This is a genomic window from Thiocapsa sp. C2-2m (assembly GCF_041903745.1).
In the GTDB taxonomy this organism is placed as follows: Bacteria; Pseudomonadota; Gammaproteobacteria; order Chromatiales; family Chromatiaceae; genus Thiocapsa; species Thiocapsa roseilacustris.
The window spans coordinates 1-57,671 of sequence record NZ_JBBWVD010000030.1; the positions used below are offsets into that span (position 1 = coordinate 1).

Consider the following 57,671-nt stretch of genomic DNA (forward strand, 5'->3'; position numbering starts at 1 on the left):
TGTCAATGGCCATGAGAACTGAACCGCTTTCGGCCACGAAACTTGACCCGCCCGGAGACCCGGACCAGCGTCAGTTTCCGATTTTCTGCTTCAGTCGATAGCTTTCACCTCCGAGCATGAAGACGTGCGAGTGATGGATGAGACGGTCGACGATGGGCACGGCGACGTTCTCGTCGCGGAAGAAGTCGCCCCAGTTGGTGAAGTCCTTGTTGGTGGTGAGGATCACCGAGCGGTACTCGTAGAGACCGTTGATGAGCTGGAAGAGGTTGTAGAGGCCCTGGCGGTTCATCGGCAGGTAGCCCAGCTCGTCGATGATCAGCAGGTCGAACTTGAGCAGGCCGGCGATCTTCTTCTTCAGCTCCCCGCGCAGTTCGGCCAGTTCGAGGGTTTCCACCAGCGCCAGTGCCGTGGTGAAGAGCACCTTGTAGCCGGCCTCCAGTGCCTTCAGGCCGATGCCGACGGCCAGATGGGTCTTGCCCACGCCGGGCGGTCCGATGAAGACCAGATTGGCGCGCTCTTCGAGGAAGCGGAAGTCCAGCAACTGGCTGACCTGGCGTTTGGTGATGGTGGTCTGGTGGCGGTCGTCGAACTCCTCCAGGCGCTTGATCACGGGAAAGCCGGCCTTGCGTAGGTTCGCGGCCAAGCGGTTGGTTTCGCGCCCCTGCAGCTCCAGGTCGACGAGTTGCTCCACCAGATCCAGATACGACAGGGCGTTGGCCTCGGCGGCGCTCAGCAACGCGGCCAGGCCATGAGCCAGATGGCCGCAGTTGAGGACACGGTATTTGTGCGCGACGGCATCAATGGAGGTCATGAGCGCCCTCCGGTGCGTTCTGCGCGGCAACGGCGGCGTAGCGTGCGAGCGGCGAGGACGCCGAGGCGCCGGGGCTCGACGGTGCGCTCGGCGGCGCTTCGCCGCAGCGCTCGGGATGTGCGCTGTAGGCTTCCAGGTAGGCGCGCAGCCGGGTGTAGCTCATGGCGGGTTTGTCGCACAGCGCGGCGACGAGGGCCGGATCCAGCGCCGGGTAGCTGCCGAGGAGCCGTTTGACGCCCTGTAACTGGTCTTTGTAGATCTTCGGCTCGGTGGCCTTGATCAGGGCGCACAGACGCGCTCCCAACGCCGCGCCCAAGCACTGCGCGATGGCCGCCTCCAGGTCGGCGATCGCCACGGCGGGATCGCGGTAATGGTGGGTGTTCTTGACGATCGCGCCCTTGCCGGGAGCCAGCCCATGGCGGGCGATGACCGCGCCGCTGCCGGGGTCGCTGATCACCAGCTGCCCGTCGCTCTCCACGACGCCGACTCGGCTGCGCTGATAGGCCAGGGGGACGGAGTACGTGTTGGCCTTCCAGGCGATCAGGCCGGTCTTGTCGGCGTGCCGGGTGAGCGGTGCCTCGCCGATGAGCTCCGGCACGCCGGGCGGGCTCAGGTAGGCCGCCATGTGCGGCTGCTCCGCACGCCGATAGCGCTCGCGCGGCGCCTCCCCGGTGGCGGCATGGGTCCGGGCATTGGCCGTTTCCTCGAGCCACTGCTGCAGGTCGGCGCCCACCTCCGCCCAAGCCGCGAAGGTCTCGCCGTAGAGGCCGTTGGACTTGACGTACTTCACCCCGGCTTCGACCTTGCCCTTGCTCTCGGGGTCGTAGCCGCGACAGGCCCGGATCGCAAAACCCGCGCTCGCTGCATCGCGGGCGAAGCGTTCGTTGAGCGCCAGCTCGCGGAACTGCTCGTCGATCACCACCAGACGGGTTTGGTCGTAGACGCATTCGCGCGGACGCCCGCCAAACGCGCGGAAGGCCGCATCGTGCATCCGGATCAGCTCGGCGGTGTCGATCGGCCGGGCACTGGCCGCTACGTACAGCAGCCGTGAGTAGGACAGGACAAAGACCATCAGATACACCGTGGTCGCGACCCCGCCGATCATCACCCCGCGCAGCTCCCCGCCGTCGACCTGGCACTGCACGCCGGGCACCATGTCCAGCACCGGTTCGTAGTAGCGCTCCGGCTTGAGCGTCACCGTCGCCTTCAGCTCCCGGATGTCGCGCCGCGCCGTGCGCGCCGAGACCGCCAAGTCCCCGTGGGCCTCGCGCAACTTGCGCAGCACCTTCACCGCACTCAAGCGTGGATAGGTCTCCAGCAGGTGCACGACGTACCCGCGATGCACATCCAGACGCCGCTCCCGGCGCTGACCCTGCCGATACGCCGTGATCTCCTCGGCACTCATCCTCAGGTACTTGCGTACCGTGTTGCGCGAAATCTTCAACTCCGCCGCGATCGCCCGCAGCGAACTCCCCCGCCCTTCGTCGTACATGGCTTTGATCTTGTGAATCATGACCCACTCCTGCACCTGCACCCCCGACCGGCAAAAAACCGCACAGTCTGAGGCTGCACACCCTAAAAGCACACTCCGGGATGGATCAAAAGAAGTGGCCGTTAGTGGGTCAGTTTAGGTGGCCAGTAACACCATGTCCGTTCGACATTGGCGATGACGGCGCGGAGCGTCTACGCATAGAATCCATCTTCGACGTGATTCAAGGCTATCGAGATCGTGGCGAGGAATATCTACGCTTGCGTAGCCCCATCCGGTTCGACTACGACCCCGCCGCAGCGAGCCTGGAGCACCCGGCGACGCACGTCACGTTGAACCATCAGGACCGCCGCAACCGGCCTGCGGGCCACTCAACCTTGGGCAGTTCGTCGAGTTCATTTTCCGCCGGTTCTACCCAAATGTTGGGCCGAGCACGACTTCCTGGCCGATACCGATCCGCAGCACTGGCCTCGAGCGATTGGCGGCGAGCACGAGCAGTCACTGCATATGAACTGGCGGGCCGATCCTTCTCGCATTGGCTTCTTGGCCGCGCCGAAACGCAGCTCCGCGGCGACGATGATGCTGGTGCAGACCTGTCCCTCGCCGCGCTCGGCGATGCAGTCGCGGATGCGCCCGGCGGGTCGACGCACGAGATCGGAGACGATGTTGGTGTCGAGCAGATTCGCGGGCTTCGGCATGGCGGCCATGCTCAGCGGGGAATTGCTAGAGCTTGACCGGATCCGGCGCCGTGTCGTGGATGTCCGGGAAGGTGTCGTCAATGGGGTCGAGGGTCGCCAGCACAGCGAGCAGTCTCGGCGGCGGCGCTGGCTCGATGATGAGGCGGTCGCCGTCCTTGCGGATCAGCGCTTCCTTGCCGGGTAGCTCGAAGTCCCGCGGGATGCGAATCGCTTGATTGCTCCCATTGGTGAAGAGGGTGGCGCGGCGGGGTGCGTTCATGGATGCTGATCGACTGGGCATAGGTTACAGCAGAGGTTAGCACGGGGCGTACAACGCCGGGCGATGCGTTGAACTCGGGTCAACGATGCCGGCCGCAGTTAGGCTTCCCCTTCAGCGCCGGCTCGACCCGGCCGTGACCCGACCGGTACGAACCGGGTCGGTTACGCAGGCGCGGTCGAGTTCGTCGGCGGCCAGCACGTTGCGCGTGGTCAGCGAGCTGAAGCGATCGAAATCGCGCTACTTACTTTTACTCGCTGCGCATTCCACGCCATTCGGCCACCTGTTCCACCAACATCCGGCCAGCGATTCCACCGGCATTCTGCCACCCGTTCCACGGCCATTCGGCCGGGGCAGTCGGAGCGAAGCGGCGCAGGCGAGTCATTGTTACTCGGCGGGTGTGGTCGGCGTCAACGTCCGGGCGTGACGTTTGCGCATCGACTCGCCTTTAAGGGTAATCCGGTAGGCGTTGTGGACCAGTCGATCGAGGATCGCATCGGCCAGGGAGGGATCGCCGATCAGGTCATGCCAATGCTCGACCGGCAGCTGGCTGGTGATGAGGGTGGCGCGCCGGCCCAGCCGCATCTGCACGTCTTGCCGATGGGAACGCTGTTGGCGTAGGGGGCGCGCACGGTTACGACGGCGCTGCGGGCGATGGGGCTGAGCGCGCAATGGCGCTTCAAGCGTGATCATCGGGTACTGAATCGGGGGTTTGTCGTCGCGGCAGGGGGCTCGGATTCTGCTGGGGCTGTTGCTTGGGATGTTGCCTGCTCAGCGGTGTGTCTGTGGCATACCCCGGGATGGCCGCCGTTGCCGATTCACTGGGTGCTCGTGGTCGATCCCGACGGCCGGCTGCCAACGCAAGCCTTCGTCCACCGACCTGAACCTGTCGCCGACCCGCGTCGTGGTCTGTTGGTTTGGCGTTGGTCGCTCGAGGTCACTTTCGAGGACGTCCGGCGCCACCTCGCCGTCGAAACCCGGCGCCAGTGGAACGATCCGGCGATCGCACCCACCACGCCGATGGCGATGCCGATGCCGCTGTTGTCGCTCGGGTGTCTCATGGTCTCCCGGTGGCGCGAGCGCCGGGTCACTCTGCCACGCACAACCGCCTGGTATATCAAGTCCCGCGCCACCTTCTCCGATGGCCTCGCCCTGGTGCGGCGGACGATCTGGCTGAGGAAAATGGCGTCAACTTAAGGCCCGAGGAGGAGATGGTCCTAACTTCGTCCAAGAGCCTCGATCGCCTGCTGGATAAGCTCGCGGCGACCGCCTAGGTTGTCCAAAGTCGAGCCAGCCCAAGGCGCTTGAGATGCGCCTCGTCGTGGGGCTCGAATTGCTCTTCGCAGGAGACTGACATGCTGGCATAACCTCATGATGTTAAAAAGGCAACCCATCGCGAGCGAGAGTACGAGGTGACATTCAAAGGCCGACGCCGTGCTTCCTCAGTCTAGCGGTTTCGTCCAACTGTTCGTTGGCGAGGGGTTCGGCTATCGCGACTCGACAGCCGAAGGTTGCAGTCATTCCGATGCGGGTTCGGTTGTCTCCGGAGATGCGCCGCTCGGCTCGGCACGGTCATGGCTGGGCAGCCAGAGTGCGAGACTCCGGTACAGCTCGCCGGTGTCGATCGGTTTGGCGAGGTGTCCATTCATGCCGGCCTCTCGGGCGCCGTTCCGATCAATCTCCATCACTGCCGCCGAAAGGGCAATGATCGGTAGATCCGGACGCTCGAGACGAATCCGCCGGGTCGCCTCGAAGCCGTCCATGATCGGCATCTGCAGATCCATGAGGACGAGGTCGAAGTCCCATGTCGTCGCCAGCTCGACCGCCTCGACACCGTTATCGGCCAGGGTCACGACTGCACCGGTGCGCTGAAGCATGCGTTTTGCGACCTCCTGGTTCAATGCATTGTCTTCCACCAGTAAGATCGCTGCACCGGTGAAGGAGGGCGTCGGAGCCAGGGCCGGTCGCGAGGGTTTGTCGGGTTGCGGCTTTTCGCCACGGGCTTCGAGCAGGCTGTCGAGCAGGGCCGATGCGGTGACCGGTTTGCCCAGGAAGCCGTGGAGCCCCGTGCGGTCTTTCGGCAGGTCGTCGCGGTTGTAGCCGCTGACGATGATCGCCGGTGCCGCGGCACCGGTCAGGACGCCCTCTTTGCGCAATCGGAAGAGCTGCCGGACGGCCTCCAGCCCGTCGATCTCGCCGGGCATCTTCCAGTCCATGAGGATGCAATCGAAGGCCATGCCGGCCCGTTCGGCCTCAATGACGGCCTGCACCGCAGCGGCCCCGCTTGCGGCCTCCTCGACCCGGCAGCGCCAACTTTCCAGGATCTCGCGGAGCACGGTTCTGGCGACGGCGTGGTCGTCGACGACCAAGACTCGGGTCCCGGCGATCTTCCCGACAGTGCCTGGGTCGGTGTCCCCCCGCGAGACAGGCAGGTCGATGTTGAATGAAAAGATGCTGCCCTCTCCGGGCAAGGAGGCGACCTCAAGCTTGCCGCCCATGCGTTCGACCAGCTTGCGGCTGATCACCAGTCCCAACCCGGTGCCGCCGTATTTGCGTGTCGTGGAGCTGTCGGCTTGCGAGAAGGCATGGAACAGGCGATCGACCTGTCCCGGGTTCATGCCGATCCCGGTGTCCGAGACCTCGAAGCGCAGCCGAACCTGATCGGTATCCCCGCCCAGTCGGGTGATCCGAACCTCGACGGTCCCCTGCTCGGTGAACTTGAGCGCATTGCCGAGCAGGTTGGTCAAGACCTGGCCCAGACGCAGCGCATCGCCGAGTAGTGTCCGAGGGGCATCGGGGGACACGCGAAAGACAAGCTCGAGGCCCTTCTCGCCCGCAGCCGAGCCGAAGAGCGTGGCCATTTGCTCGAGGAGCTGATCGATTCGAAACGGACGGGACTCCAGCTCCAGCTTGCCCGCCTCGATCTTGGAGTAATCCAGGATGTCGTTGATGATCCCGAGCAGCAGTCGCGATGAGCCGTGAATCTTGCCCAGATAGTCGCGCTGCTCGTCGTTCAGATCGGTTCCCAACAGGATCTGGCTTAGTCCGATCACGGCGTTCATCGGCGTGCGGATCTCGTGGCTCATGTTGGCGAGGAACTCGCTCTTGGACCGGCTGGCGGCCTCCGCTTGCTCGCGGCTGAGTCGCAGCGAGTCCTCGGTCTCGCGTCGTTTCTGAACGTTCACGAGCATCTGCGCGAACACCGTCAGCAGACGCCGCTCGGTGTCGGAGTAGCGATGGTGCCTGCGCACCGAATCGAAGCCGACGAATCCTCGGCACCGCGGCCCGTCCATCATGGGTACGGCGATGGCGCTCTTGATCCCTTGGGGCTCGAGCACCTGTCTCACACTGCTCTCGGGTGCAAGCGAGTGCACATCGGCGACGTAGACGGTGCCGCCTGTCCGATGGGTCGCGACCCAATCGGAGACCATGCCGGTCGGAACAGCCTGCAAGGCGTCGATCTGCGGCTCGATCCCCCGGGCGCACCATTCGTGCGTGTTGGTGGTGATCTGCCGCTCGAAATCGTAGGTGAAGAGGTAGGCCCGATCAGCGCCGACGAACTCCCCCAGATGCCCCAGCGAGGTCTCGATGACCGAATCGACCCGGTCGAGCGGCAGGCTGATATAGGTCGCCGAGATCTCCATCAAGAGATCCTGTAAACGGGTCTCTCTCTGCAGCGCCTTTTCGCTGTCCTGAAGATGGGCAAAGGTGTCCAGGCGCTTGATGGTGCTGCCGATGACCTGCACGAGAAGCTGCAGGAGGCCGAGGTCGCTTTCCGCCCAGGCATGCGCCGGACGTAGGGCATCGAAGCCGACGAAGCCCCCGAGTCGGCCGCCGCTGTCGACCATGGGCAGGCATAGGAGCGACTGGATGCCTTGAGCGAGAAACTCTGCTTTCTCGGCCGCTGCCTCCTCCGGGAGGGTGGCCACGTCGGGAATCAGGACCGGTTCGCCGGTTGCCATCCAGGCCTGCCACCAAGGCATCCCTTCGCTCATCTGGTCTTGCGAACGCCCCATCTGAGACGGGATGCCCGGGGCACACCACTCATGGGTGTTGGTCATCCGGGAGCCATCCTCGGAGAAACGGAACAAGTAGGCCCGCTCGACTTCGAGGAGCTCGCCCAGTCTTTGGAGGGTCCGATCGAGGATAGCGTCGAAATTGTCCGGGCGAGCCCTCGCGAATCGGGCGGAGATCGCGGCGGCGGCACTCTCCAGTGCCAAACGTCGTGCGGTCTCGGCCTGCGTGCGTTTGCGTTCGGTGACGTCGCGCGCAGCGGCATAGATTAGCTCCCCGCTGGGGAAGGAGCGCCACTCAATCCACCGATAGCTGCCGTCTCGACACCGGTAGCGGTTCTCGAAATCCAGGATCGTTCCTTGTGCGTTGAGGCGTCGGGTCGCCTCGAGCGTCGCGTCGCGATCTTGCGGATGCACGAAATCGATAAAAGGATGCCCTTCCAACTCCTCGGGCGGATAGCCGAGGGTCCGCTCCCATTCCGGGTTCACGCGCAAGAAGCTGCCCTCGGCGTTGACGATGCAGAACATGTCGAGCCCGGTCGTGAAGAACCGGTTGAGCTCCTCGGTTCGGGCGTTGACCAGACCGACCAATCCCGCATGGCGACGCGCCAGGAGCGTGGCCATAAGCGCGAATGCGGCGGTCAGTGCGAGCCCCGTGAGCGCCGTGATCCATCCCGCCCGCATGGGATGCCTGCTCAGGAACTCCGGTCCCGCGTAGGCCGTCACCGCAAAGACCTCGCCGAAGATCGGAATGAGGCGGGTCAGCGACGGTCCGGCGGGAAGCTCGCCGTTCGGAGTCCAATTCGATGCGAGTGGCTCGAAGTGTCCCGAGCGGTGCAGGTAAGCGATCTGCAGGCGCACGGCCCTGTCCGGTCCGTCGCTCAGCAGAAGGGTATCCATGCGCAGCGCGGCGACGACAACGCCGCGCATATCGCCGGAGGCGCCGAATACCGGTCGAAAGACACGGACACCCTTCGGGCTTCCTGGCTCGAGCACGAAGGTGATGGGTTCGGTCGCGGTGGGTAGGCCGCCGAGCGTCGCCGCCTCGATGGCTGCGCGGCGTTGTGGATCCGAGGCAAAGTCGTAGCCGAACGCCTGTACGTTTGCTGTCGTGGATGGCGCCACGAAGAGGACGGGGTAGTGAGTGTCGCGCGCCGTCACAGGTACAGGCCCCTGCTGTGCGTCCTCCTGCCACATCCTCGGGTCCTCGATGCCGGCGGCCTCGGCCCTTGCGCGGAAATCATCCAAGTCTGCTGCGTCTACCCGTGGCGCCCAACCCCATGCACGTACGGCCGGATTGCGGGTGAGATAGCCCGTGTAGCGGGCGAAGTCCTCTGCGGTGATAGCCGTCGCGCTTTCGATGAAGCTCGCCAACCCCTCGAGCTCGGTATCGCGCAGGTTGTGCAAGCTTCCGGCGAGCGCCTCGGTGCGCGCGCTCGCCAATTGGGCGAATGACCAGTCGCGGGCATGGCCCTCGCGCTGATGGGCCGTCCATGCGGCAAAGAGGGTCAAGGCAAGACCCAAGGCGAAGACCAGCGCCGCCTCCAAATGGCGTAACCGTCGTGCGGCATGCGCATCGAGTCGGGCGCGTCTGATCAGCAACGCCGTGCCCGTGAGGATGATCAGGATCAGCACGAGCGTCAGTACGAGTATCGGCGCGGCGGCCTTCGCGAGAGCGGTCCTCCAGGTGCGGGCCTCCACGTCGATACCGAGCACGGCGACGACGTCTCCTTGGACGCGATAGGCCCCGGCACAGACGATGATGTCGCCGACGCGCTGGACGAAGGTCGTCTTGGGCTCGATGCGCTGGTTGATCGGGTTCTCGTATTCGTAGGCCACCCAACCACTGCCGCTCGAGAGGGCAATGCGCTGAATCTCCTTGCGGAATAGGGTGCCGCCGACACGGTCCGGTCTGTCGATCCAATTTTGCCCCACCAGATCGGGCCTGACCGGATGGGCCAGGAAGGTCATGTCCAGATCGTAGGCAAAGGCGTAGAGATCGCCCCGATGGAAGGGGCCGTTCGGCTCGCGCAAGGCATCGAGCAGGGCCTCGCGGCCATGCTCGCCTGCATAGGCCGCAGCGTTTTGCACCAGCGCGCGGGCCTCGGCCGGGAGCGCGTTGCCTCGGACGGCCTTGCTCGGCTCGAAGATCGGGACCTGGGCCGAGACCCAGGTTCCCCAGCGGTCGACGAGCGGTCCTTCCACATGCTCGTCGCCGGTGGCGAAGACACGCCGCTCGCCCTCCGATGCCTCGTCGTAGAGATCGCCGGGGGGCGAGTAGTCCTCGGAGTCGGGTGCCTCGTTGTCGACGAAGATGAACAATTGCCCATCGGCACGACGTCCCATCAGAGAGACGAACCGGTAGCGCGGATCCGTCCGCGCCACGGTGGCAAGCTGGCTCTTGAGTCGCTGATATTCGGGTTTATCCACGTCCGAGAGGTCGCCCGCAAGGACGGCGATGCGCTCGACGTTCAGCGATTGTGCCAACAGCCGCGTCTCCAAAAGCAGGCTGTCTTTCATCTCGCGATCCGCCAGCCCGACCGACCACCAGGCCCCGAGCGATCCAAGGATCAGCACCGACAGCGACAAGGCGATCGCCGCGCGCATCAAGAGGCGCTGCGATCCCGAGCCGGGGGCGCCGATTACTCGGCGGAGCGCTTTGCGCGTCAAGACGTTCTCGGTCCGCGTCGGGTCATGGAACTGCGCGGTATCGCGATCGCGCGGGGCGGCTTCGAAACAGGCCGCACGTGAGATCGCCGATCGCACATGCCGACGTCGAGCGTGCGCTCCATCGCCGAGCGATCCATGTCCTTCGGTTCAGGATGAACCCACCACACGATCCCGGCCCCCCTCTTTGGCCCGATAGAGCCGTTGATCCGCGATCTCGACAAGGCCGTCGACATCCATCCCGGCATATTCGCATACGCCGCTGCTTACGGTGACCCGAAGCCCGGGTTGACTCGAGGTCAGGGCCTTGACGGCGCAGCGAATGCGCTCGGCGACCTCCATCGCCAAGGCGGCGGACGTATGGGGGAGGATCACGAGGAACTCCTCTCCTCCGTAACGGCCGCTCACGTCGACATCGCGCGTGCAGGTGCGCAAGGTCGCGGCAACCTTCACCAGGACCTCGTCGCCGACCCGATGCCCGAAGGTGTCGTTGATCGTCTTGAAGCTGTCCAAGTCGAGCAGGATGACCGAGAGCGCGTCGCCGTAACGTTTGGCGCGCTCGATCTCCTCGGCAAGCTTCTGCAGAAGATAGCGTCGGTTGTAGGCTCCGGTCAGACCATCGGTCAAGGAGGCGAGGCGTAGCTCGTCCTGGGTCGCCTTCAGCTCCGAGATGTCGACCAAAGAGATAAGCCGGCTCGAGACGCCCGAAAACCGAAGCGGCATCGCCGAGACGACCGCCCAACGTCGACTTCGGCCACTCGTCAGGATCCGGGCTTCGCGCTGCTCGCCGACCCCGTCGGGGATTCCGTCGGCAGCCAGTGCCTCCCATGCCATGCTGTTCAACCGCCCGGTGCTGTCGGGTTCCAGGGAGAGATAGGTCTTGGCCGCTTGGTTGGCTTGCGTGACCCCTCCCGCGCCGCGCTCGTCCAAGATTATCGGGAAGGGTGCCGCCTCGAACAGGGTGCGTAGGTTGGACTCGCTCTCGCCGAGTCTGCGCAACACCCGGCTGGCCCCGAACCAGGCAAGACCGATGACCAGGAGCATGGCGCCGCCGACCCACAGGAGCTTGCCGCGCACGCTGCCGATCAGATCGTTCAGGAACTGCGGGCTGGAGTAAAAGGTGGCGATCCCGACCAGAAGGTGACCGTCCGGATCGTAAAGCGGCACCTCCGTCACGAAACAATCGGCACACCGGTCGATCCCCCGCGCGAGATCGAGGCTGTCGGGTGGAAGCGCGACCAGATCCCCGTCGAGGACGAGGGTAATCCGTCGGACGAAGGGCGTTTTTGTGGACTCATCCTTCAGCAGCAGCACGGCATCGAGCTCGGTTCGGATCGCGTCGGCGAGCCGGTCGGGCTGCTGATCGTTGCGCAGCAATGACTCGATCCCGCTGGTCTGGGCCTGGGCGAACGCGCGCGAGCGGCTCTCGGCCTCGGCGCGCAGGGTCGGCTCGATGACCAACACCCAATGCAGCGCGATCAGCGTCGTGAGCAGGATCCCGAGCAGCGCAAAGATCAGGGCGAGGTTGCGCTCGAGAGTCAGCGAGAACCGTCGATGCGTGGTCAAGGTCATGTCGTTCATGCAGCGCTACTCATGGCAGCGCACGACCTTGAGAAAAAACGGCTTGAACCGGATCCCCGCACGCTGCGCCCGAGGCAGGTTGACGAAGGGTAGAATGCGATCGGCGACATGGATTCCCGCAACGGCGCCGGCCTCCACATCGCCCGCGAAGGGCGAGAAGACCAGGGCGCGATGACGCTCCGACCAGAGGCGCAGCCGCTTGCCCCCGACGTCTACGCTGGCGACGAAGATTCCGCCGAGCAACGCATCGTCCACGTCCAACGCCTCCGCGCTCAGGGTTTGCACATTCAAGGGGATCTCGCGGATCCAGCCGATGTCACGAAGCGCCGCGGCGGCCTCTCGAGCGACCGTGTCGGAGCCTTCGTAGACGACACGGATCTCGAGCTTTCCGTCGGTCGCGCGCTTGTCTTCAAGGTCTTCAACGGCGCCGAGAACGGCGGGGAAGAGCTTGAGTCCGACACGAAACCGTTGCTCCTCCTCCTGCCACAGCGACTGGGTCCAGGCGCGTGTGGCGACCAGCCCGAGCCCGAGCCCGAGACACAGCGCCAAGGCAGCGACGAGATCCCGGCGGCTGATTCCCGCATTCGGCGGCATGAGTTGTCGGCGCCCCTTAGAAGCGGTAGCCGACGGATAACCACCAGCGCCGCCCCGGACGCGGATAGCCGTCCGGGTAGGGCAGGTCCACCCCGCCGAAGCCGGTCGGCAGGTCGGGGTAACGCACATCTTCGTCGGTCAGATTCTTGACCCCGAGATGCGCGAAGACCCCCGGCCCGGTGCGCTGATAGCTCAAGGTCAGATCCGCCATGGCGTAACCCGAGACCGAATCGCGCGGGTCGGATTCGGGTCGGCTTCGATCGCCGACGTAGCGCAGCTGCAGGGCCGCGGTCCAGGCGTCGACCGGGCGCCAAAGGACGGCTAGATTGGCCAGTAGGTCGGTGCCGCCGGGCAGTGGCCGGTCGGCGTCGCGCGAGACCGTGTCCACGTAGGAGAAATTCGCATCGATCTTCACGCGGGCTCCGAGGCGGACCTCGTATTCCAGCTCGACACCGCGCAAACGCACATCGGCACTGTTGATAAAGCCGTCGTCGTCGTCCCCGAAGACGATCGGATCGACGAGGTCGGACTGAAACAGGATTAGGCGTCCTTCCCAGCGGGGTTGCTTGAGGATGTAGCCCAACTCGTAGGTCGCGATGTGCCCGGCGTCGATGGACTCCCGGCCCGGATACTCCCGCTCGTAGAAGGTCGGCGGTCGAAAGGCTTGTGCATACTGGAGCTTGAGGATGTTGGCCTCGTCGATGCGCCAGACGGCGGCCAGGCGCGGGGTCAGGAAGGCGCCGAGGTCGCTGTAGTCGTCCAGGCGCAGCGCCGCCGTGACTGTGAAGCCCTTGCTCGCACGGATCTCGTCCTGCACGATCAGGCTGAGAATCCGTCGGTCGAGCTCCTGATCCAGCCAGGTTTCGGGGACATCGAACGACAGGTTGAACCAGTTCCAGCTCGCGCGGTCGACCTGCACCTGACTCGCCTCGAAGCCCAGCAGGACAAGGTGCCTGTCCAAACCGCGCCAGTGCAGATCCGCGGCCCCGAGGTAGCGCGTCTCGCGGTAGTCCTGATCCAGGTAGACGGGTTGCGTGTCGAAATAACTCGGCGGGAAGACGTAGAGCTGCTCGCGTGTGCGCTCGTACTGCAGCGACTCGAGCCGGACGCGTGCATCCAGCGCATCCGACAGCGCCAGATCTTGGCCGATTTGAGCCGAGACATAACGCTGTCCGGAGGCAATTCGGTCGTCCGATGGCGGCAGGAAGTGATTGATCCCGAAATGATCGCCGTAGTCGTCGTCCAGGATCTTGATCGCGACGGAGGTATTGCGCCAGCGCAGATCGGCGAAGGCACCGAGATACCGGCTCGCTTCGTTCGATGGGCCGGGCGCGTTGGAGAGCTGCGCCTCGACGATCGCGAAGAGGGCATCTTCGGCGACGGGTACGCCGCCGTTGCCGGCAAGGCCGGCAAGATTGATCGAGGCGGTCAGATCGCGCTGCGGGTCGCTCCAGTGCCAGATCCCGCCCCCGCCGGCAGCGGCGCGCTCGTTGGCTTGGGCGTGGATCCTGCGGTCGGCTTGCCGGGTGACGACGTTCACCACGCCGGCGAAGGCATACTCTCCATGCACCGAGGCGCCGGGTCCGCGGATGACCTCGATGCGCTCGATCTGCTCGATGGGGATGTTCAGGACCGGGTTCGCGGTGGCGAACAGTGTCGAGTTCATCGACACGCCGTCGAGCAGGAACTTGATGTTCCCCGAGGCATAGCCGAAACCGACCCCGCGACTGAGAACCTGGCGCTCGCCCGTCATCTCGAGCCCTTGGCTGATGCCGGGGACCAGCGAGAGCGCCTCCCAGACGGTGCGAGCGCCGCGGGCGAGCATCTCGGATCCGGACAGGATGGTCGCCATGCCGGGGACGAAGTCCGCGTTCATTCCGTTGCGGGTCGCCAGCTCGGTTTCCTGATCGAGGAGACTCAGCAAGTCGCCGAGAGGTGCGTCGTCGGAGTCGGGCGTCGGTTGGATGCCGGCGGCTTCATCCGTGATCAGCATCATGACGAGCATCGACACGGCGAGTCCGCGCGGTGCGAGTGATCTTCGTAGGCTTGTTGACGGCAACACAACGAGGCCTCCGAGCCCTTGGCGCGAGCGGCATTGCGTAGATGCATCCGACCTGCTCGACATCGGCAGACCCGTCGTGGTGCAGGCATACCGGCTCCCGGTGTCGTCTGCCCGAGACGACTTACCCGCTCGGTCGGCGGCCGGAGCGCCCTAGGACGTCGGCAAAAAACCGTCCGCCTTGAGTTTGCCGATCACGGCGGCGATGACCTCGCTGATCGTGGTCTGCTCCGAGCTCGGATCCAGTGTGTCGGAGCGGCCCGACCAGACCAGCGTTGCTCGTCCGGCGTCGTAGAGATTGGTCTCGAGCCGAAGCGCGCGGTAACCGGCGTAATACCCGGGTGCGGTGACCTCGCTCAGGATGTGACCATAATACGGGTAGAGGCGCCCGTAAAGACTCGGAACCACATGGGTGCGTCCACCGCTCGAGGGGGCCTCCGGGTTCTCGCCAGCGAGGTAGGTGACGATGACCCCGTCGGCCCCGGATCGCCCGACCGCCTCCTGCACCGCCCTCGCTCGGCCGACATCGCGGTCGGAAAGCAGGGTATGCGCCGCACGCGCTTGAACGCCGGCGCCTTTCAGCGCTTCGACAAAATTATCTTCGTAAGCGCGGCGTACGATCGGGTTGGTGGAGATGCCGAAGACGATCAGGTCGCGATACGGGGTCGGGGGTGTCCCGGGTGCGATCCAGGTCGTGCTCAAGGGGCCCGGCGCGCAGCCGAGCGTCAGCAGGACGGCAAGGCCGAACGCGACGGCAAGCCGGAAAGGACGCATAAGCGGTTGCTCCGAGATCGCGAAAGGTTCCATCGGGCGCGGGAGTGTGCCCGGCTCGGGGCGGCAGGACAAGCTCAGGTCGTCCCGCTGTTCTGCGCTTTGGTCGACTTGGTGTCGGCGGCGTACTCGAAGGCGTCCGAATACATGCGATCCCGGTCGAGCCCCGCGGCCTCGAAGGCGATCCGCCCGGCCTCGACCATGACGGGCGGTCCGCTCATGTAGAGATCGAATCCGCTTGGATCCGGGTGATCTTCGAGGACGGTCATGTGAACGAATCCGGTGCGTCCCTGCCAGTGCGCATCCGGCTCCGAGAGCACGGGGACGAAGCGGAAGGTGGGCAGTTGCCGCGCCCAAGCGGCCGGCAGATCGGTCAGGTAGAGGTCGCGCTGCGCACGCACCCCCCAATAGAGCGCGATCGGGCGGTCGAGTCCGATATGGATCGCATGCTCGATCATCCCCTTCAGCGGCGCGAACCCGGTGCCTCCACCCATCAGGATGATCGGACGATCCGAATCCTCACGAAGGACGAAGGTCCCCATCGGTCCCTGGATGCGCAGGATGCTTTTCTCGGGCATGCTCTCGAAGACGTAGGCGGTGAACTCGCCGCCCGGAACATGACGGACATGCAGCTCGATCTCCGCGTCGTCGTGGGGCGCATTGGCGATGGAGAAGGCCCGACGGCGGCCGTCGCGCAGGATGAAGTCCAGATACTGGCCGGCGAGGAATTGCAGCCGTTGGTTCTCCGGCAGCTTCAGGAAGAGGCGCATCACGTCGTGGTTGAGACGCTCCTTGCGCGAGACCCGGCAGGGCAGGGTGCGGACCTCGATGTGCGCCACCGACGGGACCTCGCGCACGCGCAACAGCAGGTCGGAAGCCGGCACGGCCTGACAGGCGAGGCAGGTGTCCTCGGGCTGGCCCTCGAGCGCCTCGGTCGGCCCGCTCGGGTAGTCGACCCGGCCCTCGAGGAGGTGGACCGAGCAGGATCCGCACTTGCCGTCGCGACAGCCGTAAGGAAGGCCGATGCCTTGGCGCAGCGCGGCGGCGAGGATGGTTTCGCCCGGCTCGACATCGAAGCGATGTTCCGCGGGGAGGGTTCGGATCTTGAAGCTCATCGGGTGATTAAACCGCGTCCGGAGTGATTAGGCGATGGTTTTGGATCGGCTCGGCCCTATCTCCATCGGCTGACCCTGGATGGCGCGGTTTAAAGATTTGTTTTTCAATGGCTTGATCTGTACCTGTTCCGAGGCATCGGGTATTCTCAAGGTCATGTTGCCGGGTGCAACGCCGGTTTATGCTGGGGACGCGATTCGACAATCTTGAGGCATCGCATGCCGAGTTCGCAAACATGAGGCAGGTTGGGTAATGAACGAGCAGATCGTCGTTGGATGTGGATATGTGGGCATGCGCCTTGCCCGCCAATATCGGGAGCAGGGCGAGGCCGTCACCTGCATCGTGCGATCCGATGCGGGGGTGGCGCGGCTCGAGCACCACGGCATCCAGGGCTTACGCTGCGATCTCGCGGCTGAAAATCTCGGTGATCTCGGCCTTGCCGAGGCGCGGGTCTTTCATTTCGCGCCGCCGCCGGGGAACGGGGTTCAAGACCCCCATACCCGGCATCTCGTCGAGGTCTTCGAGCGCTACGGTCATCCGCGGCGCGTCCTCTATATCAGCACGACCGGCGTCTACGGCGATTGCGCCGGTAGCTGGATCGACGAGACGCATCCAGTCGCGCCTGTTGCGGCGCGCTCGCAACGGCGCCGGGATGCCGAGGAGACGCTGCTCCGTTGGTGCGCGGAGAGCGGCCGGGATCTGGTCATTCTGCGCGTGGCTGGGATCTACGGCCCGGACCGGTTGCCTCTGGAGCGGATCCGGGCGGGTGCACCTCTTGTCAGGCCGCAGGAAGCGCCATACACCAACCGGATTCACGTCGACGACCTGGTCACGGCCTGTATCGCGGCGATGGAGCGGGCGCCGTCGGGTGCGATCTACAACGCCTGCGACGGTCACCCAAGCACCATGACGGACTATTTTCTCGACGTGGCCGCCGCAGCCGGGCTGCCGAGCCCGCCGCTGATCAGCCTCGCGGAGGCCGCCGATCGCCTCTCCGAGGGCATGCTCTCCTACCTGAGCGAGTCGCGTCGTCTGCGCAACGATCGGCTGCGCGAAGAGCTGGGTGTCGTGTTCCGCTACCCGTCGCTGGCCGAGGGGCTGCGCGGTCTCTTTTAGGCGATCGGCGGATGCGTATCCTCGAACGCTTTTGGCGGCTATGATGCGGCCCTGCATCGCACGCCGAGGCGGCGGTGCGTCCCGATCGCGCGGAGTGCTCGGATCATCTTCGTTCGGACTGCCCGCTCGAATGCACCCTGTTCCGTTCGACCTCGAGCCCAGGCGTGATCGGACCCAACAACCCATAAGGAGCCATCGATGACGCGTTCAATCCGACAAGCGCCCGCAATGCTCGCTGCCCTGCTCGCAACCGCGGTCTTTGCATCCCCCGCCAGTGCGCTTCAGGAAGCGGACTTCAACTACGACTCGACCGAAAATCTGTATCGAATCTGTGCGGTTGCACCGGATGCCGAGGGCCATCAGATCGCCTCCCTGGCCTGCCGCGCCTTCCTCGAGGCGACCGTCCAATATCACGACGGCGTCACGGCCCGCAATGGCTTGAAGCGCCTCATCTGTTACCCCCAAGGCGCCACGATCGAGGATGCCCGCGAGGCATTCGTCGCTTGGGCGCAGGCCAACGCCGGGAGCAAGGAGCTGATGGGCGAGCAGCCCGTGAAGGGCGTGGTGCGTGCGCTCGCAGCCAAATATCCTTGCACGGGTCAGAAATAGGCCCTTCATCCATCGGGCGTCGGCCGGCGGCTCGACGCCCTCGCAGTCTCGGAGATTCCAATGATGAAAGTCACGACAGTTACGGCCGCTCTGGCCTGTATTCTGCTGATCGCCGGATGCGGCAGCACGACCACCTCGCGCGTTGCTACAGGCACCGGTATGGGCGCAGCCAGCGGTGCCGTCATCGGATCCTTCAGCGGCAATGCCGGTCGCGGCGCGCTCATCGGTGCCGGTGTGGGCGCCTTGGGCGGGGTGCTCGTCGACGAGCATCAGCGCGGCAGCTTCAGCAACAACTGATCCGGACGATCGATCGACCGAGCCGTTTGTCGGCTCGGCCGGCCATCTGTCTCTCCCACCCTGCGTGTGCACTTGTGCACGTCGCGGGTGTTTTGCCCCCCGACAGGACGCGTGCGGCCTCGCGTGGCGCTCGTCGGACTCGGCGAGGCGATGCGCGGGATTCGGCGACGCACTCGACGGGCATCGGCGGCGATCGGCTTGAGGCGAAAAGGTTTGTCGGCGCGTTTGGCCGGGCAGGTTTTCAGTTTTTTCTCCCTGGGGATCGGGTTTCCGTTCGACGAATCGTCACATTTTTTTCAATGAAACGCAGTTGACGCTTCGCACACGATCCACTAGCTTTCATCGGGAAAGAATCGCGGCGCTTTCGGGGTTTCGGTGCACGACGTACTGCAGGAAGTCCCGGGACAGGAAACGCTGCAGCACATTGGACCGGCGCACGACCGTGACGGCGAGGCGATGTCGGGTGCGTTTCGGCCGTTCGTGATGATGCCGCCCTCTGATCCAGGTTGAATGCACTGATCTCCTTTCCCGTGCCCCTCCCGCGATGCCGCTCTTCGCGCGGGTGCGGTTTTGCGTTACCCGCTGTCGAGTCGGCTTGTGTGTTGGCAGCTCGGCGGTCTTGGCTCGACCAACGCACACCAGCATGAGAGACAGCGATGAGGATCTACGTAGGAAACCTAACCTATAGCGTGACCGACGACGACCTGCGGGAAGTCTTCGGAGAGTTCGGTGATCTTGCAGCCGCGGAGGTGATCAAGGATAAGTTTTCCGGTCAGTCCAAAGGCTTCGGATTCGTCGATATGCCCAACAACTCGGAGGCGGATGCGGCCATCAAGGCGCTGAACGAAACCGACTTCAAAGGACGCAAGCTCACCGTCAACGAGGCGCGTCCGCGTGCCGAACGTCCACGTGGCGGCGGGGGCGGGAGCCGCTACTGAGCCCGATGCTCGACTCATGGCCTAGACAGGATCGTCGTCGCGGCGCGTTGCGCCGCCGGCGTCGATCTTGACCCTCGATGTCGTTTATCCGCCTCGCCGTCAGCCGTTTCGTACCCCGGGGGCGATGCCGAGACTGTCCCAGACCCCGTTGACCCGTTCACGCACCGCCGCGTCCATTAGAATCGGGCTTCCCCATTCGCGCGTCGTCTCCCCGGCCCACTTATTGGTGGCATCGAAGCCGATCTTCGATCCCAGTCCCGAGACCGGAGAGGCAAAATCCAGATAGTCGATCGGCGTGTTCTCGATCATCACCGTGTCGCGCACCGGATCCATCCGGGTCGTCATCGCCCAGATCACATCCTTCCAGTCGCGCGTACAGACGTCCTCGTCCACAACGATCACGAACTTGGTGTACATGAACTGACGCAGGAAGGACCAAACACCCATCATGACCCGCTTGGCGTGTCCCGGGTATTGCTTCTTGATGCTGACGACCGCCAGGCGATATGAGCAACCCTCCGGCGGCAGGTAGAAGTCGCGGATCTCCGGAAACTGTTTCTGGAGAATCGGTACGAAGACCTCGTTCAGGGCAACGCCTAGGATCGCAGGCTCGTCGGGGGGGCGCCCGGTGTAGGTGCTGTGATAGATGGGCTCGCGGCGTTGAGTGATGCGCTCGATGGTGAAGACCGGGAACTCGCCCACCTCGTTGTAGTAGCCGGTGTGATCGCCGAAAGGCCCTTCCGGTGCCAGGTCGTCCGGGTGGATATGGCCTTCGAGGACGATCTCGGCGCTGGCCGGGACCTGGAGATCGGAGTCTTTGCAGGCCGCCAGCTCGGTGCGGCTGCCGCGCAGCAGTCCGGCGAAGGCGTATTCGGATAGGGTGTCCGGTACCGGCGTGACGGCGCCGAGAATCGTCGCCGGGTCGGCGCCGAGCGCGACGGCGACCGGGAATGGCTTGCCGGGATGGGCGCGTTGCCAGTCGCGAAAGTCGAGCGCACCGCCACGGTGGGCGAGCCAGCGCATGATGACCCGGTTGCGGCCGAGCACCTGCATCCGGTAGATGCCGAGGTTGTGGCGCGCCTTCTCCGGCCCCTTGGTGATGACCAGGCCCCAGGTAATCAGCCGCGCGGCGTCGCCCGGCCAGCAATGCTGAATGGGCAGGCGCCCCAAATCCACTTGATCCCCGCTGAATTCGACATCCTGGCAAGGCGCGTTGCGCCGAACCTTCGGGGCCATGTCCAGCACCTTCTTGAAGATCGGCAGCGACTGCCACGCCTCCTTCATCCCCTTCGGCGGATCCGGCTCCTTGAGAAAGGCGAGCAGCTTGCCGACCTCGCGCAGCGCTTCCACCGACTCCTCGCCCATGCCGAGGGCCACTCGGCGTGTCGTCCCGAACAGGTTGCCCAGCAGAGGAATCTTCGACCCCTTCGGTCGCTCGAACAGCAGTGCCGGGCCGCCGGCCCGCAGCGTCCGGTCACAGATCTCGGTCACTTCGAGATAGGGGTCGACCTCGACCCGGATGCGTTTCAGCTCGCCGCGCTGCTCAAGCTGGTCGATAAAATCACGCAGGTCCCGATACTTCATTTCTTATCCCGCATTTCGAACGCGGTTTAAGCCGCGATGCCGGAATGACGAAGCAGCGCATCCGTATTCGGCTCCCGACCCCGGAACCGCACATAGAGCACCATGGCGTCCTCCGATCCGCCTTTCTCCAGGATGTTCTCGCGGAAGGACCGGCCCGTGTCCGCATCGAAGACACCCGTTTCCTCGAACAGCGAGAAGGCGTCCGCGGACAGGACCTCGGCCCATTTGTAGCTGTAATAGCCCGCCGCGTAGCCGCCCGCGAAGATGTGCGAGAAGGCGTGGGCGAAGCGGTTGAAGGCGGGCGGACGGATCACGGCGACCCGGTCGCGGACCTCCTCGATGATCTCGTAGACGCGTCCCCCGCGCGCCGGGTCGTATTCCAGATGCAGGCGGAAATCAAACAGCGCGAACTCCAGTTGTCGCACCATTTGCATGGCCGACTGGAAATTCTTCGCCGCGGTCATGCGCTCGTAGAGGTCTTGCGGGATCGGCGCACCGCTCTCCCAATGGGCTGCAAAGAGGTCGAGCGATTCACGCTCCCAACACCAGTTCTCCATGAACTGGCTGGGCAGCTCGACCGCGTCCCACGGCACCCCGTTGATCCCGGCGACACCTGGATAGTCGACCTTGGTCAGCATGTGGTGCAGGCCGTGGCCGAACTCGTGAAAGAGTGTCTCGACCTCGTTGTGGGTCAGCAGCGAGGGCTTGTTGCCGACTGGCGGGGTAAAGTTGCAGACCAGGTAGGCGACCGGGAGCTGGTCGCAACGACTGGTGTGCATCCGGTTGGTGCAGACGTCCATCCAGGCCCCGCCGCGCTTGTTCTGGCGTGCGAAGGGGTCGAGATAGAACTGGCCGCGTAGCGCCCCGGATGCGCCGTCGCGGATCTCGAAGAAGCGCACCTCCGGGTGGTAGGTGTCGAAGGATTCGGCCTCCTGGATCCGGACCCCGAAGAGGCGCTCGACGACGCCGAAGAGACCCGACAGGACCCGCGAGATCGGAAAGTAGGGCCGAAGCTCTTCCTGGCTGATTTGGTATCGGTGCAGACGCAGCTTCTCGGCATAGTAGCCCACGTCCCACGGCTCCAGCGTCTCGACGCCGTGCTGCTCGCGCGCGAAGGACTCCAGCTCCGCGAGCTCTTTGCGTGCCTGACCGACCGAGCGGTCGGCCAGGTCATTGAGGAAGGCCAGCACGTCGTCCGGCGAGCGGGCCATCTTGGTCGCGAGCGAGCGCTCGCCATAGTTCGCAAATCCCAGCAGCCCGGCCAGCTCGTGACGCAGCGCCAGGATGCGCTCCATGATCTCGCTGTTGTCCCACTCTCCAGCATCCGGCCCCTGATCGGAGGCGCGTGTGCCGTAGGCCTGATAGAGCTCGAAGCGCAGCTCGCGGTTGTCCGCATAGGTCATGACCGGCATGTAAGACGGCAGGTCGAGCGTGAAGAGCCAGCCGGTCTGGCCCCGCTGCTCGGCGTTCTGTCGGGCCAGCCCCAGCGCGGATTCGGGCAGGCCCGCGAGCTGCGCCTCGTCCTCGATGACCTTGCTCCAGGCGTTGGTGGCGTCGAGCACGTTCTCGGAATACTTGGTGGTGAGCTGGGAGAGCTCCTGACTGATGGCCTTGTAGCGAGCCTTTTTCTCGGCGGGCAGGTCGACTCCCGAGAGATGGAAGTCGCGCAGCGCGTTCCCGAGGAGCTTGCGCTGTGCCGGGTTCAGGTGCTCCTGCGCCGCGACCGCCTGGTAGCCGCGGAAGAGGGCCTCGTTCTGCCCGACCTCGGTGCCGTAATCGCTGAGCTTCGGCAGGCAGGCGTTGTAGGCCGCGCGCAGTGTGTCGCTGTTCAGGACACCGTTGAGATGTCCGACCGGTGACCAGGCGCGACTCAGGCGGTCGTCGATCTCGTCCAGCGGCTCGACGAAGCTCTCCCAGGTCGGCACCGGGACCTCGCGTGTCAGACGCTCGATCTCGGCGCGGCAGTCGGCGAGGCAGACGTCGATGGCGGGCTCGACATGTTCGGGACGGATCCGAGAGAAGGCCGGGAGGCCGGTGGTGTCGAGTAAAGGGTTCGTCATGGGTGTGGCCTGGTCGGGTTCGCGGATCAAAGGGATCTAAAGAGGTCAAGGGTTGCGATCGGCGGTGGCTCGGGGACCGCGTCGTGACAACCGGCGGGTCGGGACGGGCGAAGCCTGGCGCTTCGTGGATCATGCGGGCTTGGCGCAGGAGTTTCCAGTCGACCGATCGGGTCGGCGCGAGTGACGCAGTTTGCGATGCACTCGGCGTCGTCAGTCCGGCAGGAAACCCATGTTCTGGCGCGGCGAGATCCGGCCCTCGAGCGAACGGACCATGTCGATTCTCGGACGCGGTGCGAAGGCCTGCGGGATGCAGAAGTGAAATCGCCACAAGTCCTGGCGCCAGCGCTCCCCGACGTCGGCGGAGATCTCCAGCCATTCGTCCGACTCGATCGGAACGAACCGTTCGCCAGCGCCGTAGGCATAGGTCTTGTAGGCGCCCCTCGGCGTGCACCGAATGCCCTCCACCGAGAGGTTGCGGGTCCCGCTGCGACCCTCCGCGACGACTGTATAGCGCACTACGGCGTCGGAGCCGATCCGTAGGTTCGCGGTGTCGATGAAGTATCGGAGGGCTGAATCCGGTCCGTCCGGGACCAGCTCGACCAGATCCGCATCCTGCGGCCAAGGCGGGAGCGTGGAGTCCGCTTCCTTCCAAGGCGTGCCCGCTTGAACGCTCGAGGGCACGGGGGGCTCGGCGTCGGTCACGAAGGCATTTCTCGCGGCGGATAAGGGCATCGCGAGCCAAAGCAGAGGGAGCCAAAGTAGGACGTCCCGGGCAAAACGTCGCCGGGGCAGGAAGGCCGATGGAAGCTGTCGGGGGGGTGTCATGATGCCGTTCACCTGGGGATGAAGTGACGTGTCATAAATTAAGGTGATTTCCGGGAAGTGTCGTCCCGACTGCGCATACCGGGAAGGCGTTTAGGGACTGTAGGGGCGAATGAATTCGCCCCTACACGTCGGTGGAACCTTTCCCGGAAATCACCTAAGGTGAGCACCGAATCCAATCGTTGTCGTTGCCGTTAACGATTACGACAACGATAACGGTAACCGTGGCAAAGGTATTCCTTCGTCGCGTTGTTTTGCTTAATTTTGAACCGGTCCAAAGTGATTTATGCAGGAAAAACGGGCCGGAAGGATGCGCTCGCCGTGACGTGCGTCTCCATGCTTCGCACCCGGGCGCATCGCCGCATCGACATCCACAAGTCTACCAGCCCGAAAGGCAACTGCCATCCGACACGATCGGCCCGCTTGTGCCGCTGATTCTCCTTCCGGTATGGTTCTTGGATGCGTCTCGAAAAAATCCGACTTGCCGGCTTCAAATCCTTCGTGGATCCCACGACGGTGCTCTTTCCCGGCAATCTGGTCGGTGTCGTCGGTCCCAACGGCTGCGGCAAGTCCAACGTCATCGACGCGGTGCGTTGGGTCATGGGCGAGAGCTCCGCGAAGATGCTGCGCGGCGAGTCGATGGCCGACGTCATCTTCAACGGCAGCACCGGGCGCAAGCCGGTCGGGACGGCCAGCATCGAGCTGGTGTTCGACAACACCGACGGCGGCGCGGGCGGCGCCTATGCCGCCTTCAATCAGATCTCGGTCAAGCGCCAGGTCTCGCGCGACGGTCAGTCGGCCTATTTTCTGAACGGGACGCGCTGCCGTCGGCGCGATATCCAGGATCTCTTCCTTGGTACGGGTCTCGGCCCGCGCTCCTACGCCATCATCGAGCAGGGGATGATCTCGCGCATCATCGAGGCGCGGCCGGAGGATTTGCGGCTCTTTCTGGAGGAGGCCGCAGGCATCTCCAAGTATAAGGAGCGCCGCCGCGAGACCGAGAGTCGCATGCGTCAGACCCGCGAGAACCTGGATCGGCTCGACGATCTGCGCGACGAGGTCAACAAACAGATCCAACACCTGGAGCGCCAAGCCGCCTCCGCCGAGCGCTATACCCAGCTCAAGGCCGAGGAGCGGCGTTTGGACCTGGAGCTCAAGGCGTTGCGCTGGCAGGCACTCGACGCGGAGATCCGCACCCGCGAGCAGCGACTCGCCGAGACCGAGACCCGGACCGAAGCGGGGCTCGCGCAGCAGCGCCGGATCGAGGCCGATATCGAGGCGCGGCGCGCCGACTATCAGAGCGCCTCGGAGACCTTCAACGGGGTGCAGGGACGCTTCTACGCCGTCGGCTCGGAGATCGCGCGGGCCGAGCAGGCGATCCAGTTCGCCAACGAGGCCCGCGGTCGGCGCGAGGGCGAGCTGGTGCGCCTCGACCAGGAGATCGGCGAGGCCGAAGACCACTTGGAACGTGACCAGGGTCGTCTCGCCGAGATCGACCGCAACCTCGCCCGCGACGAGCCCGAGCTGACCGGTGCGGATCAGGCGTTGTCTGCAGCCGTGCTGAGCGTTGCCGGCGCCGAGGATCGGCTCAAGCAGTGGGAGCGCCTCTGGGACGACTTCAGCCGGGAGGCCGCCGGGCCGTCCGAGCAGGCGCAGGCCGAGCGTGCCCGGATCAACGCACTCGAGCAGCGCAGCGACCGCGACCGCGACCGACTGCGGCGCTTGGACGAGGATCTGGCACGTCTGCAGGGGTTGGAGCTCGAGGATCGGTTTCTCCAGCTCGTCGAGCGCGAGAGCCGATTGGAGGCCGCGCTCGCGGACATGGAGGAGCGCCACGAGACCTCCGGTGCCGACCTTGCCGAACGCGACGGGGCGATCGCGACGCTCGCCTCGCAGATCGATCGGGTCCGCACCCTGCTGCAGCAATCCCGGGGTCGGCTGGCCTCGCTCGCTGCCCTGCAGGACGAGGCCCTTGCCGACACGGATGCCGACGACGGCCGTGCCGACTGGCTGGCCGCCGCGGGACTCGCCGATGCCTCCCGTCTGATCGATCGGATCGAGGTCGACCCGGACTGGCAGCGTGCGGTCGAGGTCCTGCTCGGGGACGCGGTCCGCGCGGTCGGCATCCCGAATCTCGATGGTGCGCTCGCGGGCGGCGATCCGCCTCCGGGTTTGGTGCTCTTGGAGACGTGCGGCGACGCCGAGGGTCAGGCCGAGGGTCAGGCCGAGGCAGCACCGTATTCGGACGGCGGATCGGCGACTCGGGCGATTCTCGCGCATGTGCGCGCACCCTGGGCGCTCGATGGCCTGCTCGGTCGGGTCCATACCGTCGATCGGCTTGCCGACGCCGTGGCGATGCGCGACGCCTTGGGCTTGGCCGAGCAATGGGTCACGCCCGAGGGCGCGCGGGTCGGTCGAGATTGGCTGAGCACGCCGCCGGTGCAGGCGCAGGGGGGCGTCATCGCGCGTGCAGAGGCGATCAAGGCGCTCGGCGTGGAGATCGCGGACGACCAGGCCAGGGAGTCCGAGCTATGCGCCGAGCAGGAGCGTCTGCGCACGGCCCGAACCCTGGCTCACGAGGAGCGCGCCGATGCCGGACGACAACTGACGTCACTGGGTCGCGAGCTCTCGCAGCTCAAGGCCGAGCTCGCAAGCCTTCGCGCCAAGCGCGAGCATCGACAGGATCGGCTCCAGGCGCTGGGCGCCGAGCGCGACGAGCTGCAGGAGCAGATGGCCGAGGCATTAGATGAGATGGAAGAGGCGCGCGAGCGTCTGCACGAGCACCTCTCCTTGGTCGAGACCCTGGCGGAACGACGCGAGGCGATGCAGGTCGAGCGCGAGGTGCTGCGCACCGGGCTTGCCGCGGCACGCGACGAGGAGCGGGGTTGCCGGGAGCGGACCCAAGGCTTGCGCGTCAGCGTCGAGTCGAACCGCGCTGCGCGCGCGGCGACCCAACAGAGTCTCGTGCGCATCCAGGAGCGCCGCTCGGTGCTGCATGAGCGCCGCGCCGAGCTGTTGGATGCGCTCGAGGAGAGTGTCGAGCCCTTGGCCGAGCAGCGGGCGCGGCTCGACGAGCAGCTGGTGCTGCGGGTGGAGGTCGAGCAGGCGTTGGCCGCGGCGCGCAACCGCCTCGAGGCCCTGGATGCCGAGGTGCGCGAGCTGGAGCAGGCGCGTCAGCGCTTGGAGCAAGAGGGCCGACTCGGCCGCGGCGAGCTCGATCGGCAGCGTTTGGAGCACCAGGAGCGTCTGGTCCGTCGTCAGACCCTCGCCGAGCAGATCGCCGGGCAGACGGACGGGCACATGGTCGGGCAGACGGACGGAGCCGAGCGGACCCCGGCCGACGTCCTGGCCGCGATGGACCCCGCGGCGAACGAATCGGAGTGGCAAGAGGCGCTTTCCAAGACCGGGGCACGTCTGCAGCGGCTCGGTCCGGTCAACCTGGCCGCCGTGGACGAATTCAGGCAGCAGGCCGAGCGCAAGGTCTATCTGGACGCCCAGCATGATGACATCAGTCGCTCGCTCGAGACCCTGGAGCAGGCGATCCGCAAGATCGATCGCGAGACCCGCAACCGCTTCCGCGAGACCTACGATCAGGTGAATCAGGGGTTTCAGCTCCTGTTTCCGCGTCTCTTCGGCGGCGGTCACGCGAGCTTGGATCTCACCGACGAGGATCTGCTCGAGACTGGCGTTACCGTCATGGCCCGACCGCCCGGCAAGCGCAACTCGAGCATCCACCTGCTCTCGGGCGGGGAGAAGGCGCTTACCGCGGTGGCCTTGGTCTTCGCCATCTTTGAGCTCAATCCGGCGCCCTTCTGCATGCTCGACGAGGTCGACGCGCCGCTCGACGACGCCAACGTCGGGCGTTTCTGCGAGCTGGTGCGCTCCATGTCCGACCGCGTCCAGTTCGTTTTTATCAGCCACAACAAGGTCACGATGGAGATTGCCGATCATCTGCTCGGCGTGACTATGCATGAGCCCGGCGTCTCGCGGCTCGTCTCGGTGGATGTCGACGAGGCAGTTCGGCTCGCGGCCGTGTCCTGAACGCGCGAACAGGTGTCGCACCAGGTTCAGGTACGGGTCGTCGCCGCCGTCGTGGGTCAAACCCGTCCGCGCGGGGATACAGGTGGCTCGCGCATTGATATACTCCACCCAGTCCTGAACGTGAGACCGACAGCAACGCTTGAATGGACGCCAATACCATCCGTCTCATCCTGATCGTCGCGGGAGCCCTGCTCATCCTTGCCCTCTTCTTATGGGAGCGCAGCCGGCGTGCCGGGGACGAGGACGATGACGATGACTACGAGGAGGCCGACGCACCCTACGGTCTTTCGGCGGGCAAGCGCGAGCCGCGGCTCGGGCAGGTCGCCGACGAGGAGCGAGGGAGCGACCCCGATCGCGCCCGCCCCGGCCGAACGCCCGCAGCGGGGGCGCGCCGGCTCGACCCCGAGTCGGAGTCCGAGCCCGATCCGGACGACGACATCGATTCGGACAGGCCGGCGGACGTCGAGCCGCTGTTGATTCAGCTGAGCGTGAGCGCGCGCCGCGAGCCCTTCGCCGGTCCGGAGTTGATGGATGCCGCCGACATCTGCGGTCTGCGTCCCGGCCGGATGGATATCTTCCACTGCCTGGACGAGTTCGACCACGACACGCGGATCTATTTCAGCATGGCCAATATGGTCAAGCCGGGGACCTTCCCCTTCGATGGCATGGAAGACTTTTCGACTCCGGGCCTGATGCTCTTCGCCCAGCTCGAGGGTCGCCCGGAGGACATCACCATCCTCGAAGAGATGATCGCCACCGCACGCAAGCTCGCCAGCGAGCTCGACGGCGAGGTGCTCGACGAGACACGCCGTCCGCTCACGGTGAGGAAGGAAGAGGACCTGCGCCAGGCCGTGCTCGACAACGAGCGCCGATGGGCACGCACGGCGGACCGTTGATCGGTGCGGAAGGTGTCCGCGAGCGTGCCGAATGGCTGCGCACGGAGATCGCCCGCCACAATCACCGCTATTACGTCCTTGATGATCCGGAGATCCCGGACGCCGAGTACGATCGTCTCTTCGCCGAGCTTCAGGCCATCGAGGCCGCCAACCCGGATCTGAAGACGCCGGATTCGCCGACCCAGCGGGTCGGCGCCTCACCGCTCTCCGCCTTCGCTCAGGTCCGCCATCGTTTGCCCATGATCTCGCTCGCCAACGCCATGAGCGACGGTGAGCTGGTGGATTTTGATCGTCGCAACGCCGCCGCCTTACCGGGTACCGATCCGATCCTCTACACCGCCGAGCCCAAACTCGACGGGCTGGCCATGAGTATCCGCTACGAAGCGGGTCTGCTGGTTCAGGCCGCGACCCGCGGCGACGGCTCCACCGGCGAGGATGTCACCGCGAACGTGCGCACCGTCAAGAGCGTGCCGCTGCGCCTCGTCGGCGAGACTTGGCCTGCCGTGCTCGAAGTGCGCGGCGAGGTCTACATGACCCGCGATGGGTTCGAGCGGCTCAACCGGGATGCCGCGGAGCGGGGCGAGCGCGTCTTCGCCAATCCACGCAATGCGGCGGCGGGGAGCCTGCGTCAGCTCGATCCACGCGTGACCGCCAAGCGTCCCTTGCGTTTTTGCTGCTACGGATGGGGCGAGCTCTCGATTGACCCCGATGAGAGTCAGTACGCGATGCTGCAGCGCCTCGCCGGCTGGGGGATTCCCATTTCGCTGGAGCTGCGACAGATCGAGGGGCTGGACGGATGTCGCGCCTATTTCGACGACTTGGGGCGTCGCCGCGACGCACTGCCCTACGAGATCGACGGCGTGGTCTTCAAGGTCGACCGGATCGCCGATCAGACGCGACGGGGCGCGACCGCCCGACATCCCAAGTGGGCCATCGCACGCAAGTTCCCCGCCCGGGAGGAGCTGACGATCGTCGAAGCGGTCGAGTTTCAGGTCGGGCGTACCGGTGCCGTGACCCCTGTCGCTCGGCTGCGGCCCGTGCAGGTTGGCGGCGTCACCGTCGCCAACGCCACCTTGCACAACATGGACGAGGTCGTTCGTAAGGATGTCCGAGCCGGCGATACCGTCGTCATCCGACGTGCGGGCGACGTGATTCCGGAGGTTGTGAGCGTCCTGGTCGATCGCCGGCCGCCGGGTGCGGTGCAGGTCGAGATGCCCGCCCTCTGCCCGGTGTGCGGTTCCGACGTACTGCGGCCGCCGGGCGAGGTGGTAGCACGCTGTACCGGCGGTCTCTATTGTCCCGCGCAGCGCAAGCAGGCGATCCGGCATTTCGCCTCGCGTCGCGCCATGGATATCGAGGGCCTCGGCGAGAGGCTGATCGAGCAGCTCGTTGATCTGGGGTTGGTTCGCGAGCCTGCCGACCTTTATCGGCTGACCGCGGAGCAGCTCGCCGGCATCGAGCGTATGGGCGAGAAGTCCGCGGCCAACCTGATCGACGCCCTGGAGCGGAGCAAAACCACGCGCTTTGCACGCTTTATCTTCGCACTCGGGATTCCGGATGTCGGCGAGACAACCGCGCAGGCGTTGGCCGAGCGGTTCAGCGGGATCGCCGAGCTGGAGCGGACGCGTGAAGCGGATTTCGTCCGCGAACGGGGCGTGAAGGGCGTCGGTCGGGAAACCGCGACCGCACTGCATCGCTTCCTGATCGAGCATCAGGAGATCGAGGCGCAGGGCGACCTCGTGCACTGGTTGGCGGGGCTCAAGCTGCCCGGTCTGACCCTAGCGCGTGCGCAGGCGTTGGCGGGGCGCTTCGAGGATCTCGCTGCACTTCGCGCGGCCGAGCTCGAAGACCTTTACCTCAACAGCACGCGACTGGTCGAGGGGGTCGGCCCCGTGGTGGCGGCGGAGATTGCGGGCTTCTTCGCTCAAGGGCACAATCGCGAGGCGATCGAGCGGTTGCTCGAGGCCGGGATCCACTGGCCCGACCCGCTCGCTCCTGCGCAGACCTCGAATGCGCTGCCCCTCGCGGGCAAGACGATCGTGATCACCGGCACACTCAGCCGGCCACGCGAGGAGATCGCCGCCCGGTTGCAGGACGCCGGAGCGAAGGTGACGAACAGCGTCTCGAAGAAGACGGATTATCTGATTGCGGGCGAGGCGGCGGGTTCGAAGCTCGAGAAGGCGCAATCACTCGGTGTCGTGATTCTCGACGAAGCCATGCTGAGCGCGTTGCTCGATCGCCCCTGATTCAAGCGACGTCCGAGCGATGTCTGCGCGATGCCGGATTCTTCCGGCGGCGCCCCAATGTTGCTGGTTCGAACAACGAGCGGTCATCAGAACCGCGTCGACAGCGATCGACTGCTTCCAGCGATCGAACCGTCTCTCTAGATTTTACGGACCCCGCAATGAATGAATTGAGCAAAGAGCAACAGATCTTGATCGCGATGCGCAAGACGCTGTCGGCGATCATCCGAGACGTGACCCCGCCGCCCGGGATGCGTCATCCGCTGTCGGAGCCGACCATCGAGGACGTGCGTCAGTGCCTTGGGCTGATCGCCGCCCGCGAGAAGGAGTTGGCGGACGTGCAGGGCCGCGGTGGCGAGCGCCCTTACTATGTCGACGAGCCCCCGGATGCCCGGGTCGTGCCGATTGCCGGCATCAAAAAGCGCAAGGAGTGATGCCATGACATGCGCCCGCCCGGAGAATCCTGGTCGTACGGAGAGCCCGGCTGCTGCCCGACGGCGGCCTCTCATGCAAGTGACTCTGTGTCTGGTCGCGGCCGGACTATGCCGAGATGCCGTCGCCCGCGATTCGGCGACGACGCGGGTCCCCGAGTGGTCTTACTCGGGGGTTGCGGGTCCTGACCGGTGGGGTGATCTCGGTGGTGATTACGAGACCTGTGCGCGGGGGGAGCTTCAATCGCCGATCGATATCGTCGAGACCCAGCGGGTGAGCTATACGCCTTTGCTCTTTCGCTACCGATCGCAGCTCCTCGAGGCCGAGAACACCGGCCGCGGAGTCCGCCTGATCTCCCCGCCGGGCAGTGCACTCGTGGTTCGGGGTCAGGCCTACGACCTCGTCGAGTTCAGCTTCCACGTTCCCGGTTTGCATGGTTTCGAGGGTGTTGCAGCGGAGGCCGAGATCCACATGCTGCATCGCGACGGGCAGGGCAATTATGTCGTCGTCGCCGTACCGCTGCGAGCCGGCGAGCGCGAGAATCGGATCCTCGATCGGATCCTGGAGTATCTGCCGCTGCAGCCGGGCGAACGGGTGCGACACCGTCAGGTGGGGATCAACCCGCTCTTCCTGCTACCGGTCGATCGCAGCTATTACAGATATACGGGTTCGCTTGTGACCCCGCCCTGCACCGAGCCGGTGCTGTGGTTCGTCTTTCGCGAGCCCCTCGAGGTGAGCGCCGATCAGATCCAGCGCATCGCTCGGGCCACGGGGACGAACGCACGTCCCATCCAGCCTTTGAACGGCCGTCCGGTTTTCTCGCTTTTCCGCTATTAAACCGCGCCCGGCGCGATATGCGATGTTTTTGGATGGGATCGGCCCCGGCAGATTTGACGACCGTTGGTGCCGGCGCGGTTTAAATCCCGGATTGCAGTCTCCTGTCCACTGAGGGCGTGGCTCGCGGCACGGGCATCCAAGCCGCGAAACCACGCCTTTCGCATCAACCGCGATCTAAACCGCGTTCAGAGCGACATATGTCGTTTTCGTGTTGTATTCGGCCTTTGGATTTCTCCTGCCTTGGTTGAGACGCGGTTTAAAATTCTATTTTTTAACACCTTAAACCGCGCAGGCTTCAACAATCGTCGAGTCTTCCGGGGCCGATCCCATTAAAAAACATCACATGCCGCGCTGGGCGCGGTTTAGGGTGCGGCGATGGACTTCTCGACCTCTGCAACGAGTACCGGATCCGTCAACTCGGCGGGGAGTTGGCTGAACTTCTCCACCAACGATGGCCACAGCAGGTTGTAGTACAGCTCGCCGCGCACGAGCACGACACCCTCCGAGGGGATCTCATAGGCAATCTCGCGCGTTTCGTGCGCCTTCAGTCGCGTGTCCTCGCCGGGCTGCGTGGCGGTCGGCGGCGGCGCGGGCATGCCTTTGTCATCCGCCAGGGCGTAGTACAGATAGGCCTTCGGATCGTCTTTGGATGGATGGCCCTCGGCGTTCTGCCAGACCACCTCGCCTTGGTCGTTGTAGGCGGTCAGCTTGAAGTACATGTTGCGGAAGGGTGCCCCGGTCGGTACGGAATGGGGTTGGGAGTTCTGCAACAGGACCTTCGTCTTGAGCATATCGCCGTCGCGATCGCTTTTCACATCGAAGACGACCGAGCGTTTCAGCATGCCGTGGTCGTGTCCGCCGCCCATGGAGTGATCGACGAGCCCGCCCGAGACCGGCATATGGCAGGATTGGCATGCGACCTTACTGCCGCTGGCGACGAATTCGTCGCCGGTTGCACACAAGGCGACGTTGTTTGGGTTGTTGCGCCGGTCATGGCAGCCCATGCAGGCATTGGATGTCTTCATCATGACGGGGCTGGCATCCATGGCGAGCGCCGGGATCTCGATGCCGTCCATCTCGACCGGCTCGCCGAGATGCGGGTTTGGTTTCTGCGAGTCTTCCGCATCGTCGACGGCTCCGCCGAAGAGATCGTCACCGGCCGCCGTGAGTTTCTGCACGCCGCGCGGGAATGCCGTCGGGCCTTGGAGTCTGTCGGAGACGTCGTACGCCTTCAGTCCGAGACGCAGCTTCCCGTCCTCGCCCTCGATACCCTTGTAATTCTGAAGCGTATGGCAGGCCACACAGTTCACCCCTTCGCTGTAGGCGACATGGGCATCGAGCTTGGTGGTCTTGTCGCGGGCCGCGTTCGGTGCATGACATTGCAGACAGACCGGAAAGGTGCCGGACTTCTTGTGGACCTGTCCTTCGGCCCTCGGGTCTCCGACCTCCATCTCGTAGAAGGTGCCGTGGATCGGATCCTTCAACGCCGTGCTGTTGGCGTGCATGGAGCCTTTCCACTGCCGGTAGATCTCTTCGTGGCAGGTCTGACAGACCTCCGCCGAGATCAGGTGGATCGGCTCGGACGTGTCTTCGGCCGCCGCCGGACCGGCGATGCCTCCGAGACCGAGTGCAAGACCGAATGCGATCGAGAGGCCCGCGAGTATGCGTTGCATGGGGTGTCGCTCCTTATCTTCTTTGATGATGTGGACGTTGTGCCACGGACGCGTGTCCGACCGTCGTGAATTGTTCTCCATTGGTGCCATCGGTAAAAGTGCGTGCGGTCAATGAAACGCCGTTCCTGTCTCGCTCCGGTCAATACCTGCTGTATTTAATTAAATTCTAATAAATTGATTCGCATCATCCTCGAACGAGCCCTTCACGGATCTGCGGTTGGCCTACACCCTGGCTCCTCGAAGTAACCGCGTGATGAAAAGAAACAATAGCTTCATTGCTCGTTGTCTTGGCCCGGTAACTCTCGTTCGGTCATTCGGTGGGTCAATAATAGAATATCGATAGATTCTAAATTAGATTGCTCGGTCCGGCCGCCCTATAATCGGATGCGTTCATCTTTCCGGTAGGCTCCAGAGGTTGTTCAGATGTGCGCTAGTCCATTCTCGATCCTATTACGATGCGTTCTTCTTTGCGCGCTAATCCTGCCGATCGCGGTGCCCGCTGCGGCCGACAAGGTCAAGCTCGACCCGAGCAACTGGGGCCACGAAGCCGGCAGCGCCTGCGTCAGTTGTCATACCAAGTCATCGAGTGGCCTCGCGCAGCAGTGGCAGGACAGCGCCCATGCGGGTGCGGGCGTCAACTGCATGGATTGCCATCGGGCCGAGCCATCCGATGTCGATGCCATCGAGCATGAGGGGCAGGTCATCGCCACCATCGTCTCGCCGAAGGACTGCGGGCGTTGTCACACGAAGGAATTCGAGGAGCAGCAAGGCTCGGTCCACGCCGAGGCCTACTCCATCATCGAGGATCGCCTGCCGGCCTTGGCGCACAATGTCGGCGGCGCCGCCATGCAAGCCGCCTCCTGCGACCAGTGCCACGGCTCGCGGGTGAAGGTGCGCGGCGACGGCACCCTGGATCCCGCGACCTGGCCCAACTCGGGCATCGGGCGGATCAATCCGGACGGATCCAAGGGGTCATGTTCTTCCTGTCACGGCCGGCATCGCTTCTCGAAGGCTCAGGCGCGCGAGCCCGAAGCCTGCGTCCGTTGTCACTCCGGCCCCGACTCGCCGGACAAGGAGGTCTTCGAGGCGTCCAAGCACGGGATGGTCTATGTGGCGCATCGCGACGAGATGAATCTGGATGCCGCCGAGTGGGTTGCGGGGCGCGACTACACGGCCGCACCGACCTGCGTGACCTGCCACATGGGCGCCGCCGGGAAGCTGCCTTCGACCCATGATGTGGGTCTGCGCAACGTCTGGAGCCTCAATACGCCGGTCTCCAAGCGTCAGTTCCTGGTCATCTTCGAGGATGGACACAAGATGGAGCTGCCCGCGGACGCGCCCGCGCCGCGGCGCGGCACCGAGCTGACGCGCGCCGACGGCACGGTCGGGACCGTCAAGGCGGTCGCCACACCCGAGCGGCGCCGCCAAGCCATGTCGTTGGTCTGTGTCGAGTGTCACGGCAAGGGCTTCACCGAGAGTTTCATGCGCCAGTTCGACGCGGTCGTCGAGCTCTACAACACGAAATTCGGCGAGCCGGCCCGGGCGATCATGGCCGGGCTCTACGAGCGCGGGCTCCTCACCCCGACCGCGTTCGACGAGCCGATCGAGTTCACCTACTGGGAGTTATGGCACGACGAGGGCGCGCGCGCCCGGCATGGCGCATCCATGATGAGTCCGAACCATGCCTGGTGGGAGGGCATGTATCTGGTCGGCCGCAATTTCTACGCGCGTTTTCTCCCGGAGGCACGCGCGGCGGCCGGCGAGCACGCGGACGAGCTGGTCGATGCCGTGCTGCGCGCAAACGGTCAGCATGAGTGGCTGGATCAGCCCGGCCAGGCGAGCGCCATCCTCGGCTTCGCACCGCAGGAGGCCGAGTGATGGGCAAGCTGCGCGCACCTTTGTTCATCACCCGCCATGTCTTGATCGCGCTCGTGGTCGGCGGTGTCGGCGGGGTGCTCTTCATGACATTCCTGCTCGAGTTCGACCATTACACCAGCACCAACGAGTTCTGCACGACCTGCCATTCGATGACCTATGCCGATGAAAGCTATCGGCAAACCGTCCATTACGACTCGGCATCCGGGGTGCGCGCATCCTGCGGTGACTGCCACGTCTCCGAAGGCGTCTTCGCGGCCACCTGGGACCATGCGATCGGATCGAAGGACCTCTTCAAGCAGCTCTTCGGACCGGACTACGACGACCCGGTGATCAATACGCTGCACCTGCCCGAGGCCGCCTTCGCCGCGCGTAAATGGTTTAGGGCGCGCGACTCGGCAACCTGCATGCGCTGTCACACGCAGGAGGCGATCCAGGGTAAACGAGCCGACACCGCGGCGATCCATCGCGAGGAGACGGAGGGTAAGTCCTGTATCGACTGCCACTACAACCTGGTGCATCGCAAGGTGCCCGACGAGAGCACCTTCAAGCGCGAGGCATGGAATCGGATGGTCGAGGAGGAGTTCGCTCTGGAGCCGGGAACGGCCGAGCGGCTGATGCGTGCGCACTAAGCCGATGTACTAAACCGCGCCCAGCGCGGTATGCGATGTTTTTTGATGGGATCGGCCCCGTCAAACTTGACGACCGCTTCCGGATGACCGGAGGCACAAAACAGGTGCGAGCCTTCTGTCAGTGCTCGCAGTTGTCGAAGTAATGCCGTGACCAGGGCAGGACTGCGAGGGCGAAGCTGAAGGCCAGCGTCACGGCGCCGCCGAGCACGGCGAGCAGGGCGAGATGAGCGGTCGGCACAGGTAGCCCCGCGGTCTCGGCAACCAGGAGCAGCAGGACACCGGACAGGAGCAGGCTGGCAGACAAGAGAACGGTCGAACGTAGCGTGGTGCATGAGATCATCGGATCTCTCCGTTTTTCATAACATAAGCAAATTCTAATACAAAAATCTCCAGATGCAATGCCGCCTGGCGCGGCTAAACCGTGAACTGCGTCACATCCCGGGCGTTCGAGGCACGACCGCGCTCGCCTCGAACACCCCCATGGTGCTGCGAACGCGGTTTAGTCGCCCTTCGATTCTTCGGCGGCGGCCTCGTCGGTCGGCTTGAGCTTCACGACCTCCTCGTTGAGCTCCACCATGGCGCCGTCGCGCATCTCGGCCAGCTTCGCCGATAGCTGCTGGCGCTTGAGCAGGGCCGTAAGCTGCTGCTTGGCATCCTCGAAACTCGGAGGCTCGGCCTTGCGGGAGTCCTGCAGCTCGATCACATGCCATCCGAACTGGGTCTGCACGGGTGTTTTCGTGTAGCTGCCGACCTCCATCGCGGCGACGGCCTCGGAGAAGGGCGCTACCATCTGGTTGGCGTCGAACCACTCGAGATCGCCGCCGTTCTTGCCGGTCGGTCCGAGCGAGTGCTCCCGAGCCAGATCGCCGAAATCGGCGCCGCCGTCGAGCTCCTCGATCATCTTCTTTGCCTCTTCTTCGTCCTTGACGAGGATGTGGCGTGCCTTGTACTCGGTCTGGCTGGCGTTTTCCTTGACCTCCTCGTAAGCCTTCTTCAGCTCATCTTCGGTCGGCTCGATCTCCTCGGCCATCGAGGCCAGAGCCGCGTTGGAGAGGATCTTCATGCGTTGCAGCTCGATGGCGACACCGACGTCGGGGTCGTTCTCCAGATGACGCCGAGCGGCCTCCTGCGATGCAACCACCAGACTCATGAAGTCGTTGAAGGCCTGCTCTTGGAGCTCAGGCGAATTCTGGCCCTGGCTTTGCTGCAGGCGCTCCAGGAAAAAGAGACGGAACAGGTCGAGCCCGTAGGGTGTGTCGTTGACCGTCGCGATCAGGATGTCGTCGCCCTGCGGTTGGGCCTCCACGTCCTTGGCGTCCTCGGCAACGGCGGCACCTGCGGCCAGCAGGGCACACAGGAGGAGGGGAATGCGAGTCGTCTTCATGGTGATGATTTCCGTAGGTTGGGATTCATTGGCATCCGAGGATGCCTGCGATTGCATTGGGAGAGACGGCAGAGGAGAAGACTCATCCGCCTGTTGCGAGCAGCGTCCGCACTCGGATCTCAGGTTGGAAACACCCGCTTGAAGGGCTTGACCTGGACCTCTCGGTAGACGCCGGCAGCCTTGTACGGATCCGCGGCCGCCCATTGCTCGGCCGCGGCCAGATCGGGGAATTCGGCAAGGATCAGGGATCCGGAGAAACCGGCCTCGCCGGGATCGGGGCTGTCGATCGCCGGGTGAGGCCCTGCGAGGACCAAGCGACCCTCGTTTTGCAGGGCTTGCAGGCGTGCCAGATGCTCGGGCCGCGCGGTCAGGCGTGCCGCGAGACTATGCTCGTGATCGACGGCGATGATGGCGTACAGCACGTCAGTCGGCCTCCAGGGTCCGGGGTTCGTCCTTCATATGGCGGGACAGGTAGAAGGCCTGTGCAATGACGAACACGAGCGTCATCCCCATCATACCGAAGAGCTTGAAATTCACCCAGATGTCCTCTCGCGCCTGCGCATCGTTGCAGAGCGAGAGCAGGTCGCCGCTGAAGCGTTCAGTGCAGGCCGAGAGGTCGATGTCCTGCAGACCCGATGCGAGAATCAGCGCCTGCTGGGCACCGAAGAATCCGCTGCCGATATAGACCACGAAGAGATTCACGAGCCCGGTGACGACGAAGAACCCGACCCACATTATGTTCAGGCGCGTCCAAACCGTGGAAGGGAGGTCGATGGCCTTGCCCATCATCCGCTCGATCAGGGTTTGCCTCCCGATGAACTGGCTGCCGAGAAAGACGGCGCCGAATAGCCAGTTGACGATCGTCGGTTTCCACATGACGAAGATCGGATCGCGCAGGGCGATCGTCATCCCGCCGAACAGCACCAGCAACCCGAGTGTGATCAGCGGCATGGCCTCGATATGCCGCCGCCTTATCCACGACCACCCGACCAGGATGGCCGAGGCGAGGATGGCGACACCGGTCGCGACGTAGATGCCTTCGAGCTTGTAGGCGGCGAAGAACAGGAGAATCGGAAAGAAGTCGACCAAGAGTTTCATGAGGCAGGGGTCGCCGGTGTGGCATACGTGGTGATTCGGGATGATGGGTCCGCGCGGGAACCGAGCGGTTCGACAGCCTGCAGCGGCGGCGGTTTCAACGCTGTCGCCGGGGGCGACGGTCGCCGTGACGGAGACAGAGCTCGATCCCGCAGTCGTGCGCGATAGGATACGGGGATCGGGCGGGCAGGGCAAAGGCGTTCGCGCGAGTTGACGTGTATAGTTGCGTCCGGTTTTTGATCTCACCTGAATGGGGATGCAACACGTGGAGACGATCGAGAGTTGGGTCGGCACGATCAACGGGCTCGTCTGGGGGCCTCCCATGCTGGTTCTCATCTTGGGAACCGGTCTCTTCCTGATGATTGGCTTGCGCTTGATGCCGCTGCTGAAGCTCGGATTCGGCTTCCGCATGTTGTGGGCCGGTCGGCACGCGCAGGGACAGGGCAACATCACGCCCTTCAATGCCTTGATGACGTCGCTCGCGGCGACCATCGGAACGGGCAACATCGCCGGCGTTGCCACGGCCATCGCCATCGGTGGTCCCGGCGCCTTGTTCTGGATGTGGTGCACGGCGCTCGTCGGCATGGCCACCAAATATGCCGAGGGTGTCCTGGCGGTGAAATACCGCGAAGTGGACGAAAAGGGCAACTATGTTGGCGGTCCCATGTACTACATCAAGAACGGGCTGGGTCGTCGCTGGCTCTGGCTCGGCACCGCCTTCGCGATCTTCGGCGGGCTCGCCGGGTTTGGGATCGGCAACATGGTCCAGGCCAACTCGGTGTCCCATGCCATCAGCAGCAAGTTCGCGATCCCGGAGCTCTGGTCGGGAATCGCGATGGCCGTGATGGTCGGGTTGGTTTTGATCGGAGGTATTCGCTGGATTGCCCAGGTCGCCGGCAAGCTGGTGCCCTTTATGGCGATCGCCTATGTGGTCGGCGGTTTGGTGGTCTTGGCCTTCAACCTCGAGAAAATTCCCGAAGCCATCTACCAAATCGTGCTGCATGCCTTTTCGCCGACGGCCGCCGCGGGTGGATTCGCCGGTGCGACCCTGATGCTGGGCATCCAGATGGGCGTGGCACGAGGTATCTTCTCCAACGAGGCCGGTCTGGGCAGTGCCCCGATCGCACATGCGGCAGCACAGAGCAACGATCCGATCCAGCAAGGCACGGTCGCCATGCTCGGCACCTTTATCGACACCATCATCATCTGCACCATCACGGGGCTGGTCATCATGGTGTCGGGCGAGTGGATGAGCGGCGCGACCGGCGCGGAGCTGTCCTCCGCGGCCTTCAGCGCCGGCCTGCCGTCGGTCGGCGGCTACATCGTCACCTTCGGGCTGGCCCTCTTTGCCTTCACGACCATCCTGGGATGGAGCGTCTATGGCGAGCGCTGCATGGAGTACCTGTTCGGCATCCGCGCCATTGTTCCCTTTCGGTTGGTCTGGGTCGCGGTCATTCCAGTCGGGGCGATGCTTGAGCTCGACTTCATCTGGCTGGTCGCCGATACACTCAACGCACTCATGGCGATCCCCAACCTGGTTGCACTACTCCTGCTCAGTCCGGTCGTCTTTCGGATGACGCGGGATTACTTCGCCGACCCGATCAATCGGCGCGTTGTGACCTGAGCGCCGGATCAAAACCCCGTCCCGTGCGAGATACTCATTTTCGAATGATCTCGACGCTTGGTGCATCCGCAACACTTAAACCGCGCCGACTCCAGCGGTCGTCAAGTCTGCCGAGGCCGATCCCATCCAAAAACATTGCATACCGCGCTTGGCGCGGTTTAATGCGACGCTGTCTTCGATCCGCCTTGACATGGCGGCGATTCGGGGGCCGCGCCGCCTTTGGCGAACCATTCCTCCGGCGTCCAGGTATGCAGGGCGATGGCGTGGAGCCCGCCTTCGAGCTCGCTGCTCAGGGCGTGATTGAGGAGACGATGCCGGGCGAGCAAGGTCTTGTCGGCGAAAGTCTCGCTGACCACCAGGATCTTAAAGTGGGACTCGGCACCGGCGGGCACCGAGTGCATGTGGCTTTCGTCGACGACCTCGATGTGCACGGGGTCGAAGGTGTTCTTCAAAGCGTCTTCGATGCGGGTTTTTCTGTTCATCGGGGCGTTTCGGCTTGGCTTGCCCATCCGGGCATGTCTCATGGAACTATGGGCCGCCCCTTGTCTGCGCAAGCGCCGTGGATCGAAACCCTGTCTGCTCCGGCGCATCCGGATGCCGACACACGACAGAGCCGACGCGAATGCAGCGCAGGCGATGCAGAACGCGACTCAACGGCTCTGTTCGGCGAGCTGCTCCGCGACCGCCTGATCACCGGCCTCGCGGGCGTGGTCCTCGGCGGTGTTGCCCGCGAAGTCCTTCAGGGTCCGATCGGCACCCCGGCGTAGCAAGACCTCGACGGTCTCGACGTGGCCTTTGCCGGCGGTCCAGATCAAGGCCGTCCAGCCTTCGGTCTGCTCCTGGTGATCGATCATGGCGCCTTTGCTCAACAGGAGATCCACGATCGTTGCATGATTGTTCGAGGCCGCGAGCATCATGGCCGTGTAACCGCCCTTGTCTTGGGCGTCGATCTCGGCGCCGGCCTCGAGGAGGCGCTCTACGACATCGGCGTGCCCGTAGAGCGCGGCCTTCATGAGCGGTGTCCAGTCGCAGCTGTCGCGAACATCGACCTTCGTCGATGGCTTCAAGAGGGCGTTCAGGGCTGAGAGGTCGCCTTGCTCGGCAAGGTCGAGCAGGGCCGAACCCTCGCCTTCCGGGGGCGAGTCCGATAGGTGAAAGACGGCGAAGGCGACGAGGATCGCGATCGCGACGAGGGCGAGGATACGGATGAGGAGGTTCATGGCCGCTCATTGTCCGGACCCGGAACCGGTCGGCCAATGCGAATCGGCATCTACTCAGAGAAAGGTAACCCCGACCTGGAACAGCCGTTCGACCTCCGGGATCCGCGCCTTGTCCTGAAGGAAGAGGATGACGTGGTCTTCCGCGGCGATGACGGTGTCGTGGTGCGCCATCAGGACCTCGTCGCCGCGGACGATGGCGCCGATACTGGTGCCCCGCGGGAGCTTGATGTTCTCGATGCTCCGCCCGATCACCTTGCTCGATGTCTCGTCGCCGTGGGCGATGGCCTCGATGGCCTCCGCCGCGCCGCGTCGCAGAGAATGCACGACGACGACATCGCCGCGCCGGATATGCTTGAGCAGGCTTCCGATGGTTGCCTGCTGCGGCGAGATGGCGATGTCGATGGCCCCGGATTGCACCAGCTCCACATAGGACGGGCGATTGATCAGGGCCATAACCTTGCGCGCGCCCAGCCGCTTCGCGAGCATTGCGGAGAGGATATTCGCCTCGTCGTCGTCGGTAACGGCGCAGAAGACATCGGTGTTCTCGATATTCTCTTCCAGGAGCAGATCGCGATCCGCCGCGTCGCCGTGCAGCACGATCGTCTTCTCGAGATTCTCCGCGATGCGCTTGCAGCGTTTCAGATCGCGCTCGATGATCTTCACTCGGTAGTTGAGCTCCAGCGCCCCGGCGAGCCGGGTGCCGATATTGCCGCCGCCGGCGATGATCAGGCGCTTGTAGGGACGATCCAGACGCCGCAGCTCGCTCATCACCGAGCGGATGTGCTTGGGGGCTGCGACGAAGAAGATCTCGTCGTCGGCCTCGATGACGGTATCGCCTTGGGGCTCGATGGCCCGATCCTGGCGATAGATAGCCGCGACCCGGGCCTCGACCCTGGGCATGTGCTCATGCAGGGTGCGCAGCTCGTGCCCGACCAAGGGACCGCCGTAATAAGCCTTGACCGCGACCAGCCGGATCCGCCCGCCGGCGAAGTCGAGCACCTGCAAGGTGCCAGGATTCTCGACCAGACGCAGGATGTACTCGGTGACCAATGCCTCCGGGCTGATCGGAAAATCGATCGGCAGGGCATCGGTACCGAACAGCTTGGGTTGATCGAGAAAGCTCTGAGCACGCACCCGGGCGATCTTGGTCGGGGTATGGAAGAGCGTGTAGGCGACCTGACAGGCGACCATATTGGTCTCGTCGCTGTTGGTGACCGCGATGATCATGTCGGCGTCTTCCGCGCCCGCACGGCGCAACACGTCCGGGTGCGCACCGTGGCCCAGGATGGTGCGCAGATCGAAACGGTCCTGCAGCTCCCTGAGTAGATCCGGGTTGTGGTCGACGACGGTGATGTCGTTCGCCTCGCTGACCAGATTGGCGGCCACCGAGGTCCCGACTTGTCCGGCACCGAGGATGATGATCTTCATTAAACCGCGTCCGGAGTCTTCGTGGTTGTGGCGTGGTGTCTTCTTGCCGCGTCGCTCCTCGGAACGATCGGCGCAACGCGGTTTAAGTGATTAAAATAAAAAACTTGAAGTGCGTCGGCGCCAAGTTCCGTGGATGCGCCAAGCCGGGGCAACAGGTCCGAACCCGACATACCGCGCCGGACGCAATTCAACGCCGCTCCTTGATCTCGATCCCCAGCGAGCGGAGCTTGCGGTACAGATGCGTGCGCTCCATTCCGGCCTCTTTGGCCATCTTGCTGACGTTGCCGGTGTGTTTTTCGAGCTGATAGTCGAGGTAGGCCTTCTCGAACTGCTCGCGCGCCTGACGCAGCGGCTGATCGAAGGAGACCAGCCCCTCGAGTGCCTGCCCCTGCGAAGGCGGCGGTGCACCGAGTGCGGATTCGACCTCCTTTTGACTGATCTCGTCGCCAGCACCCAAGATCAGGACCCGTTGCACCAGGTTTTTGAGCTCGCGCACGTTGCCGGGCCAGGTGTAGTTGCGCAGATAGTTCTGAGCACCCACGCTGAAGCGCCGGTAGGGCAGCTTCTCGTGGGTCGCGAAATAGTCGAGATAGAAGTTCAGCAGATCCGGGACATCCTCGGCGTGGTCGCGCAGCGGCGGGATGTTCAGCGGGACGACGTTGAGGTGGTAGAAGAGATCCTCGCGGAAACGCCCGGCGCGCACTTCCTCCTCGAGATTGCGCTGGGTCGCGGCGATGATCCGCACGTCGATGCGCACCGGCTCCGTGCCCCCGACGCGGATAAATGATCCGGTATCCAGCGCGCCGAGCAGCTTGGCCTGGGCCTCCAGCTCCATGTCGGCGACCTCGTCGAGCAGCAGCGTCCCGCCGGCGGCCTTCTCCAGATTCCCGTAATGGGTGTGCTCGCCGTCTTCGGTCCCGAAGAGCTCGCGTGCGGCGTTGCCCCCGGCGAGCGTGGAGACGCTCAGATCGACGAAGGGGCGCTCGCGGCGTGCGCTCTGTGAATGCAGATAACGCGCGAAGGTCTCCCGGCCGCTGCCGGCGTCTCCGGTGATCAGCACCCAGGTGTCGTGCTGGGCGATGCGTTTGACCTGCTCGCGGAGCCGTTGCAGGGTCGCGCTGCGCCCGACGGGCTCGTGCACCTGTGGCGCGCGGCGTTTGAGACCGATGTTTTCCTTCTGGAGCTTGTCGGCCTCCAGTGCCCGCTCCACGGTGAGCAGCAGCTTGGCCATCGAAAGCGGTTTTTCGAGAAAGTCGTAGGCGCCGAGCCGCGTCGCCTCCACGGCGGTTTCCACTGTGCCGTGACCGGACATCATGATGACCGGGCAAGGCAGGCCGTCTTCCTCCTCCGACCACTCGCGCAGCAGCGTGATGCCGTCCAGATCGGGCATCCAAATGTCGAGCAGGATCAGATCCGGTCGGCGCTCGCGCAGCGCGTGTCGGGCGGACTCGCCGTTCTCCGCACTTGCCACCGCATAGCCCTCGTCCTCCAGGATCTCCTGCACGAGACCTCGGATGTCGGGTTCGTCGTCGACGACCAAGACGTGCGTTGCACTCATAGTATTGTGTCCTGTCCTCGCCCTTGGGTCGCTTGCCTGGTCCCCGGCCGGATCGGCAGACGGATCCGAATCAGCGCGCCTTGACCCGTGTTCTCGACCTTGATGATACCGCGGTGCTCTTCGACGATCTTCTTGACGATGGCCAAGCCGAGACCGGTTCCTTTTGATTTGGTGGTGACGTAGGGCTCGAAGAGGCGTTCGAAGAGATGCTCCTCGAACCCGGGCCCGTTGTCGGCCACCTCCAACTCGACGAGCGGTGTGCCGTTCTCGCGCACGACGCGCGTCGTCACGGCGATGCTTGCGCCGGGACGTCCGTCCATCGCCTCCTGCGCGTTCTTGATCAGATTATGAACCACTTGACGCAAGCGTAGCGGATCGCCGCGTACCTGCACCCCTGGCGCACCCAGGGCGACCTCGAGCGCGCTCGTGCCGGCGCTGCGATAGAGGTCCAGCACCTCTTGGGCGAGCCGGTCGAGCTCCAGAGGCTCGGTGCGGATGTGCGGTGTGCGGGCATAATCGGAGAAGTCGTTCACCATGGCCTTCATCGCCTCGACCTGCTGGACGATCGTCCGGGTCGAGCGATCGATGATCTTGGCGTCCGCCTCGTCGGCCTTGGCGAGTAGTTTGTGTCGCAGGCGTTCGGCCGAGAGCTGAATCGGCGTCAAGGGGTTCTTGATCTCATGGGCCAGCCGTCGCGCTACCTCGCCCCAGGCGGCGTTGCGTTGCGCGGTGATCAACGAGCTGATGTCGTCGAAGACCACCACGTGCCCCCGTTGCTCGTTGTCCGGAAGGGGCAGCGGGCTGCCGCGGCACATCAGGGTCTGACGCGTCTCGCCGCGATCGAGCTCGATCTCCGCACGCCAATCCTCCCCGGCGACGATACGGCCGCGCACGGTCTCGGTCCAGGGTGTGAGCCAGGGTAGCTCGCGTTCCACCCGCGCGAGCTCCGGTCGCTCGTTCTCGGCGAAGGCGAGCGACAGGATCTGACGCGCCGCCGGGTTGGCGGTCCGCAAACGCTGATCGGCATCGAAGGCGATGACGCCGGACGACAGGCGCCCGAGGACCGTCTCGAGATAGTTGCGCTGGGTTTCGACCGCCTGCTGGCTGCGGTTCGCGGCATCCCGCGCCCGGGCGATCCGGCGTGTCATCGCGTTGAACGAAGCGACCAAGAAGGCGAGCTCGTCGTCGTGCTTGGGCAGCGGGAGCTGTTGCTCGTAGTCGCCCTCGGCGATCGCGCGAGTGCCGCGTGCGATGTCCGCGACCGGCGCGACGAGCCGGCGTGCGATATGAAAGGCGGCGATCACCGCGGCCATGACGCCGAACAGGAGCACCAGGGACAGCGTCAGGGAGAAGCTCAGCTTCAACGACTGACGCAGATACGCCAACTCGGTGTAACGATTGTAGGCGTCCTCCAGGCGCTCCGAGAGCTCGGTGATACGCGCCGAGGTCGGGAAGATCGCCTGCATCTGCATGTCCCGCCCGCGCGGATCCTGCACCATTACCCGTACGATCAGCTCGCCGCCGAGGTCGCTTTCCAGGCCGACATAGTTGTTGCCGGCGCGCACGCTTTGCTGGATCTCGCGCTCTGCCTGGTTCGGAACCAACTGGGTTGGATCCTCGTTGGCGTTGCCGAGCACCTGACCGCCGGTGGCGTAGACGGTCAGCTCGATGGCGCCGGCCTGACGCCGCAGATTGTCGAGACTGAGTGCGATGGCCGTAGAGGAGCGATCCTCGATCCCGGCGATGAGCTGCTCGGTGTACCGGGCGAGCACGCGTTGGTTGAGATCAAGCGATGCTTGATTCAAGACCAGCGCGTCCTGCATGGCTTGGCCGATCTCCACGTCGAACCAACTGTCGATCCCGCGCAGCAGAAACCCGAGCGAGAAGTAATAGACCACGCCCACCGGCAGCAGCGACACCAGCACGAAGAGCACCAGGATACGCCCGGTCAGGCGCGAGCCGGCGGCCTGCTGTCGATAGCGGCGGACCAGCTTAACGATGTTGACGATAACCAGAATGGCGAGCGCGCCCAGACCGCTCAACACCACCGAGATCAGCGGCACGAAGGCACGGCTCAGGGTCTCGGAGTTCTCGACCGCATCGCGCATCAGCACCAGGACGACGAAGAGCGCGAGGATCAAAGCCGCGACCGGCAGGGCGCCGAGTCCGCGCAGACGTGCTAGGGCGTTAAAGGCCACTTGCTCCACCCGCTGGAGAGTTTCCAGGCCGGTTTCAGGTAAGCCATCGGACGCAGCGGAAGCGGCAGCTCTTCGATGTCGAGCGAGGCCCGGATGTGAACCTCGTAGTCCGTGTCGCCGTCGAGACTCGACGCGCCGATCAACGACAGATCGGCGATCTCACCGAGCGCGCGAATCGCGGCATCGCGGCTGACGAAGCTGCGGCCCTCGGTGCCGGGAAGCCGGTAGACCTCGTAGCGCTCCGAGAGTGGTTTGTAGCGAATGGCGTAGCGCAGCTGCAGATCTACTCGGCTGTCCTCCCAGAGCCAGGCCCCGATCCGACGGACCTGAATCTGCACCAAGATGGTCAGCGGCACGCCGTTCTCGAGCGCTTCGAGCGCCTCGGTGCTGAAACGGTAGTCCAGCACGGCGTTCATGAAGAAGACGTCGTCGACGAGTCGCGTCTCGACCTGCTCGACCCGCAGCCCGTCCTCGGCCGCGCCCGATGCGACGCTCACCGGCAAGAGCGCGGGCACGAGCATCAGTGCCGCCAGAATCAACCTCCCTGGGTGGTATGCGCGCCGCCGAGTCATGACGTCGGTCGTTCGATCAGTGCGAAATAAAAGCCGTCGTTCGCCCCGTCCTGCGGAAGCAGTTGGCGACCGTGCGACAGCGCACGGCCCGGGATCGTCTCGATCGGACACTCGCGCGCATCCGGATGGCGTTCGAGGAAGGCGGCGATCCGGTGCTGGTTCTCGTCCGCGATCACGGAGCAGGTCGCATACAGCAGCCGCCCGCCCGGGGCGAGCAGCGGCCAGGCCGCGTCGAGGATCCGATCCTGCAAGGCGCACAGCGCCGGGATGTCCGCATTGCGTCGCAGCCATTTGATGTCCGGATGGCGACGGATCACGCCGGTGGCCGAGCAGGGCACATCGATCAGGATGCGATCGAAGGGCTTGGCGGTCCAGCTGCCTCTCGGCTCGGCCGCGTCGCCGAGTGCGACCTCGGCGCTCAGGCCCAGTCGCGCGAGTGTGTCGCGGATCGATTTGAGCCGGGTCGGGGCATTGTCGATCGCCAGCAGATCGAGCCGATTCTCGGCACGCTCCAGGATCCCCGCGGTCTTTCCGCCGGGTGCGGCGCAGGCGTCGAGGACGCGCTGTCCGGGGCGCGCATCCAGCAGATCGGCCGCCAGCTGGGCTCCGCCGTCCTGAACCGAGACCAGCCCGGCCTCGAAGCCGGGCAGCTCATGCGTCGGGCGCGGCTGGTCGAGCGTCAAGCCCATATCGCAGCCGTGGATGGGCCGTGCAGTGATGCCGGCGATGGCGAGCGTGCCGAGGTAGGTGCGCCGGTCGGTGCGGGTGCGGTTGACGCGCAGACTCATTGGCGCGCGGGCGTTGCTGGTCCGCACGATCTGCTCCCAATCCTCCGGCCAGTTCTCGCGCAGGCGATCGAGCAGCCATTCGGGGAACAGCCAGCGTACCGCCGGCTCTTGATCGACCTCGGCCAAGAGCGTTTCGCGCTCGCGCAGAAACCGACGCAGCAGCGCGTTCACCAAGGCCGCCTTGTCGGGCTTACCGATGAGTCGGCTGGCCTCGACCGTAGCGGCGACCGCGGCGTGGTCAGGGGTGTCCATCGCCAGGAGCTGATACAGGCCGATCAGGATCAGCGATTCGAGATCCTTGTCCGCGGGCTTGACCGGGTGATTGAGGAGACGCGCGACCAGCGCCTCCAGGCGCGGCAGGGTGCGCAGCGAGCCGTAGACCATCTCCTGCGTGAGGGCGCGCTCGGCGGGCGCCTGCGAGGCGAGGCGCGTGTGCTCGAGCACGCGCGTCAGCGACTGGCCGCGACCGCGCACGCCGAAGAGTGCGAGCGCGGCGGCCGCACGGGACTCGGCGCCGACCGGATGCCTCGCCGGGCCGGGGGCCTGCGGCCGGCGCTCAGCCAAGCCGAACGCCGTCCATCGAACGGGCGTTAAGGAATTGCGCGGCCGCCATCGCCCGTTTGCCGGGCGGCTGGAGACGCAAGATGCGTACGACCCCTCGGCCGGCAGCGACCTCGATGCCCGATTTGCCGGCGCCGATCACGGTCCCGGGCGCGGCGTGCGTTGCACGCTCGGCGTTAATCTCGGCATCCCAGATCCGCAGGGTCTCGGCGTCGAGGCGCGTCTGAGCGACGGGCCAAGGGTTGTAGGCGCGGATCATGCTGTCGATGATCTCGGCGGGCTGGTGCCAGTCGATGATGGCCTCGTTTTTTGTCAGTTTGTGTGCGTAGGTCACCCGGTCCTCGGCTTGCGGCTCGGGAATCAGGGATCCGTCGGCGATGCCGGGTAAGGCGTCGATCAGCGCACCCGCGCCGAGCACGGCGAGTCGGTCGTGCAGAACGGCGCCTGTGTCGCGTGGACCGATCGGTGTGGCTACGCGATGATAGACGGGTCCGGTATCCAGCCCGGCCTCCATCCGCATGATGCACACACCGGTCTCGGTATCGCCGGCGAGCAACGCGCGCTGAATCGGCGCCGCACCGCGCCAACGCGGCAGTAGCGAGGCATGGACGTTCACGCAGCCCAGGCGGGGTGCTTCCACCACGGAGACCGGCAGAAGCAGCCCGTAGGCGACGACCACCATCAAATCGGCCTCGAAGGCGGCAAGCCGCGCGACCGCTTCGGGGTCTTTCTTGAGACTCTCGGGCTGGATCACCGGCAGGCCGCGCGTCAGGGCGAGCGCCTTCACCGGACTCGCATGGAGCTGTCGACCGCGCCCGGCCGGTCGGTCCGGTTGAGTGAAGACGGCGACGACCTGCAGCGGCGGCGTTCCCGCTCGTTTGCCCGGCGCATCGAGGAGAGCGGCAAGGCTTGGAACGGCAAAGTCGGGCGTTCCGGCGAAGATGATCCTCAGGGGGGTCATCGCGGCCGATCGCCCTTAGGACCAGCGGCCTTAGCCGATTGGGTGGACTGCGCTGCGCTTGTCCACGCTACGCCGCTTGTCCAGCCTTGCGTTGCGGTACGGGTCACAACACACCTCGACGTTGCTCGGGCTCGTTCGCGGCTTGGCGTTGCTCCTTTTCGAGCTTGCGGCGAATGCGTTGGCGCTTGAGCATCGAGATATGATCGACGAAGAGCTTGCCGTCGAGATGATCGATCTCATGTTGAATGCAGACGGCGAGCAGGCCGTCGGCGTCGAGTGTAAAGGGCTCACCTTCGCGATTCAGCGCCCGGACACGCACCCGCTCCGCGCGCTTGACCGTCTCGAAGAAGCCGGGGACGGAGAGACAGCCCTCGTCCATCTGCTCTTCGCCTTCGCGCGAGAGGATTTCGGGGTTGATCAGGCACAGGGGCGTGTCGTGGTTCTCCGAGATGTCGATCACCACGACCCGCCGCGGCACGTTGACCTGGATTGCGGCCAAACCGATGCCGGGTGCGGCATACATGGTCTCGAGCATGTCGTCGACTAGCCGCACGATGGCGGCATCCACGCGCGCGACAGGGATCGCCTTGCGGCGAAGTCTTGGGTCCGGGAAGGTCAGGATATCGAGGTTTGCCATCGGGATGTCGTCTGGAAAATCTGTTCTCGGGGATCTCGTCTCTCGAAAAACCCCGCCTTTTGCGTGAGCTCGTCTCTCGTTGATCTCGGGGGGATCTCGTTCTCGTTCCGCGAGCGAGCCGCGAGAGAGATGTCGGGTCGGGAGCCGAGTAGAAGGAGTCGGGTCGCATGCGCTAGTATGCGATTAATACTACACCCCGAAATGGGGCCGGGTGAATCCGTTTCGAGCATCCGGGAGGTCCGATGCGCGCTTTGACACTTCGTTTTAACCTCCGAGACCTGTTTTTCGGAATCTTGGTCGGTTTGATCGCCATGGCCCAGACGTCGGCGGCGGGTGCGCTCGAGCTTGCCGAGGGCGCACCCGAGGTCTACGAGGTCCGCCCAGGCGATACGCTTTGGTCGATCGCCGGGCGTTATCTGCGCGATCCATGGCTTTGGCCCGAGATCTGGCAGGCCAATGACGATGCGGGCAATCCCGATCTCATCTATCCCGGAGAACGGCTGCGTTTGGTCGAGGTCGAGGGTCGGCCGCGGGTCGTGCGCGACACCTCGGCCCGGGCGAGCGGCGACATGCGTGTCGTGCGCCTGAGTCCGCGGGTGCGGGTCAGCGCGCTCGAGGCTCCGGTGCCGATGATTCCCGTCGCCTCTATCGCACCCTTCCTGACTCAGCCCTGGGTGGCGGAGTCGGAAGCGATCAAGCGTGCGCCCTATGTCGTGGGCTTTGCAGACGATCGCACCGTTGCCGCGCCGTCGGACGACGTCTTCGTGCGCCGCATCGACACGACCGCGGTCGGCGAGTTCGAGATCCTGCGTCCCGGCGAGGCGCTGCGCGACCCGGACACCAACCGTATCCTCGGCTACGAAGCCACCTTTGTGGCCAATGCCGTGCTCGAGCGCATCGGAGATCCCGCGATCCTGCGGGTTACTCGATCCGAGCGCGAGGTCTCGATCGGCGATCGTGTTATCCCGGCCTCGCTTGAGGCCCCTCTCGAGAATTTTTTTCCCCGTCCTGCGCCGGCCGGGATGCGCGGTCGGATCCTTTCGGTGATGAACGGCATTTCCCAGATCGGTCAGTACGACATCGTGACCCTCAATCGGGGGTCGCACGAGCGGCTTCAGCCCGGCCACGTCTTGGAGGTTTTTCGCGGCGGGGAGCAGGTTCGCGACAAGGTCCGCGACGGCGGCGTGAACTGGAACTGGGAGAGCGACGGACCTCTAACCGGCGCCTTTTGGCTCGGCAACGAGTACTCGGTGAAGGGCTGGAGTGAGAGTCCGACGGATGCGAGCGCCCCGATACCCCTGCACGCCGACATCCGTCGCGATCGCGCGACCTATATCCGCCCGATGCAACGCGCCGGGCTGCTCATGGTCTTCCGAACCTTCGATCGCGTGAGCTTCGCGCTCGTGCTCAATGCCGACCGGGCCATGTCCGTCGGGGATCGGGTCGCACCGCCGGCTCGATAACAGGTTCACGCCCGTCTTGAGCATTTCCTCGGACTCGATCGCGGACTGGATCGTTCTCATCTCAGCTCCGGGCATCGGATCGCGCACGGCGACCCGATTGCTCGAACGCTACGGTACGCCGCGCTCGGTCGCGGACGCCTCGCGACAGGATCTTGCCGCAGCCGGGATCTCGCCCGAGGCGATCGCCGCGCTCAAACAGCCGGATGCTGCGGCGCTCGAGCGCATCCTTGCCTGGGCGGCTCAGCCCGACGCCTACGTGCTGAGGCGCGCCGATCCCCGCTATCCGCCGCTGCTCGCCGAGATCCCTGATGCCCCGCTCTTGCTGTACGTGCGCGGCGATCCCGAGCTGCTCGCCGAGCCGCAGATCGCGGTGGTCGGCAGCCGCAATCCAACCCCGTCGGGCCTCGAGATCACCCGCGACTTCGCCCGGCGGCTTGCCGCCGACGGTCTGCTGATCACCAGCGGCTTGGCGCTCGGTGTCGACGGCGCCGCGCACGCGGGCGCGCTCGAGACCGGGCGAACCATCGCCGTTCTCGGCACGGGTCCGGATCTGGTCTACCCCGCGACGCATCGCGACCTGGCACGACGCATCGCCGAGCGCGGTGCGCTGGTCAGCGAGTTTCCGCCCGGTCAGGGGCCGTCGGCGCGGAATTTCCCGCGGCGCAACCGGATCATCAGCGGGCTCTCCGTCGGTGTCCTGGTGACCGAGGCGGCGCTCAAGAGCGGCTCTTTGATCACCGCACGCTTTGCGCTCGAGCAAGGCCGCGACGTCTTCGCCGTACCCGGCTCCATCCGCAACCCTCTTTCGCGCGGCAGCCACGCCCTGATTCGCGACGGTGCCAAGCTGGTCGAAGAACCCGCCGAGATCCTCCTCGAGCTGGCCCCGATGCTGCGCAATCTGCTCGCGGCCTGTCCCGGCCAGGCGTCCGCAGCGTCCGTCGCGGCATCCGCAGCGGCCGGTCGAGGCGGGGCCGCGGCGCTCGATGCGGACTATCGCGCCTTGCTTGATGCGATGGGGTTCGACCCCGTGGCACCCGACGAGCTGATCGCCAGCAGCGGACACTCGGCTCGCGAGGTCTCGTCCATGTTGTTGGTCCTGGAGCTGGAGGGTCATGTATCATCGTCCCCTGGAGGCCGCTTTTGCCGGCTCGGTTCTTGAGCGGAGACGTCCGGGTCGTCCCGAACGCAGTACGGGTGTCGTCCGCTTCCGTCAGCCCTCGGGCTGACGCCGCCCACGAGGTTGGCTGATGAACGAAAACATGGTCGACGTGCTGATCTATCTCTACGAGAACTACATGGATGGCGAGGGTCAGCCCCCGGCCGATCAAGGCGCGCTGGAGGACGAGCTCGCTCAGGCCGGCTTCACCCCGACCGAGATCGAGAAGGCACTGCTCTGGCTCGACGAGCTGGCGGCGGGTGTAGACGTCCCGCAGTATCACGACCATACCCTTGGCTCCATCCGCGTCTACAACGAGGCGGAGATGATCAAGCTGGATGTCGAGGCGCGCGGGCTGCTGCTGTTTTTGGAGCAAACCGGGATTTTGGACCCGGTCAGTCGCGAGCTGGTGATCGACCGCCTGCTCGCGATCGATCACGCCGTCGTCGGGCTCGACGAGGTCAAGTGGGTCGTCCTGCTTGTCTTGATGAATCGTCCCGGTCGCGAGGATGCCTTCTCGCAGATGGAGGATTTGGTGTACAACGACGAGCCGGTCTACCTCCATTGAACCGCGTTGAACCGCGTCAGGTATGACCTGCTGCCTAGTCGAGTCGGCGCGGCGTCTCACGCGCATGCAGGCCTCGGAGTCGACGCGGTTTAAACCGCGCCCGGTGCGGTATGCGGTGTTTTTTGGATGAGAACGGCCCCGGCAGATTTGACGGCCGCTGGAGCCCGCGCGGTTTAAGTTCTGAAAAGCATAATTATTCTCGTGACACCCCTCCGGCAGTGTCACGCATCTGCCCGGCGCTCCGCGCCGCGTGCGGCGAGCCCCGGCCGATCTCCGACTCGGCTCTCCGAGACCTGAATTCGCGTCCGACCGGCCCTCTCGGCGCCGACCATCTCTACGAAGCCCCTTGACGCGCCGATGCGAACCGGGTTTACCCTAGAGGCCCCGATTCGTCAGCTTCCGTTCGCTCGCAGACATCATGAATCTCGTTATCGTCGAATCTCCGGCTAAGGCCAAGACCATCAAGAAGTATCTCGGACCCGATTTCGAGGTGATCGCCTCCTATGGTCATGTCCGTGACCTAGTGCCCAAGGAGGGCGCGGTCGACACCGAAAACGGCTTCGCGATGAAATACCAGATCATCGATCGCAACGAGAAGCACGTCCAGGCGATCGCCAAGAAGCTCAAGGACGCCGATGCACTCTATCTCGCGACCGACCCGGACCGCGAAGGCGAGGCCATTTCCTGGCATCTCTACGAGCTGCTCAAAAGCCGCCGTCAGATCGGCAAGCGCCCGGTGTTTCGGGTGGTCTTCAACGAGATCACCAAGCGGGCGGTGCAGGAGGCCGTCGCCAATCCGCGCGAGCTGTCCTACGACCTGGTCAACGCCCAGCAGGCGCGTCGCGCCCTGGATTATCTGGTCGGCTTCAATCTCTCGCCGCTGTTGTGGAAGAAGATCCGGCGGGGACTCTCCGCAGGGCGGGTGCAGAGCCCGGCGCTGCGTCTGATCTGCGAGCGCGAGGACGAGATCGAGGCATTCGTCCGTCAGGAGTACTGGTCGATCGAGGCCGATGCAGCCAAGGACGCGCGTCGCTTCACCGCCAAGCTAGTCGAATTCGAGGGGGAGAAGGTCGAGCAGTTCACCGTCGTCGACGGGGAACGCGCCGCGACCATCCACAAGACCCTCGTTCAGGCCGCGGCCGGCACGCTCAAGGTGGAGGAGGTCGAGCGCAAACAGCGCAAGCGCAACCCCGCTCCGCCCTTCATCACCTCCACACTCCAGCAGGAGGCCGCCCGCAAGCTCGGCTTCACGGCCCAGCGCACCATGCGCGTGGCCCAGCAGCTCTACGAGGGTGTGGATGTCGGCGGCGGACCGATCGGGCTCATCAGCTACATGCGCACCGACTCGGTGAATCTCGCGCAAGAGGCGTTGGACGAGATCCGCGCCTATGTCACGGAGCGCTTCGGAGCCGACCATCTCCCGGATACGGCGCGCTTCTACAAGACCAAGGCCAAGAACGCCCAAGAGGCGCACGAGGCGATTCGCCCGACTTCGGTCTATCAGGTCCCCAAAGAGATCCGCGCCCATCTCAGCGCCGATCAGTTCAAGCTCTACGAGCTGATCTGGAAGCGCACCCTGGCCTGCCAGATGGCCCATGCGCTCATCAACCAGGTCGCGATCAATCTGAGTGCGGGTGAAGGCAATCTCTTCCGTGCAACGGGCTCGACGGTCGCCGAGCCCGGCTTCATGAGCGTTTACCTCGAAGGACGCGACGATGCCAAGAGCGCCGACGACGACGAGGAGCGCATGCTCCCCGAGATGAAGGCCGGTGATCTGGTGGAGCTGCTGGCCATCCGCCCGGAGCAGCATTTCACCGAGCCGCCGCCGCGATACTCCGAGGCATCGCTGGTGAAGGCCCTGGAGGAATACGGCATCGGCCGCCCCTCGACCTACGCATCCATTATATCGACCTTGCAGGATCGCGAATACGTGGTGCTGGATGCCAAGCGCTTCCTGCCGACCGACGTCGGTAGGGTGGTCAACCGTTTTCTGACCGAGTATTTCAACGCCTACGTCGACTACGATTTCACTGCGAAGCTCGAAGACGACCTGGACGCAGTATCGCGCGGCGAGGGCGAGTGGGTCCCCTTGCTCGAGCAGTTCTGGAAACCCTTCAAGGAGCGTGTCGACCACACCGAGGCGTCGGTCAAGCGCAGCGATGTCACCCAGGAGCGCATCGACGAGACCTGTCCCACATGCGGCGGTCAGTTGTCGATCCGGCTCGGACGCAACGGTCGCTTCATTGGCTGCACCAACTATCCGGAGTGCGACTACACCCGCGACCTCAACCCCGACAAGGCCGAGGCGGATGCCCCGGAGCTCATCGAGGGCCGCACCTGCCCGCTCTGCAACTCCGCACTCGAAATCAAGCGCGGACGTTACGGCAAGTTCATCGGCTGCAGCGCCTACCCGACCTGCAAGCACATCGAGCCTCTCGAGAAGCCCGAGGACACGGGCGTCACCTGCCCGAAATGCACCAAGGGGACGCTACAGAAGAAGAAGTCACGCAAGGGCAAGATCTTCTATTCCTGCTCGACCTATCCCACGTGCGACTACGCCGTCTGGGACGAGCCCATCGCCGAACCCTGCCCCAGGTGCGGATGGGCGGTCTTGACGATCAAGACCACCAAGACCAGAGGGGCCGCCAAGGTCTGTCCTCAAAAGGAATGCGGTTTCCGCGAGGCGATTGCCGAGGATCAGGCCGAAGACGCAACCGAGCCGGTGTGAGCAGTGTCGAGAGGGAGCGAGGCACGCCACTGCGCGCGGCGGATTCAAACGCAAACCGAACGCCTCCGCTCGGGTCGCCGAGTCTTATCGGGCATCCGACCCGGCACGGCTTAGAAACAGCGCCAAGATGCCCGCACCGAGACAGAGGGCGAAACCGAGCAAGGCCCAGTTCGCCAGCGTCAGTCCGAGAATCAGGGCGCCTTCGTCCTCGCAGAAGCCCGTCGCCATGAACAGCGCCGGTGCCTGTTGGCCGAGCCATTCGACCCACTGCTCGATCAACCCGGGCGCGCCGGCCACGCAGGAAACACTCTCCGGCGGCTGCAGCTGCAGCCAGCTCTGGTAGGCCGCGACACCGATCCCCGTAGCCGAGACCGGCAGGGTCAAGGCGCCGATCAGGCGCCCGAATATTCTCGCTCCGGTGCAACCTGCGCCGAGTGCGGCCCCGAGCGCGAGCACCGCGAGCACCATGAAGAGCAGGCGCTGAAAGATGCATAAATGACAGGGATCCAACGCGAGCCAGTCGGTCATCACGAAGCTCGACGCGACGGCGAGGGCGCAACCGCCGGCCATTAAGCTCCAAAGCAGGCGAGGCGACGGGCCTGTCATTTCGATGCCTCGCTGGCAAGGCAGGCGGAGAACGTCATCAGCTGAACCATCCCTCGACCGTCTTGCGATCCGGAACCCCGCCGGCATGCACCACCTGACCGTCGATAACGACGCCGGGGGTGGACATGATGCCGTAACCCATGATCCGGCCGAGATCCTCGACCTTCTCCAAGGCAATCTCGGCGCCCTTCGCCTTCGCGGCCTCTTCGACCACCTTGTAGGTGGCATTGCAGTTGGCACAGCCTGATCCCAAGATCTTGACTTCTTTCATATCGGTCCTCGTGTCGCTTGGTCCCGGTTCCGGGAAAAGTTCTTAAGGAACGGTTCAGAAATAAGGAAAACGACTCGACCCGAGAATCCCTTTGCCACGATAGTCGTTGTCGTAATCGACGACGACAACGACAACAGCACCGATTGGATGCGGGGCTCAACTTATTTCTGATACGTTAATCAGGTCATCGGGTTTCCATTTTACGCCAGCAGGTTGAATCCGTAGCCGACCAGGATGAAGGCGATCGCCAGCACGCCCACGTAGAGCGCCAGCCCCGGCCAGCGGATGACCTTGCGCAGGATGATCATCTCGGGCAGCGAGAGTGCGGCGATGCTCATCATGAAGGCCAGCGTGGTGCCGATCGCCACACCTTTCCCCAGCATGGCCTCGGCAACCGGGATCACCCCGGTCGCGTTGGAGTAAAGCGGGATCCCGAGCAGCACGGCCCCCGGAACCGCCAGCCAGTTGTCGGTGCCGCCCAGGTGCTCGACCACCCACTCCTCCGGGACATAGCCGTGGAAGAGTGCGCCGACGCCGATGCCCAGCAGCACCCATTTCCAGAGCCGCCTTAGGATCTCGCGGACCTCGCTCAGGGCGTAGCGATGGCGACCGATCAGCGAGGTGTCGGGCTCAGGCATCTTCAGCTCGCCCATATGGATCTGCCAGACGTAAGGCTCGACCCAGCGCTCGGGCCGGAAGCGCTCCATGACGACGCCGCCGACATAAGCGACCGTCAAGCCGGCGGC

47 protein-coding genes and 2 pseudogenes (1 of these 49 running past the window's edge) are annotated in these 57,671 nt (G+C 64.7%); 18 read left to right on the forward strand and 31 right to left on the reverse strand.

Translation table 11 applies throughout. The features are described 5' to 3' along the window. Positions 1-70: 70 nt before the first annotated feature. The gene (gene istB, locus AADX97_RS20740) at positions 71-811 is read right to left on the reverse strand and encodes an IS21-like element helper ATPase IstB (protein WP_374236054.1); all 741 of its coding nucleotides are present in this window, start codon (positions 809-811) and stop codon (positions 71-73) included. Then, positions 798-2,324, reverse strand: a complete 1,527-nt coding sequence (gene istA, locus AADX97_RS20745) for an IS21 family transposase (RefSeq protein ID WP_374236053.1) — start codon at positions 2,322-2,324, stop codon at positions 798-800. Before istA ends, istB begins: the two co-directional genes overlap by 14 nt. Before the next feature lie 80 nt (positions 2,325-2,404). Between istA and AADX97_RS20750 the strand changes: the two are divergent. Beyond that, positions 2,405-2,578 (forward strand): annotated as a pseudogene (locus AADX97_RS20750) (hypothetical protein); the annotation flags it as partial. A gap of 117 nt (positions 2,579-2,695) precedes the next feature. Here the strand turns inward: AADX97_RS20750 and AADX97_RS20755 are convergent. The 3 genes and pseudogenes from AADX97_RS20755 to AADX97_RS20765 all read right to left on the reverse strand — a co-directional run. Then, entirely contained in the window at positions 2,696-2,998 is a 303-nt protein-coding gene (locus tag AADX97_RS20755; RefSeq protein WP_374236057.1) for a PIN domain-containing protein, read from the reverse strand. Between the two features lie 25 nt (positions 2,999-3,023). Continuing rightward, a complete protein-coding gene (locus AADX97_RS20760) occupies positions 3,024-3,257 on the reverse strand; it encodes an antitoxin (protein ID WP_374236052.1) in 234 nt (77 codons plus the stop codon). Between the two features lie 384 nt (positions 3,258-3,641). Beyond that, positions 3,642-3,869, reverse strand: a pseudogene (locus tag AADX97_RS20765) (ATP-binding protein); the annotation flags it as partial. Positions 3,870-4,079: 210 nt separating this feature from the next. Between AADX97_RS20765 and AADX97_RS20770 the strand changes: the two are divergent. Beyond that, complete coding sequence (locus AADX97_RS20770; protein WP_374236051.1) at positions 4,080-4,451, forward strand: hypothetical protein; 372 nt, start codon at positions 4,080-4,082, stop codon at positions 4,449-4,451. 320 nt (positions 4,452-4,771) lie between these two features. Here AADX97_RS20770 and AADX97_RS20775 read toward each other — a convergent pair whose 3' ends face one another. The 6 genes from AADX97_RS20775 to AADX97_RS20800 all read right to left on the reverse strand — a co-directional run bounded on the left by AADX97_RS20775 (position 4,772) and on the right by AADX97_RS20800 (position 16,054). Continuing rightward, a complete protein-coding gene (locus tag AADX97_RS20775) occupies positions 4,772-10,033 on the reverse strand; it encodes a response regulator (protein ID WP_374236050.1) in 5,262 nt (1,753 codons plus the stop codon). A 51-nt stretch (positions 10,034-10,084) separates the two neighbouring features. Continuing rightward, positions 10,085-11,515, reverse strand: a complete 1,431-nt coding sequence (locus AADX97_RS20780; protein WP_374236049.1) for a GGDEF domain-containing protein — start codon at positions 11,513-11,515, stop codon at positions 10,085-10,087. Between the two features lie 6 nt (positions 11,516-11,521). Next, the gene (locus AADX97_RS20785) at positions 11,522-12,109 is read right to left on the reverse strand and encodes a hypothetical protein (RefSeq protein ID WP_374236048.1); all 588 of its coding nucleotides are present in this window, start codon (positions 12,107-12,109) and stop codon (positions 11,522-11,524) included. 16 nt (positions 12,110-12,125) lie between these two features. Next, complete coding sequence (locus AADX97_RS20790; RefSeq protein WP_374238640.1) at positions 12,126-14,114, reverse strand: TonB-dependent receptor plug domain-containing protein; 1,989 nt, start codon at positions 14,112-14,114, stop codon at positions 12,126-12,128. A gap of 207 nt (positions 14,115-14,321) precedes the next feature. Next, positions 14,322-14,942 carry a hypothetical protein gene (locus AADX97_RS20795; protein WP_374236046.1) on the reverse strand — a complete coding sequence of 207 codons (621 nt, stop codon included), beginning with the start codon at positions 14,940-14,942 and terminating at the stop codon, positions 14,322-14,324. Between the two features lie 74 nt (positions 14,943-15,016). Then, on the reverse strand, positions 15,017-16,054 hold the full coding sequence (locus AADX97_RS20800) for a CDP-6-deoxy-delta-3,4-glucoseen reductase (RefSeq protein ID WP_374236045.1): 1,038 nt from the start codon (positions 16,052-16,054) through the stop codon (positions 15,017-15,019). 250 nt (positions 16,055-16,304) lie between these two features. Here AADX97_RS20800 and AADX97_RS20805 point away from each other — a divergent pair, with 250 nt between their 5' ends. The 4 genes from AADX97_RS20805 (at position 16,305) to AADX97_RS20820 (ending at position 19,012) form a co-directional block, all read left to right on the forward strand. Beyond that, complete coding sequence (locus AADX97_RS20805; RefSeq protein WP_374236044.1) at positions 16,305-17,168, forward strand: SDR family oxidoreductase; 864 nt, start codon at positions 16,305-16,307, stop codon at positions 17,166-17,168. 198 nt (positions 17,169-17,366) lie between these two features. Then, the gene (locus tag AADX97_RS20810) at positions 17,367-17,777 is read left to right on the forward strand and encodes a Rap1a/Tai family immunity protein (protein WP_374236043.1); all 411 of its coding nucleotides are present in this window, start codon (positions 17,367-17,369) and stop codon (positions 17,775-17,777) included. Positions 17,778-17,840: 63 nt separating this feature from the next. Further along, positions 17,841-18,074: a glycine zipper family protein gene (locus AADX97_RS20815; protein ID WP_374236056.1), complete on the forward strand. Its 234-nt coding sequence runs from the start codon at positions 17,841-17,843 to the stop codon at positions 18,072-18,074. Between the two features lie 656 nt (positions 18,075-18,730). Then, a complete protein-coding gene (locus AADX97_RS20820; RefSeq protein WP_374236042.1) occupies positions 18,731-19,012 on the forward strand; it encodes an RNA recognition motif domain-containing protein in 282 nt (93 codons plus the stop codon). A gap of 99 nt (positions 19,013-19,111) precedes the next feature. Here AADX97_RS20820 and ubiD read toward each other — a convergent pair whose 3' ends face one another. From ubiD to AADX97_RS20835, 3 genes are all read right to left on the reverse strand, one after another. Further along, entirely contained in the window at positions 19,112-20,596 is a 1,485-nt protein-coding gene (gene ubiD / locus AADX97_RS20825; protein ID WP_374236041.1) for a 4-hydroxy-3-polyprenylbenzoate decarboxylase, read from the reverse strand. Positions 20,597-20,622: 26 nt separating this feature from the next. Beyond that, the gene (gene prlC, locus AADX97_RS20830; protein ID WP_374236040.1) at positions 20,623-22,656 is read right to left on the reverse strand and encodes an oligopeptidase A; all 2,034 of its coding nucleotides are present in this window, start codon (positions 22,654-22,656) and stop codon (positions 20,623-20,625) included. Positions 22,657-22,866: 210 nt separating this feature from the next. Then, positions 22,867-23,481: a CNP1-like family protein gene (locus tag AADX97_RS20835; protein WP_374236039.1), complete on the reverse strand. Its 615-nt coding sequence runs from the start codon at positions 23,479-23,481 to the stop codon at positions 22,867-22,869. 456 nt (positions 23,482-23,937) lie between these two features. On the opposite strand from AADX97_RS20835, the gene smc reads away from it, so the two are divergent. From smc to AADX97_RS20860, 5 genes are all read left to right on the forward strand, one after another. Beyond that, positions 23,938-27,519, forward strand: a complete 3,582-nt coding sequence (gene smc, locus AADX97_RS20840) for a chromosome segregation protein SMC (protein ID WP_374236038.1) — start codon at positions 23,938-23,940, stop codon at positions 27,517-27,519. Positions 27,520-27,662: 143 nt separating this feature from the next. Further along, positions 27,663-28,415 (forward strand): cell division protein ZipA C-terminal FtsZ-binding domain-containing protein, encoded by a 753-nt coding sequence (locus AADX97_RS20845; RefSeq protein ID WP_374236037.1) that lies wholly within the window; start codon positions 27,663-27,665, stop codon positions 28,413-28,415. Continuing rightward, positions 28,391-30,661: an NAD-dependent DNA ligase LigA gene (ligA, locus tag AADX97_RS20850; RefSeq protein ID WP_374236035.1), complete on the forward strand. Its 2,271-nt coding sequence runs from the start codon at positions 28,391-28,393 to the stop codon at positions 30,659-30,661. Before AADX97_RS20845 ends, ligA begins: the two co-directional genes overlap by 25 nt. Positions 30,662-30,819: 158 nt before the next feature. Next, positions 30,820-31,092: a segregation and condensation protein A gene (locus AADX97_RS20855; protein ID WP_374236034.1), complete on the forward strand. Its 273-nt coding sequence runs from the start codon at positions 30,820-30,822 to the stop codon at positions 31,090-31,092. Between the two features lie 73 nt (positions 31,093-31,165). Continuing rightward, positions 31,166-31,927 carry a carbonic anhydrase gene (locus AADX97_RS20860; protein WP_374236033.1) on the forward strand — a complete coding sequence of 254 codons (762 nt, stop codon included), beginning with the start codon at positions 31,166-31,168 and terminating at the stop codon, positions 31,925-31,927. Between the two features lie 362 nt (positions 31,928-32,289). On the opposite strand, the gene AADX97_RS20865 is transcribed toward AADX97_RS20860, so the two are convergent. After that, positions 32,290-33,600, reverse strand: coding sequence for a cytochrome c family protein (locus tag AADX97_RS20865; RefSeq protein WP_374236032.1), 1,311 nt, complete (start codon positions 33,598-33,600; stop codon positions 32,290-32,292). A gap of 492 nt (positions 33,601-34,092) precedes the next feature. Here AADX97_RS20865 and AADX97_RS20870 point away from each other — a divergent pair, with 492 nt between their 5' ends. Beyond that, complete coding sequence (locus AADX97_RS20870; protein WP_374236031.1) at positions 34,093-35,478, forward strand: multiheme c-type cytochrome; 1,386 nt, start codon at positions 34,093-34,095, stop codon at positions 35,476-35,478. Continuing rightward, complete coding sequence (locus AADX97_RS20875; protein WP_374236030.1) at positions 35,478-36,107, forward strand: NapC/NirT family cytochrome c; 630 nt, start codon at positions 35,478-35,480, stop codon at positions 36,105-36,107. The genes AADX97_RS20870 and AADX97_RS20875 overlap by 1 nt, the downstream gene beginning before the upstream one ends. A gap of 118 nt (positions 36,108-36,225) precedes the next feature. On the opposite strand, the gene AADX97_RS20880 is transcribed toward AADX97_RS20875, so the two are convergent. From AADX97_RS20880 to AADX97_RS20895, 4 genes are all read right to left on the reverse strand, one after another. Next, positions 36,226-36,447, reverse strand: coding sequence for a hypothetical protein (locus AADX97_RS20880; RefSeq protein WP_374236029.1), 222 nt, complete (start codon positions 36,445-36,447; stop codon positions 36,226-36,228). 159 nt (positions 36,448-36,606) lie between these two features. Beyond that, entirely contained in the window at positions 36,607-37,491 is an 885-nt protein-coding gene (locus tag AADX97_RS20885; protein WP_374236028.1) for a peptidylprolyl isomerase, read from the reverse strand. Positions 37,492-37,610: 119 nt separating this feature from the next. Continuing rightward, positions 37,611-37,913, reverse strand: coding sequence for a YciI family protein (locus AADX97_RS20890; protein WP_374236027.1), 303 nt, complete (start codon positions 37,911-37,913; stop codon positions 37,611-37,613). A 1-nt stretch (position 37,914) separates the two neighbouring features. After that, positions 37,915-38,589 (reverse strand): inner membrane-spanning protein YciB, encoded by a 675-nt coding sequence (locus tag AADX97_RS20895; protein ID WP_374236026.1) that lies wholly within the window; start codon positions 38,587-38,589, stop codon positions 37,915-37,917. 262 nt (positions 38,590-38,851) lie between these two features. Here AADX97_RS20895 and AADX97_RS20900 point away from each other — a divergent pair, with 262 nt between their 5' ends. Continuing rightward, the gene (locus AADX97_RS20900) at positions 38,852-40,210 is read left to right on the forward strand and encodes an alanine/glycine:cation symporter family protein (RefSeq protein ID WP_374236025.1); all 1,359 of its coding nucleotides are present in this window, start codon (positions 38,852-38,854) and stop codon (positions 40,208-40,210) included. 158 nt (positions 40,211-40,368) lie between these two features. On the opposite strand, the gene AADX97_RS20905 is transcribed toward AADX97_RS20900, so the two are convergent. The 9 genes from AADX97_RS20905 to def all read right to left on the reverse strand — a co-directional run bounded on the left by AADX97_RS20905 (position 40,369) and on the right by def (position 50,133). Further along, positions 40,369-40,692, reverse strand: a complete 324-nt coding sequence (locus AADX97_RS20905; protein ID WP_374236024.1) for a BolA family protein — start codon at positions 40,690-40,692, stop codon at positions 40,369-40,371. 168 nt (positions 40,693-40,860) lie between these two features. Next, positions 40,861-41,430, reverse strand: a complete 570-nt coding sequence (locus AADX97_RS20910; RefSeq protein ID WP_374236023.1) for an ankyrin repeat domain-containing protein — start codon at positions 41,428-41,430, stop codon at positions 40,861-40,863. A 54-nt stretch (positions 41,431-41,484) separates the two neighbouring features. Then, entirely contained in the window at positions 41,485-42,858 is a 1,374-nt protein-coding gene (gene trkA, locus AADX97_RS20915) for a Trk system potassium transporter TrkA (protein ID WP_374236022.1), read from the reverse strand. A 187-nt stretch (positions 42,859-43,045) separates the two neighbouring features. Continuing rightward, positions 43,046-44,416: a sigma-54-dependent transcriptional regulator gene (locus AADX97_RS20920; protein ID WP_374236021.1), complete on the reverse strand. Its 1,371-nt coding sequence runs from the start codon at positions 44,414-44,416 to the stop codon at positions 43,046-43,048. Next, positions 44,413-46,614 carry an ATP-binding protein gene (locus AADX97_RS20925; RefSeq protein WP_374236020.1) on the reverse strand — a complete coding sequence of 734 codons (2,202 nt, stop codon included), beginning with the start codon at positions 46,612-46,614 and terminating at the stop codon, positions 44,413-44,415. Before AADX97_RS20925 ends, AADX97_RS20920 begins: the two co-directional genes overlap by 4 nt. Next, positions 46,596-47,186 (reverse strand): DUF4390 domain-containing protein, encoded by a 591-nt coding sequence (locus AADX97_RS20930; RefSeq protein WP_374236019.1) that lies wholly within the window; start codon positions 47,184-47,186, stop codon positions 46,596-46,598. The genes AADX97_RS20925 and AADX97_RS20930 overlap by 19 nt, the downstream gene beginning before the upstream one ends. Then, the gene (gene rsmB / locus AADX97_RS20935) at positions 47,183-48,538 is read right to left on the reverse strand and encodes a 16S rRNA (cytosine(967)-C(5))-methyltransferase RsmB (RefSeq protein ID WP_374236018.1); all 1,356 of its coding nucleotides are present in this window, start codon (positions 48,536-48,538) and stop codon (positions 47,183-47,185) included. Before rsmB ends, AADX97_RS20930 begins: the two co-directional genes overlap by 4 nt. Next, the gene (fmt, locus tag AADX97_RS20940; RefSeq protein WP_374236017.1) at positions 48,531-49,496 is read right to left on the reverse strand and encodes a methionyl-tRNA formyltransferase; all 966 of its coding nucleotides are present in this window, start codon (positions 49,494-49,496) and stop codon (positions 48,531-48,533) included. Before fmt ends, rsmB begins: the two co-directional genes overlap by 8 nt. Positions 49,497-49,599: 103 nt before the next feature. Next, positions 49,600-50,133 carry a peptide deformylase gene (gene def, locus AADX97_RS20945; protein ID WP_374236016.1) on the reverse strand — a complete coding sequence of 178 codons (534 nt, stop codon included), beginning with the start codon at positions 50,131-50,133 and terminating at the stop codon, positions 49,600-49,602. 242 nt (positions 50,134-50,375) lie between these two features. On the opposite strand from def, the gene AADX97_RS20950 reads away from it, so the two are divergent. The 4 genes from AADX97_RS20950 to topA all read left to right on the forward strand — a co-directional run bounded on the left by AADX97_RS20950 (position 50,376) and on the right by topA (position 56,048). Further along, positions 50,376-51,596: a LysM peptidoglycan-binding domain-containing protein gene (locus AADX97_RS20950; protein WP_374236015.1), complete on the forward strand. Its 1,221-nt coding sequence runs from the start codon at positions 50,376-50,378 to the stop codon at positions 51,594-51,596. A 22-nt stretch (positions 51,597-51,618) separates the two neighbouring features. Further along, the gene (gene dprA / locus AADX97_RS20955; RefSeq protein WP_374236055.1) at positions 51,619-52,755 is read left to right on the forward strand and encodes a DNA-processing protein DprA; all 1,137 of its coding nucleotides are present in this window, start codon (positions 51,619-51,621) and stop codon (positions 52,753-52,755) included. Positions 52,756-52,843: 88 nt separating this feature from the next. Then, positions 52,844-53,320, forward strand: coding sequence for a DUF494 family protein (locus AADX97_RS20960; protein WP_374236014.1), 477 nt, complete (start codon positions 52,844-52,846; stop codon positions 53,318-53,320). A 418-nt stretch (positions 53,321-53,738) separates the two neighbouring features. Next, positions 53,739-56,048 carry a type I DNA topoisomerase gene (gene topA, locus AADX97_RS20965; protein ID WP_374236013.1) on the forward strand — a complete coding sequence of 770 codons (2,310 nt, stop codon included), beginning with the start codon at positions 53,739-53,741 and terminating at the stop codon, positions 56,046-56,048. An 84-nt stretch (positions 56,049-56,132) separates the two neighbouring features. On the opposite strand, the gene AADX97_RS20970 is transcribed toward topA, so the two are convergent. The 3 genes from AADX97_RS20970 to AADX97_RS20980 form a co-directional block, all read right to left on the reverse strand. Further along, the gene (locus AADX97_RS20970; RefSeq protein ID WP_374236012.1) at positions 56,133-56,654 is read right to left on the reverse strand and encodes a disulfide bond formation protein B; all 522 of its coding nucleotides are present in this window, start codon (positions 56,652-56,654) and stop codon (positions 56,133-56,135) included. Positions 56,655-56,691: 37 nt separating this feature from the next. Beyond that, positions 56,692-56,925, reverse strand: coding sequence for a thioredoxin family protein (locus tag AADX97_RS20975; RefSeq protein WP_374236011.1), 234 nt, complete (start codon positions 56,923-56,925; stop codon positions 56,692-56,694). A 200-nt stretch (positions 56,926-57,125) separates the two neighbouring features. Continuing rightward, positions 57,126-57,671: the 3' portion of a permease gene (locus tag AADX97_RS20980; RefSeq protein ID WP_374236010.1), read on the reverse strand. It continues 411 nt past the right edge of the window; only the last 546 of its 957 coding nucleotides appear in the window; its start codon lies off the right edge, out of view; it ends in the stop codon at positions 57,126-57,128.

Excerpts from the sequence above, each read along its gene's own strand:
- AADX97_RS20835 (WP_374236039.1), bottom strand. The coding sequence starts at position 23,481 with ATGACACCCCCCCGACAGCTTCCATCGGCCTTCCTGCCCCGGCGACGT.
- AADX97_RS20960 (WP_374236014.1), top strand. The coding sequence starts at position 52,844 with ATGAACGAAAACATGGTCGACGTGCTGATCTATCTCTACGAGAACTAC.
- AADX97_RS20975 (WP_374236011.1), bottom strand. The coding sequence starts at position 56,925 with ATGAAAGAAGTCAAGATCTTGGGATCAGGCTGTGCCAACTGCAATGCC.
- AADX97_RS20930 (WP_374236019.1), bottom strand. The coding sequence starts at position 47,186 with ATGACTCGGCGGCGCGCATACCACCCAGGGAGGTTGATTCTGGCGGCA.
- AADX97_RS20800 (WP_374236045.1), bottom strand. The coding sequence starts at position 16,054 with ATGAGCTTCAAGATCCGAACCCTCCCCGCGGAACATCGCTTCGATGTC.
- AADX97_RS20895 (WP_374236026.1), bottom strand. The coding sequence starts at position 38,589 with ATGAAACTCTTGGTCGACTTCTTTCCGATTCTCCTGTTCTTCGCCGCC.
- def (WP_374236016.1), bottom strand. The coding sequence starts at position 50,133 with ATGGCAAACCTCGATATCCTGACCTTCCCGGACCCAAGACTTCGCCGC.
- AADX97_RS20820 (WP_374236042.1), top strand. The coding sequence starts at position 18,731 with ATGAGGATCTACGTAGGAAACCTAACCTATAGCGTGACCGACGACGAC.
- AADX97_RS20815 (WP_374236056.1), top strand. The coding sequence starts at position 17,841 with ATGAAAGTCACGACAGTTACGGCCGCTCTGGCCTGTATTCTGCTGATC.
- AADX97_RS20845 (WP_374236037.1), top strand. The coding sequence starts at position 27,663 with ATGGACGCCAATACCATCCGTCTCATCCTGATCGTCGCGGGAGCCCTG.
- AADX97_RS20790 (WP_374238640.1), bottom strand. The coding sequence starts at position 14,114 with ATGCTCGTCATGATGCTGATCACGGATGAAGCCGCCGGCATCCAACCG.
- AADX97_RS20855 (WP_374236034.1), top strand. The coding sequence starts at position 30,820 with ATGAATGAATTGAGCAAAGAGCAACAGATCTTGATCGCGATGCGCAAG.
- AADX97_RS20905 (WP_374236024.1), bottom strand. The coding sequence starts at position 40,692 with ATGAACAGAAAAACCCGCATCGAAGACGCTTTGAAGAACACCTTCGAC.
- AADX97_RS20785 (WP_374236048.1), bottom strand. The coding sequence starts at position 12,109 with ATGCCGCCGAATGCGGGAATCAGCCGCCGGGATCTCGTCGCTGCCTTG.
- AADX97_RS20875 (WP_374236030.1), top strand. The coding sequence starts at position 35,478 with ATGGGCAAGCTGCGCGCACCTTTGTTCATCACCCGCCATGTCTTGATC.
- AADX97_RS20780 (WP_374236049.1), bottom strand. The coding sequence starts at position 11,515 with ATGAACGACATGACCTTGACCACGCATCGACGGTTCTCGCTGACTCTC.
- istA (WP_374236053.1), bottom strand. The coding sequence starts at position 2,324 with ATGATTCACAAGATCAAAGCCATGTACGACGAAGGGCGGGGGAGTTCG.
- AADX97_RS20795 (WP_374236046.1), bottom strand. The coding sequence starts at position 14,942 with ATGCGTCCTTTCCGGCTTGCCGTCGCGTTCGGCCTTGCCGTCCTGCTG.
- trkA (WP_374236022.1), bottom strand. The coding sequence starts at position 42,858 with ATGAAGATCATCATCCTCGGTGCCGGACAAGTCGGGACCTCGGTGGCC.
- AADX97_RS20760 (WP_374236052.1), bottom strand. The coding sequence starts at position 3,257 with ATGAACGCACCCCGCCGCGCCACCCTCTTCACCAATGGGAGCAATCAA.
- AADX97_RS20885 (WP_374236028.1), bottom strand. The coding sequence starts at position 37,491 with ATGAAGACGACTCGCATTCCCCTCCTCCTGTGTGCCCTGCTGGCCGCA.
- AADX97_RS20865 (WP_374236032.1), bottom strand. The coding sequence starts at position 33,600 with ATGCAACGCATACTCGCGGGCCTCTCGATCGCATTCGGTCTTGCACTC.
- istB (WP_374236054.1), bottom strand. The coding sequence starts at position 811 with ATGACCTCCATTGATGCCGTCGCGCACAAATACCGTGTCCTCAACTGC.
- topA (WP_374236013.1), top strand. The coding sequence starts at position 53,739 with ATGAATCTCGTTATCGTCGAATCTCCGGCTAAGGCCAAGACCATCAAG.
- AADX97_RS20880 (WP_374236029.1), bottom strand. The coding sequence starts at position 36,447 with ATGATCTCATGCACCACGCTACGTTCGACCGTTCTCTTGTCTGCCAGC.
- ligA (WP_374236035.1), top strand. The coding sequence starts at position 28,391 with ATGGGCACGCACGGCGGACCGTTGATCGGTGCGGAAGGTGTCCGCGAG.
- prlC (WP_374236040.1), bottom strand. The coding sequence starts at position 22,656 with ATGACGAACCCTTTACTCGACACCACCGGCCTCCCGGCCTTCTCTCGG.
- ubiD (WP_374236041.1), bottom strand. The coding sequence starts at position 20,596 with ATGAAGTATCGGGACCTGCGTGATTTTATCGACCAGCTTGAGCAGCGC.
- AADX97_RS20920 (WP_374236021.1), bottom strand. The coding sequence starts at position 44,416 with ATGAGTGCAACGCACGTCTTGGTCGTCGACGACGAACCCGACATCCGA.
- fmt (WP_374236017.1), bottom strand. The coding sequence starts at position 49,496 with ATGACCCCCCTGAGGATCATCTTCGCCGGAACGCCCGACTTTGCCGTT.
- AADX97_RS20755 (WP_374236057.1), bottom strand. The coding sequence starts at position 2,998 with ATGCCGAAGCCCGCGAATCTGCTCGACACCAACATCGTCTCCGATCTC.
- AADX97_RS20860 (WP_374236033.1), top strand. The coding sequence starts at position 31,166 with ATGCAAGTGACTCTGTGTCTGGTCGCGGCCGGACTATGCCGAGATGCC.
- smc (WP_374236038.1), top strand. The coding sequence starts at position 23,938 with ATGCGTCTCGAAAAAATCCGACTTGCCGGCTTCAAATCCTTCGTGGAT.
- AADX97_RS20950 (WP_374236015.1), top strand. The coding sequence starts at position 50,376 with ATGCGCGCTTTGACACTTCGTTTTAACCTCCGAGACCTGTTTTTCGGA.
- AADX97_RS20970 (WP_374236012.1), bottom strand. The coding sequence starts at position 56,654 with ATGACAGGCCCGTCGCCTCGCCTGCTTTGGAGCTTAATGGCCGGCGGT.
- AADX97_RS20810 (WP_374236043.1), top strand. The coding sequence starts at position 17,367 with ATGACGCGTTCAATCCGACAAGCGCCCGCAATGCTCGCTGCCCTGCTC.
- AADX97_RS20805 (WP_374236044.1), top strand. The coding sequence starts at position 16,305 with ATGAACGAGCAGATCGTCGTTGGATGTGGATATGTGGGCATGCGCCTT.
- AADX97_RS20910 (WP_374236023.1), bottom strand. The coding sequence starts at position 41,430 with ATGAACCTCCTCATCCGTATCCTCGCCCTCGTCGCGATCGCGATCCTC.